Origin of the sequence: Aquamicrobium defluvii, from assembly GCF_004363725.1 — a bacterium.
GTDB classification, from domain to species: Bacteria; Pseudomonadota; Alphaproteobacteria; order Rhizobiales; family Rhizobiaceae; genus Mesorhizobium; species Mesorhizobium defluvii.
Genome location: NZ_SNZF01000024.1, coordinates 1 through 55,156 on the forward strand (window position 1 = coordinate 1; position 55,156 = coordinate 55,156).

Consider the following 55,156-nt stretch of genomic DNA (forward strand, 5'->3'; position numbering starts at 1 on the left):
CCAGAACTCTCCTGCCATGATCCAAACTCCAGCGTTTTCCAGCTTGAATCATGAAAGCTTAAACCAATCAACATCCTGATTGGGTTTCGTGCCTAGTGTTTCGGCTCCTTGCGGACGTTCAGGAAGGACTCGAAACCTCCATAGATCATGCGCTTTCCGTCGAAAGGCATGTTTTCCATGTCGCCTTTCAAGCGTGGATCGGCCATTACCTTGGCCAGGATCTCATCCCGATCCTTGCGTGACTGGTAGACGACCCAGGAAAAGATCACGATCTCGTCTTCCTTGGCCTGAACCGCGCGGGGGAACGACGTAAGTTCCCCATAGGGCACATCGTCACCCGTGCATTCCGCATAGGCAAGGGCACCATGCTCCATCCACACGTCGCAAGCCTTGCGAGCCATTTCCTTGTACTCGTCCAGCTTTGCCTGCGGCACTGCGATCACGAAACCATCGACATAGGACATTGCTTCCTCCTTGAGCGTTGTTGTCCGGTTGCCTAGTGATTGACAGGTGCATTCATCGCCCAGTCGACCCCGAATGGGTCGCGCAGGCTGCCCCAGCGGTCGCCCCAGAACATCAGGTCCAGCGGCACCACCACTTCGCAGCCGGCATCGACAGCGCGCTGCCACCACGAATCAATGTCGCCCGCCGTCAGATGCAACTGCATGGTGCAACCTTGCACCGGCTGGTGGGGATGTCCGTGCTCGGGGTAGGCGTCACTCAGCATCAGGCTGGAACCGTTGACGTAAAGATGGACATGCATCGTACGGCCCTCATCGTCCGGCGGCACGGCATAGACCTGCTCGGCGCCGAAGGCTTTCTCATAGAAGGCAGCGGCTTTCAGCGCCCCGTCCAGTTGCAGGTAAGGGGTAAGGCCCCCGAGCGCCCTCGGCATGGCCTGGGTCTGGGGTCTCGCATTTGCATCGCTCATGTGCTTCTCCCGGGTTTGACGTTGCAAGCCCCCCGCGGGACGTATTGACGGTGGCGATATGCAGGCGGCGGAGTTTCCCCGCCGCTGAAAGCTTATTTCCCCGGTTTTCCGGTCTTGGCCGGGCGACGTCGGCGCTGTTCGGTATCCGCCGGATCTTCGTAGGACCCGATACCGGCGCGTTCGCGGCGGATCGGCTTCACGTCGTCCGGCCTGACCGGCTTCCTGCCTTCCACCGGCTTCTCGGTGCGGCCAACGGTCATTTCGTCCAGCGTGTTCTTTCGGAAAAGGGAGGATTTGCTTTCTCCCGGAACACCGAAGTCCGAGCCATGGGCCTCCTGCGCCGACTGCTTCCTGAACAGGGAGCGCGAGACGGCCCCGGCCGGCGTGGCCATATCGGTTCCGGGTCCCATGTCGTCGAGTGAGGGCCTGGCGAACAGCGGCTTCTTCACCGGAGCGGCGCCGTCGGCGCCCATCTCGTCCAGATGCGGCTTGCGGAACAGGGCGCCACCCTCGGCGGTTTCTTCCACTGCCCTGTGTCGTGCGCGGCCCTTGTTGTGCTTGCCTTTCTCGCGGCCGGAGACCGGGCTTTCGGATTCCGCATATCTGGCCAGCGGATCGTCGGAGACTGCCAGTTCCAGTTCGGTGAGCCGCTTGATCTCGTCGCGCAGCCGCGCGGCCTCCTCGAAATTGAGATCGGCGGCGGCGTCGCGCATCTTCTTTTGCAGGAATTCCAGATGGGCCTTGAGATTGTTGCCCATAAGCTGGCCGGCATCGTCGGTGAACTGCGAGATGTCGGCGCGCACGTGATCCTTCTCGTAGACCGAGTCGAGAATGTCGGCGATGCGCGATTTGACCGATTCCGGCGTGATGCCATTGGCCTCGTTGTATTCGAGCTGCTTCTCGCGGCGGCGGTTTGTTTCCGCCATCGCCCGTTCCATCGAGCCGGTGATCTGGTCGGCGTAGAGGATGACCTTTCCGTCGACGTTGCGCGCGGCGCGGCCGATGGTCTGGATGAGCGAGGTTTCCGAGCGCAGGAAGCCTTCCTTGTCGGCGTCGAGGATGGCGACGAAGCCGCATTCGGGGATGTCCAGCCCCTCGCGCAGCAGGTTGATGCCGACCAGCACGTCGAAGGCTCCGAGGCGCAGATCGCGCAGGATCTCGATGCGCTCCAGCGTGTCGATGTCGGAGTGCATGTAGCGCACGCGGATGCCCTGCTCGTGCAGATATTCGGTGAGGTCCTCGGCCATGCGCTTGGTCAGCACCGTCACCAGCGTGCGATAGCCCTTCTTCGTCGTCTCGCGGATTTCGCCGAGAACGTCGTCGACCTGGCTCTTGGCCGGGCGCACCTCGACGGGGGGATCGATCAGGCCGGTCGGGCGAATGACCTGTTCGGCGAAGACGCCGCCGGATTGCTCAAGCTCCCAGCCGCCGGGTGTCGCCGAAACGGCGACGGTGAGTGGGCGCATGGCGTCCCACTCCTCGAAGCGCAGCGGCCGGTTGTCCATGCAGGAGGGCAGGCGGAAGCCGTATTCGGCGAGCGTCGCCTTGCGGCGGAAGTCGCCGCGATACATGCCGCCGATCTGCGGAATGGTGACGTGGCTCTCGTCGATGAAGATCAGCGCGTTGTCGGGCACGTATTCGAACAGCGTCGGCGGCGGCTCGCCCGGCGCGCGGCCGGTCAGGTAGCGCGAATAATTCTCGATGCCGGCGCAGGAGCCCGTCGCCTCCAGCATCTCCAGATCGAAGCGGGTGCGCTGCTCCAGCCGCTGCGCCTCCAGCAGGCGTCCAGCCTTTTCAAGCTCTTTCAGGCGGTGTTGGAGTTCTTCCTTGATGGACTTGATGGCCTGATTCAAGGTCGGGCGCGGCGTCACATAGTGCGAGTTGGCGTAGATCTTGACCGATTTCAGGTCGCCGGTCTTGCTGCCGGTCAGCGGGTCGAACTCGGTGATCGCCTCGATCTCGTCGCCGAACAGCGAGATGCGCCAGGCGCGATCCTCAAGGTGGGCCGGGAAGATCTCGATGGTGTCGCCGCGCACGCGGAACGAGCCGCGCACGAAATTCGCATCCTGCCGCTTGTATTGCTGGGCGACGAGGTCGGCGAGAAGCTGGCGCTGGTCCAGCCGGTCGCCGATCGTCATCTGGAAGGTCATCGCCGTATAGGTCTCGACCGAGCCGATACCGTAGATGCAGGAGACCGAGGCAACGATGATGACGTCGTCGCGCTCCAGCAGCGAGCGCGTGGCCGAGTGGCGCATGCGGTCGATCTGCTCGTTGATGGAGGATTCCTTCTCGATATAGGTGTCCGTCCGGGGCACATAGGCTTCGGGCTGGTAATAGTCGTAGTAGGAGACGAAATATTCCACCGCGTTGTTCGGGAAGAATTTCCTGAACTCGGCGTAGAGCTGGGCGGCCAGCGTCTTGTTGGGCGCGAGGATCAGCGCGGGGCGCTGCGTCTCCTCGATCACCTTGGCCATGGTGAAGGTCTTGCCCGAGCCGGTGACGCCGAGCAGAACCTGCGTGCGGTCCTCGCTTGAAACGCCTTCCACAAGGTCCCTGATCGCGGTCGGCTGGTCGCCGCGCGGCTCGAATTCCGATTCCATCCGGATGGCGATGCCGCCTTCGGACTTTTCCGGGCGGGCAGGGCGGTGCGGCGTCCAGATCTGGCCGTTCTTGTGCAGCGGGTTGCCGCTCTCGATCAGGTCTGCCAGCGCCTGCACCGTGGCGGTGACAGCGGATTTCGGCAGCGTTGCCGCGTCTTCCAGCGAGATGTCTAGACCGGCCACCGGGTTGAGACCGACAGCCGCGCGCTCCCTGGCGCTGGCCGCGCCGCCCATGGAGGTGCCACGGGCCGTGCGGGTGGGCGAGGCCGACCGGGCCGGGACCTTCCTGCCGGGCTTGGTGCCGTTCTTGTCCGTCGTGCCAGTGCGGCTTTCCTGCTCGGCTTCCCGCGAAATCTGCCCGGCCCAATCCGATATGGAGCCCGAAAGCGGCATGCCGGAAAGCTCGGGCTGCGGCGCCTCGGCGAAGCCACCCTTGTGCAGAGGCTCGCTGGCATCCATGAAATCGGTCAGGGGGCTGCGCCTCCTGGGCTGCGCCTGCTTGTCGGGAGATTTGGCCATATGCTGAATATGGGTGGACTCGGGGCAAATGGAAAGAGGGAGCCGGACACGCAGCCCTCCGTTCGCGGCTCTCCTGACAGCAGGTTGTCAGGAGGCAGTCAGCCGAAACGCAGCTTCATCACCACGATGGCACCGACAAACATCAGTGTCAGCACGTTGGCTACGATCACAGGCCATGAGCCGATGAGGACGCCGTATACGGCCCACAGCGCCACACCAGCGGCTATCGAGCCGGTGGCAATCAGCGAGATGTTGTCTGCCTTGCGCTCGCGCGCCAGTTTGACGACCTGAGGAACCCAGCCGAGCGTGGTGATGAGCGCGGCCAGCGCGCCAATGGCTTCGATCCAGTAGAACACGACAAGGGCTCCAACCCGCACTGTCCGGCCTATGCCAGATTTGTGGGGAACGGGGAAGCTGACCCGCTGGCTGGACCAATGAAACAAAATGTGTCCGGCGGTTTTTATGGCGTGGCTTGTGATCGTTGCGGGATGCCGAATGTGGCGTGAGCGTGCCGTTATCCCAGCCGCCCCATCGCGCTCAACAGATTCCGCTCCCGGGAAAAGCTTTGCCATGAGACTGCGTATGCCGGGATGGTTCTGGTCCGGAATACGTCAATGTGTCAGAAATAAGCCGCTGATAATATTTGGAAAAGTTACCCTTCGTGATTTGAAATCGAGGGCACGCTTCTTAGGTTTCGGGTGTCGCGAGGCGGCCCTCTTGCCGGACGCCTCAAACAAACCGCCAAAAACGGGAGTATCCGACATGAAGAAGACCCTTGCCACCGCCAGCGCCCTTCTTGCCTTCCTGAGCGCTGCCTATGCGGCGACCGTGCAGGGAACGATCCAGGCGGTCGACCCCGAAACGAAATCGATCACGCTGGACGACGGCAAGATCTACCAGTTGCCAGCCGAAGCTGCGGTCGATCAGCTTGCTGTCGGCACCAGAGTGGTCGTGACCGTGGACGACACCACCGGGATGGTGACCTCTATCGAAGCCGCTTCCTAGCCGAGATCGCAAATCCGCGGGTTTCCGGCCGGTCCCATTGGGGCCGGCTTTTTCATGCCGATGCAATCGCTGCTTGCCGAATCCGCCGGCACCGCGCTTCAATGGCCGACGCACTGCTTCGGGAGGAGGCGCGGTGAAAGTCGGAGTGATTCTCAATCCTGTTGCCGGTGGAGGCTGGCTCAGGGATCAGTGGCCACAATTGCTGGCAGAGCTTCGCAGTCACTTCGCGGAGATCGAGGTTCGTGAGACACAAGCCGCCGGCGATGCAGAAAGACTGGCTCTGGATCTTGTGATTTCAGGCTGCGGACTGGTGATCGCCGCGGGCGGCGATGGCACGGCAAGCGAGGTGGCGGATGGCCTCCTGCTCGCCCGTCGGGAAGGCATGGGCAACGTGGAGCTTGCCCTTCTGCCCTGCGGCACCGGGTCGGACTTCGCGCGTGGCCTTGGCCTCCCACGCGATGTAGCCGGATTGCCAGGCTATATCGCTCAGGCCGGACGGCGGAAGATCGATGTCGGGCGCATCTCCTTCGTCGACGACCATGGGGCGCTGTCCAGCCGCCATTTCATCAATATCGCCAGCCTTGGCCTGTCGGGCGTCACTGTGCGGGCGGTGAACGCCGACAGGCGCAAGGGCAGGGTGTCGGCCAGGGCGCTGTTCTACTGGCGCACCGTCAGCTCGTTCCTGCGCTATCGTTTCCAGACGGTCCGCGTCACGCTGGACGATGGCGAGCCGGTCGAGGCGCGCGTGGCGCTGGTTGCGGTGGCCAACGGACGCTTCTTCGGGGCGGGGATGATGGTGGCGCCAGATGCGGAGATGGACGACGGCTGGTTCGACGTGGTCATCGTGCGCGCCGCCGCAAAGCCCGGTCTGATCCGCGACCTGACCCGGCTTTATGGCGGCCGTCATCGCGACCATCCGGCGGTGACGATGCTTCGGGCCAGAAAGGTGCTGGTGGAGCCGGTCGGAAGTGCCATGGTCAACGGTGCGCTGCTTGACATAGACGGCGAGTCGCCGGGCCGTATTCCCGCGACATTCGAGGTCCTGCCACGCGCGCTGACCCTGAGATGCTGATTCAACACGCTGCGAGACAGATTCCGAAAGACGGTGCAATCGCTTGATTTCGTTGGGCTGGCTCGGCCTGAAAGTTGACGCGCCCCTGTCTCGAAGCTACGGCAGGATGAAGCAAACGTTCCGGAGGTCAGGCATGGTGCAATATGTGAACGGCGCGCCGCAGGGGGAACTCACGCTGCGCACGCTGGCCATGCCGGCGGACGCAAATGCTGCCGGCGACATTTTCGGCGGCTGGGTGATGGCGCAGATGGACCTTGCCTGCGGCATCCGCGCGGCGGAGCGCGCCCGCGGGCGGGTGGTCACTGCGGCAGTCAAGGAGATGTCCTTCGCAAAGCCCGTGAAAATTGGCGATACGCTGTGCATCTACACGCATATCGAACGCGTGGGTCGCAGTTCGATGACGCTCAAGGTGGAGGCATGGGCGCAGCGGTACCTTTCCGAGCTCATGGAAATGGTCACCCATGCCGAGTTTGTCATGGTGGCTCTGGACGGCGAGGGCAAGCCCACCCGCGTGCCGGCGGAATGAGCCTTTCGCTTATGGTTGTGCCGTCGCATCGAAACGGTCGCGGGCGCTGTTGATACGGTCGATATTCGCACGCGCCCAGTCGCCCAGCGCCGTGACCGGCACCAGCAATTCGCGTCCGAGACCGGTTAACTCATAATCCACTCTTGGAGGGATGGTGGGAAATACCGTGCGGGTGACGAAACCGTCCCGCTCCAGATTGCGCAGCGTCGTCGTCAGCATCTTCTGCGAAATGCCGCCGATGGCGTGTCTGAGTTCGTTGAAGCGCATCGGTCCGTCGCCGAGCATCGAAACGACCAGAACGGTCCATTTGTCGCCCACACGTTGCAGAACCGCGCTGACAGCCCGGCAATCCTCGCTGCGATGTGGATGCCTCGGTTTCAAAAAGGTGCCTCCTTGCGCGCTTGCATGCTGGTTTCATAAATAGTGTCGGTTTCCTTTTTATACCACTATCAACGGAGAATTTGCATGCCGTCTTCCAGGGTCAGGATCGCTGTCGTCATCGGTTCGGTCCGCGAAAAGCGCTTTGCCGAAAAGCCTGCCCGCTGGATCGCCGATCTCGTCAACCAGCGCGATGATGCCGAGGCCGGGATCGTCGATCTGAAGGATTATCCGATGGCGATGTTCGCCGAGGATGCCTCGCCCCTGTGGGCGCCGTCGAAGGACGAGCACGCCCGCCGCTGGCAAGCCAGGCTGGATGAGTTCGATGGCTACATCTTCACGGCTGCCGAATACAACCATGCGCCGACCGGCGTCCTGAAGAACGCCTTCGACTATGCCGGCTCACAGGTGTTCCGCAAGCCGGCGGGCTTTGTCGGCTATGGCGGCGTCGGTGGTGCGCGTGCGGTGGAGCATCTGCGCCTGATCGCGGTGGAGATGCAAATGGCGCCTGTACGTGCGGCCGTTCATATCCTGCGCAACGATTTCGTGGCCATCATGCAGGGCCAGGACATCGCAGAACTGGAGCATCTGAAGGAAGGTGCCGACGGATTGTTGAACGACATTGTCTGGTGGGCCAAGGCGTTGCGCACGGCGCGCGTTGCGGAAGAACAGGCAAAGGCAGCATGATGCCATAGAACGGGAACAGGGGGCCTTTGCCGATGCAAGGCCCCCTGTCCGGTGTCAGTTCGTTCCCGGCAGCTTCGTCGCCAGCACCTTGTCGATGCGGCGGCCGTCGAGGTCGACCACCTCGAAGCGCCAGCCCTGCGCATCCACCGCCTCGCCGGTGGCGGGCAGGTGATGCATGTGGGAAAGCACATATCCCGCGACGGTCTCGTAATCGCGGTTCTCCGGCAGGTCGATGCCGATCATATCGGCCATTTCGTCGGCCTGCATGTAGCCCGCCAGCAGCCAGGAACCATCCTCGCGCTGGACGGCGCTTTCCTCCGTGTCGTCCGCATCGAGGTCCGAGCGGAACACCCCGGTGATGGCTTCCAGAATGTCGGCCGGGGTCACCACGCCTTCGAAATGGCCATACTCGTCATGGACGAGGGCCATCGGCATGTCGGCTTCCTTGAGTTTGGCCAGAACGTCGAGCGCGTCGGCCTGATCGTGGACGATCGGTGCCTCGCGCACATGCTTGCGGGCGTCCAGCGGCTTGCCGGCCAGCAATGTGGCAAGTATATCGCGGGTCTGGACGACACCGATCATGTCGTCGACGTTTCCGTCGGCGGCGGGCAGGCGCGAGTGCTGGCTTTCCAGCAGCAGCTTGCGGATCGACGCTTCGTCCGACTGCACATTCAGCCAGTCCACATCGGTGCGGGGCGTCATCACGGCGCGCACGGCGCGGTCGCCAAGCCGCATGACGCCTGCGATCATGCGGCGTTCGTCGGATTCGATGGTGCCCTGATGCTCGGCCTCCGCGACGATCATCCTGATCTCTTCGTCGGTGACCTTTTCCTCGCTCTCGCCGCGCTGGCCGAGCAGCCACAGCACCGAGCGGCCGGACAGGTCGAGCAGCCACACCAGCGGCGCCGAGATGGTAGCCAGCATGGCCATGGGGCCTGCAACCTTCGAGGCGATGCGTTCGGGGTCGCGGAGCGCGATCTGCTTGGGCACCAGCTCGCCGATGATGAGCGAGCCATAGGTGATGACCGCGACCACGATACCGACGCCGAGAGGCTGGGCCACGCCTGCCGACATGCCGAGGTCGATCAGAAACCTTGAGAGACGGTCGCCCAGAGTCGCGCCGGAAAACGCGCCGGAGAGAACGCCGACCAGCGTGATCCCGATCTGCACGGTCGACAGGAATTTGCCCGGATTGGCGCCCAGTTCCAGTGCGCGCGCCGCGCCGCGCACGTTGCGGTCGACCATGGTCTTGAGCCGCGCGGGACGGGAGGAAACGATCGCCAGTTCCGACATGGCCAGCAGGCCGTTCACGCAAATGAGGACGACCACGATGGCGATTTCAATGTATAGCATGCATGCTCATTAGCATTCCCGATGCCTCCTGGAAAAGATGGCAATTCGGAAGCACCGTTTTTCGTTTGCCCGGGAATACGAGATCGGCTGAAACCTAGCGGCAGGCGCGGTATCCGCTCTTGCGGTTCTTGATGTCGAAATGGAAATGGTCGCGGTGATCGTAGTTGTAGCCGGGGCCAAGCACCGTTGTGAAATAGGAGCAGCCGTCGGCGCGCACGGTGTTGAGCAGTGCGCGCTCGCGGAAGGCGAACAGGCCGGGCTTGCGCACGTCGATGACCTTGCCGTTGTTCAGTTCGATGGCCATGACGTCGAGCGCATTGCCTTTGCCGTGCTCGGAAAGCACGCCTTCGCCCCGGATCTTGCGGCAGGAATAGCTCGAACCCTGCCGGATCGACTTGACCCCGCTGAAATACCGCCAGCGAGCGGCGGATGTCAGCTCGTTGCGCGTCCAGCTGGCGAAGCTCGCGGCCATGGCGCAGGTAAGAGTTGCCGCCGGTTTCATCTCGATATTGCCGATGGCCGTCACCTTGACGGGGTGGTCGATGCCGCACTGGCCGCCATCGTTGATCGGGGCGAGGTCGGTATAGCTCACGCGCAGCCTCTTCAGTTCCCTGCGGCAGGACACTTCGTCCGCCGGAAGCTGATCGGGGGAGGAAAGCGGTCGGTCGAAGCGCGGATAGGCGGCGGTCATGTATGGGTTGGAGGGGACGAGGGCCTGCATGCCGCTGCCAGCCGGAACGGCCGAGGTGCTGCCGACATCGACTGCGGGCTGGAGATCCAGCACGCTGCCCGTATTGCACGCCGAAACGCCCGCCACGGCCATCACGGCCGCCAAGGTTCCGATGAACCGCACAGGGCGCCGTGAACGAAGGGCGCCGGGCATTGCGCTGAGGGATTTCCCGGCCATTGCGAAAAACTCTGCTCGTTTGGAAAACAGAGCTTATCCGCCAAGGGTAAAGGAAAGATCAGCGCGGGCATTCACCCCTGTGGCCGGATTTGGGCAACATCACTGGCAGAAGGTCGAGCCGTTGCGGCGTGGCGCGAGATCCAGATGCAGATGTGTTTCGTGATCGGAATCGCTGCCGGGGCCGAGAACGGTCTTGAAGGGACCGCAAGCGGCCTTGCGAATGTGATCGAGAAACTTGCCCTGCTTTTCACCCGGGTTCGGCCCCACCTCGAAGCTGCTTCCATCCCGGAATGTGAAGGAGGCGATGTCCAGCGCGTTGCCGAAAGCGTGTTCCGACACTTTGGTCCCGCTGTGGCGCGGACGGCAGACATAGGCTGAAGCGTGGCTGATCCCCGCCAGTTCCCTGCCCATGATGGTCCGGGCCGCAGGCTGGACGATATCTGCGGTAAAACGGAGGATCGCCTCGGCCATAGCGCAGTTCAGCTCTGCTTCCGGAGCCAATTCGATGCCGTTCGACAGGCTTGTAACGCTGAGCGGGTAGGGCATAGAGCAGCCGGCAGTTGCGTCATGTTCTGCCGGTTCATCCTTGAAGGCGACTTTCAGGGCGCGCAACCTTGTCCGGCATGCCGCTTCCCCGGCTGGCATCCTTTCAGCGGCAACCATATCGGAACGCGGATCGGATTGCGGGGAGGGCTGTTTGTCTCCGGCTTTTTCCGGTTCCTCCGGCTTTTTTTCGGGTGGCCTGGCGTCAGGCACAGGCGCCTGGCCGGGTGGAGAGGCCGGTTGTGGCGCCTCGTCCGGCCGGGGCTCCGGCGTCGGCGTTTCGGCTTGGAAGGCTACTTCCGGCTGCGGTGCACGTTCGGCAAGCATTTCGGGTACAGGCGCCGATTGCGGCAGCCGCACCTGCTGGTGCCTGGCGACAGCCGGCTCCGCCATCACGCAGGCAAGAGTGAGCAGAATGAGGAAACGAAATCGCGAAAGAGCCATCGCCTCCAAACGGTTGCGGACCCGCGTGGTTGCAGCGGGAAACGATCACCTTCGGTAACGGGTTGTTGCTGCCGGCAGTTTCACACATCTTCGCAAGCAGATTCCGGAACGCCGCCTATGCCGTTGAATCCGAATCCCTTTGCAGGGTCAGGCGCCGTTGTCATGCAGCCGGCGGTTCCAGTCCTCCACCTGCCGGGTAGCAATGCGGCGGGTGGCAAGGTCACGCCAGGATTGCGCCAGTTCGGGCAGCTTGCTCAGCGTATCCAGCGAAGCCATATCCATGGTGCGCGTATAAAGGAGTTCGATGGTGCGGGCGAGCGGCCAATCCGGCTGAGGGCGCCCGTGAAGCACCAGCGCATCGCCCGCTTCGGCCCAGCCCTCTTCCAGCACCCTGTAATACCAGCCGGTGCGTCCACTTTTCTGCACCCTGACTGCCATGTCCGGTCGGTCGAAGCGGGCATTCAGCCGCCAGCAGGGCTGGCGTCCCTGACTCACCTGCAGCAATGCGGAGCCGAAGCGAAACACATCTCCAATGCAGATATCGGCTTCGGACAGGCCGCGTGTGGTGATGTTCTCGCCAAATGCCGGTGCCGCGGCCTCGATGCCTTCCCTGCGCCATTCGCCGTAGTGGTCGGCGGGATAGTGGTGCACGGCCTTCTCCGGCCCTCCGTGATGGCGGTTGTCGCCCTGCTTGTCGCCTGCCAATCCTGTACGGGTGATCTTCTGGCGTCCCAGGACCGGTTTCTTGTCAATGCCACTGGGCACCTGCCGGGGTCCGAGCGGTGCAAGAGAACCGATGAACAGCGCTTCCACCGTTGCTGATGCCGGAGCGAAGCCAGCAGACGAAAAATTATCCGGCAACGCTTTCCAACCCTTGTTCAAGCCAGTCGGCCAATTGCGGCAAGCCAAGCAGATAGCGCGCGGTCTGCCGCAGCGGACGCTGCTTCGCCGCACTCAGCGCCTCATCCCATTCACCCGGCTCGAAGTCGCCCCGCCCGACCCAGGCGAGCGCAATCAGTTCTGCGGCCTCGTCGACATTGAGGTCGCCGATCAGGGCGCGCAGCTCGCGCTCGGTCAGGTCTTCCGCCTCTTCTTCCGCAAGGCCATGGTGGTGCTGGAAATCGCTTCTGTCGCGGTCGAACTCGATTTCGTGCTCGCTGCCGGCGTCGAAGTCGTCGCGCATGCCGGCGTTGAGCGCCTTCGCCTTGAGGATCAGCATGCGAACCGTATCCGGCCCGATGGAAAGCTCCCACTCCCGTTCCTGGCGGTTCTGCATCGGGAATCTCCGCGCGTTCAGCACCCGGACGGCCGTGCCGGGCCGATGCGATGATAGCCTATCTGTCACTTTCCTCATACGGCCGAACATGAACCCGCTCGGGCCGGATTGACAGGGCCAGCGACACGATTGAAATGGCGCAATATCTTTCCATTCGATCGGATATTCCCGCTTGGCATCGCTCCTCTCTCCCAAGGTCCTGCCCATCCTGATGCTGCTTGCCTCGAATGTCTTCATGACCTTCGCCTGGTACGGGCATCTGAAATTCAGGAGTGCTGCGATCTATGCCGTTGTGCTCGCAAGCTGGGGTATCGCCTTCTTTGAATATTGGCTGGCCGTCCCGGCGAACCGCATTGGCGTGCAGGTCTACTCGGCTGCCGAACTGAAAACCATTCAGGAGGTGATCACGCTGGGGGTATTCGCGATATTCTCCGTGGTCTACCTGAAGGAGGCCCTGACGTGGAACCACCTTGCGGGATTTGCCCTCATCGCCTGCGGTGCCGCACTGATATTCAAAGCCTGAGGCTTTTTGCCGGAGAAAATGTCCCTTGTTTTTAGGACGTGAAAAACCTTCGGCACTTGCTATATTGTAACGAGAATCCGAGATGTGACGGTTCCGCCAGTTTCCTGACGGACCGTTTTCTTTTTGTCGAAAGGCCGCCCGGAGGGGCGGACGGCAGGAAAGGAGTGGCTATGAACAAGGTGCCGATGACGGCTGGTGGCTTCGAGACGCTGAAGGAGGAACTGCGCTGGCGCCAGCAGGAGGAAAGGCCGCGCATCATCGAGGCGATCTCCGAAGCGCGCTCGCACGGCGATCTCTCGGAAAACGCCGAATATCACGCCGCCAAGGAGGCGCAGAGCCTTAACGAGGGCCGCGTCAGCGAGCTGGAGGACCTGATCGCCCGCGCCGAGGTCATCGATATCAGCAAGCTGAGCGGCGACAAGGTGAAGTTCGGCGCCACTGTGGTTCTGGTGGATGAGGACACCGAGGAGGAAAAGACCTACCAGATCGTCGGAGATCAGGAGGCCGATGTGAAGGCTGGCCGCATTTCCATATCTTCTCCCATCGCGCGCGCACTGATCGGCAAGGAAGTCGGCGATGCCGTCGAGGTCAACGCTCCGGGCGGCGCCCGCGGCTACGAAATCGTCGAGTTGCGCTGGGCCTGATCCGGCCGGCGGATAAGAGAGTCCAGTTCATGGCCGCAACGCGGGTCGATCTGTCGCGGGTCCATGTCGTGGTACCCAATTTCAAGAAACGTCTGTCGGGCGTCACGAGCACCATCATCCAGCTCGTGCCGCTTCAGGCGAAACAGATCGGCATCGCAACGCTGGGGCCGGGCCTGCCGGACCATCTGCCGAAGCTGCGATGGTGGCAGGTGCCCGGCTTGCTGCGGCGGCCTCAGGGTGCGCCGTTGCGCGTCTGGCATGCGCGCCGCAACCCGGAGATGCTGGCCGGCGTTGTGCTGCGGGATGTTTTCCGGGCGCCGCTGAAGCTTGTCTTCACGTCAGCTTCGCAACGCCATCACACGCGCTGGACGAAATTTCTCATCCGCCGCATGGATGCGGTGATCGCGACCAGCCGCAAGACGGCCGCCTATCTGGACGTGCCGAATACGGTCGTCATGCACGGCATCGACACCGATCGTTTCCACCCGCCGGCGGATCGCGCCGAGGCCGCGCGCGAGCTTGGCCTGGATCCGGACCGGCTCCATGTCGGTTGCTTCGGCCGCATTCGCCATCAGAAGGGCACGGACCTTTTTGTCGATGCCATGATCGAGCTTCTGCCGCGCCATCCGCAATGGTCTGCGGTGGTCGCAGGCCGTGCGACGCCCGAGCACAAGGGCTTCGAGGCGGGGCTGCGTGAGCGCGTGGAAAGGGCTGGTCTGGCCGATCGCATCCTGTTTGTGGGAGAGCACAAGGACATCGAGCGCTGGTACCGCCCTCTGTCCCTGTTCATCGCCCCGCAGCGCTGGGAAGGTTTCGGCCTGACGCCGCTGGAGGCAATGGCGAGCGGTGTGCCCGTTGTCGCGACGGATGTAGGTGCGTTTTCCGAACTGATAGAGGATGGCGTGACGGGAACGCTCATCCCGCGCGACGATCTCGGCGCGATGATTGCCGCTGCCGGAGATTGGATGGGGGATGAAACTGGGCGTTACCAAGCGGCGGGGAACGGTCTGGAACGGGCGCGGGAACGGTTTGTTCTGCAGGGCGAAGCGGAGCAGCTGGTTTCGATGTATGAAGAAATGATTCGTCTATAGTGCGCGCGTCGTCCAGTCGTACTCGAGTGCTATGTGCTAGCTTCTTGTTCGATCTGTATTCCTGAATAGCACAGTTACTCTGTCCCTATTCCAGGCGACAGCTTCGAAGCCAAACTTAATCATCAGATTCACGACGGGGACGAGAGTGCTCTCTTCAGCTTTTCCTCTTTCGAACCCGCAATCCACGGTGACGTATCTCGCGATGCGCAGGGACTTTTCGGCTCCGGAAAGTATCTCCGGTTCCGCTCCCTCGGCTTCGATTTTAATGACTGCAATTCGGTCCAGATTATTTTCTGAGACGTAGCTGTCAAGAGACCGGACATTGATTACATGCCGTTCGATATACCCATCCGTTTCAAATAGAGAGCTATCGGCGCTGGATGGCTTCGAATAAAATTCAAGCGTGCCGTCTTCTGACCAGAGGCCTACGCGGTTGGTTCGTGATGCGCCATCGTAGTTGTTCAGGTCGCAGCAATCGGCCTCCCGTTTCTCCGGTTCGAAAGCGTGGTAGTCGAGATTGCGCGCGCGGCTGAAAGCTCCCAGTTCGCCCACATTCGCACCGCAGTCGATGAATGCGCCAGAGAGAGGTTCTTCAATCTGATCAAGTAGGTATGATTTTGCCAGATTGACTAGCCTGTTTTTCACTCCTCTCTTATACAGAGAAATTCTTGTTCTCCGACATATGGTAATTTTTTCTTCTTTGTCGCGAACCTCGATCAATTCGCCGGCTCCGATTGATAAAACCCTATGAGGATAACCCTTCATAAGGGATCCCATGTTCGCATACATATCAAATATTTTTGGTGGCATATTTGATATAATATTACGACGAAGTCTACTTATTTTTTTTGACAGTTCCGATTTTTTGCGTGTCATATCTGTTTATAAGAAAACAAGGATTAATAGGTGTGGTTATTTACTTGCGGAGATGAACCACCCGGGGGATGTTGCGCAAATTCTTTCACCGCGGCGACCAGAGTAGCATCCATCGCTTCCGGTAAAGGCCAGACGGGCATATACCAGATCAGCGAGGTGAGCGAGGTGAAAACGCAGCCGTCTCAAAATACCGCGGTAGCCGCTTATGTTTGCACCGCTTGTGTAGCGGCCCCAGACCAGAGGATGAAGTACAACTTCGGAAAAGCCGGCACGCTGGAGCGTTTCACGCCACCAGCTGGGTGTCGCACGGAAATAGTCATCGGGATGGCCATGTATGCGAAAGATGAAAGGCACGGTGATGTGTGCGACGCCGCCGGGCTTGAGGACGCGATGAATTTCGCCGATGACGAATTTCGCGTCGTAGACATGTTCCAGCGTGTTGAAGCAAAGGCAGGTTGGAAAGCTGTCATCAGCAACGGGAAACTCGCCACCCGGCTCGATCAGGTAGGTCGGAGCAATTGCCGGATCGATGTTGATCGATTCGTAGGCGATATCGGCGGGGAGCAGGTCTCGATACAGCGATTTTCCACCGCCGCCTACGTCTAGAATGGGGCCTTGAAAATGCAATTTGTCCAGACGCTCATATTCCAAGGCCCTGAGGCAGCTCAGGTTCTTTTTTCTACTGTACAGCTTTCGCCAGCGGACGAAAGTGGGTAGTAGTGGCGGAACATAGGTGTAAATCAAGCGACGGTCCCCTAGGTGGCAATGGTTCATTAATACGGTAGCTGGGCATCTGGCGATCACATCGGGCGGAGCACCTCGGTTCCGAAGCCGATCCAGGCAACGGATTGCATTTCGCCCACCGTAATTCTAGATGCTCGGCATAACTGCATGGTGTCACATTCGTTCTGAATGCCCTGTAGTCGAAGGATTTCCTGCTTGGCAATAGAAGAATTTCACTCAGATTGCATTCTTCCCGTTTCGGCATTTATCATCTGTCAGGACGAGAAAAGATATCTAGGCAATTGCATTGAAAGCCTCCGTGGTTTCAAGGAAATTGTCATAGTAGATTCAGGTTCCAGCGACGGGACGCTGAAGCTTGTTCAATCCTACATTGATCGAGGTTGGCCAATCAGGCTGTTCTCGGAAAAGTGGCGCGGATATGCGGGCCAGAAGCAGTTCGCGCTTGATCAATGTTGTGAGGAATGGTGCTTCAATATCGATTCCGACGAACGTATTGACGATGCGCTGAGAGCGGTGTTGCCGGATCTTCTGGCTGCCGATAGCTCAATCGTCGGTTGGCGTGTTGCGCGGCGTCCATTTCTCATCGGTTACGGTTATACCCCGCGGCATGTGCATGAACGACGCAATCTGCGTCTCATTCGCCGGGGCAAGGGGCGCTATGACCTTCGGCAAAAGGTTCATGAAGGCATTATTCCGAACGGTCGTGTCGGCAATTCCAGCAGGGGTAGCCTTTTACATTTTCGCCCGCTCATAATGGATGAGCAAATCTTGAAGGAAAACAAATATTCAACACTTAAAGCAGAACAAAAGATGGAGGCCGGTGCGCCATCTCGCCGCTTAAAGCTAATCTTCAATCCCCCTCTCTACTTTTTGAGGCTCTATTTCCGGAATGGCCTGTGGCGCTGTGGTCTTCCAGGTTTTATCGAGGCCATGACAGGTGCAGTCTACTCGTTCCTTACTGAAGCGAAAATTTACCAGCGCTGTGTGATGCAAACGACGCCGCCAGTCGATGATGTGGCTGGTAGCGCCGGTCAGAGGGATGCAAAGCGTTCATGAAGATCGTGCATTTTCACTTCGGTAAGGAGGGAGGAGCGGAGCGCTTCTTCGTCCATCTTGTAAATGCCTTTGCAAAGCGTGGGGTCGAGCAGAAGGTAATCATCCGCCCCGGAAGATCGTGGCGTTCCAATTTTCACGAATCTGTCGAAGTGAAGGAAAGCCATTTCCGAACGGCCTCGCTGGACCGTGTATTGCTTCCGTTTTTTGTCCGTTCGTTGATAGAGAAGTGGAAGCCAGATTGCGTTCTGGGTTGGATGCCGAAAGGTGCTAAGCTGGTTCCCAATATATCCGGACCAGTCAAATTGGTACGTCTTGGCGACTATCCGACCTCGTTAAGGAAGTTTCGCAATATTGATACGGTAGTTTGCAATACGCCGGGTATAGCACGGCATGTACGTGACCTAGGATGGCAGCGCGGCATCGAGGTCATCTCAAATTTTACCGATATGGCATCGGTCCCGCCGGTTGATCGTGATATTCTGGATACTCCGAAAAATGCGTATGTTGTTTCCTCTTCGGGGCGCTTTGTGCCGCGCAAGGGTTTCGATGTGCTTGTTCGCATGCTTGCGGATCGCCCCGACATTTATCTGTGGCTAATCGGCGGGGGAGAGGAAGAGCAGAATTTGAAGGCGCTCGCTACAAAACTCAGTGTAGCAGAGAGGGTCCGGTTCGCTGGTTGGCAAAAAGATCCGCGCCCCTTCATTGCTGCCAGCGATTGCTTTGCGATGGCCTCGAAGCATGAACCTCTCGGTAATGTGGTGCTTGAAGCTTGGGCACAAGGCGTGCCGGTGATTTCGACACGAGCGGAGGGACCATCCTGGTTTATGCGGGACGAAGAGAATGGCCTGATGGTTGACATTGACGACCACAATGCCTTCGGCCGCGCTGTTCATCGTTTTAGATCAGACTGTGCGCTAGTTGAGAAAATTGTCGAGGGTGGAAGCCAAACACTGCAAAAAATGTTTTCCGAGGATGCGGTCGTCAATGCCTATACGGCGCTTATTTATTCTGGCCGCAGTCTTTCCTAAATCCCCACCGGCACCTCATCCTTCACCTTGCGGATGGTGAGCGCCGTTCGCACCGTGTCCACGTTCGGGGTGGAGGTCAGTTCCTCGATCACGAAGGTCTGGAAGGTGCCGATGTCGCTGGTCACGCAGTGGAGCAGGAAGTCGGATTCGCCCGATACCATCCATGCCTCGCGCACATTCACCCATTTGCGGGTGCGCTCGGCAAAGGCTTTCAGTTCGGCTTCCGACTGATGCTTCAGTCCCACAAGGCAGAAAGCCACGACCTCCATGCCGAGCGAGGGCGCGTCCAGCAGGGCGCGATAGCCGCGGATGATACCGCTTTCTTCCAGCCGCCTGACACGACGCAGGCATGGGGGAGCGGAAATGCCCACACGTTGCGAAAGCTCGACATTCGTCATGCGACCATCTTGCTGCAATTCGCGCAATATTTTCCAGTCGATGGCGTCGAGGTCAGCCTTCAGGGTCATGCGATCATCTCTGCGCAAGAATCTATCGTAGTCTGGTAATTAAACGACTTTTTATCATGTGCCAGCGGTTTGTCGTTACCCTGCGATATCCGTCACTATCCGGCAAAGCTTTCCGGGGACATTTTGCCGTTTGCCTTGCTGGTGTGACTGCAAGCACTTACATTGGCATCATATTTCGATCTGCGTATCTATCGGGCCGTTTGGTCGGTCCTGTGTCTGCAAGGCTGCATCATGACCGCAAAGCATGCTCCCGTCCTTATTATCGGCTCCGGCCCGGCTGGCTATACCGCTGCCATTTATGCGGCGCGCGCCATGCTGCAACCGGTTCTGGTCGCTGGTCTGCAGCAGGGCGGGCAGCTTACCATCACCACAGAGGTCGAGAATTATCCGGGTTTTGCCGAACCGGTGCAGGGCCCGTGGTTGATGGAGCAGATGGCCAGGCAGGCCGAGCATGTCGGCGCGGAAATCGTCCATGACATTATCGTGGAGGTCGATCTCGATGCGCGTCCCTTCGTTGCGAGGGGCGATTCAGGCACGGTCTACACGGCTGATTCGCTCATCATCGCGACAGGTGCGCAGGCAAAATGGCTGGGAATCCCTTCCGAGCAGACCTTTATGGGTTTCGGTGTCTCCGCCTGCGCGACATGCGACGGTTTCTTCTACCGCGGCAAGGATGTGGCCGTCGTCGGCGGTGGCAATTCGGCGGTGGAGGAAGCACTTTATCTTTCCAATCTGGCCCGTACGGTTACCGTGATCCACCGGCGTAACGATTTTCGCGCCGAGCGCATCCTGCGTGAGCGCCTGCTGGCCAAGGACAACATCAAGGTGATCTGGGATACCGTGGTGGACGAGATCACGGGTCGTCCGGGGCAGGCGCCGCTTCCGCCTTCCGTCGAGGGGCTCAGGCTTCGCAATGTGGTGACAGGTGAGGAGAGCCGGCTTCCGATCGACGGCGTCTTCGTCGCCATTGGCCATGCGCCGGCCGTGGAGCTGTTCACGGGCAAGCTGAAGCAAAAGCCGAACGGCTATCTGTGGACCGAGGCCGATTCCACGCGCACCAACATTCCCGGTGTATTCGCTGCCGGCGATGTGACCGACGATATTTACCGCCAGGCTGTGACTGCGGCCGGCATGGGATGCATGGCTGCGCTGGAAGCTGAGAAATATCTGGCGGGGGTACAAGCGCACCGGGACGCGGCGGAGTAGCCGCAAAAAATCCCAACTCTTCCTTCAGACGCCGAGCTATACGAGGGGAAACATGGCGTTGGATTGGGACAAACTCAGGGTTTTTCATGCAGCTGCGCAGGCCGGCTCGTTCACCCATGCCGCCGAGACGCTGCATCTGTCGCAATCGGCCATCTCACGACAGGTGAGCGCGCTGGAACATGATGTCGGCGTGCCCCTGTTCCACCGCCACGCGCGTGGACTGGTTCTGACCGAGCAGGGTGAGATGTTGTTCCGCACGGCGCATGACGTACTGATGAAGCTCGAATCCATACGCTCGCGCCTGCTCGAAACCAAGGATCATCCCACCGGCGTGCTCCGCGTCACGACGACTGTGGGGCTCGGCACCGGCTGGCTCACCGACCGGACCAAGGAATTCCTCGAACTCTACCCCGAGATCAACCTTCAGCTGGTGTTTACCAATGAGGAGCTGGACCTGACCATGAGGCAGGCGGATTGCGCGGTGCGATTGCGCCAGCCGCAACAACCGGATCTGATCCAGCGCAGGCTGTTCACCGTGCACCTGCATGTCTTCGCATCGCAGGACTATATCGATCGCCACGGTGTGCCGAAATCGGCCGCCGATCTCGATCGCCATCGCATCATCACTTTCGGTGAGCCGGTGCCGACCTATCTGGCGGGGTTGAACGCGCTGGAGACGGTAGGCAGGCCGGATGGCGAAAAGCGGCCCAGCGTGTTGCAGATCAACGACCTGATGTCGATCCGCAGGGCAGTCAAGCGCGGAGTGGGGATCGCTATGCTGCCGGACTACATGTCCGGCAAGGATTCCGGCCTTGTGCCGATCCTTGAAGAGCTGGAAGGTCCTTCTTTCGATACGTTCTTCGTCTATCCCGAGGCGATGAAGAACCAGGCCAAGCTCAAGGCTTTCCGCGACTTCATGTTCGCCAAGGCGCGCAACTGGTCTTATTGATCCGGGCCGATTGCGGCTCCCAGTCTGCATTCTGCGTGGCAGCTTGCGCCGATGCGTTGTTGCGCCTGTGAAAGCGGCAGAAATGTTCCGGCAGGGTTTTGAAAGCGGCACTGCCGCAGCCATGCCATTCACGCGGGCAATCTTCCCTGGTTTCTGCTCCGATTCTGGCCTTATTGCTCCCTGATGAGCATTGGACCACAGGTCGTGTGTTTTTGCATGAGTGCGTTGCAAAATAGATGCTTGTTTGTTGGGCAGGCGTGGCCCATATTCCAGTCATCTCCTGAGCGCGTTCTCCTCCCATTAGCGCTCACGAGTGTTCCCCTCTGGAGGTTTAGCCTTTTTGGCACTTCCATCAAACTCAGCCGGATCTTCTGATCCGGCTTTTTTGTTTGCGATTATCTTCCGCCAAGCGCTGTCGCCGAACCTGTCGTTCCCGTCGAGGGCCGACTGTTTGAATATTACGCAACTCCGGTCTTTCTACTCTTCACAGTGGCGGCTTTCCCGGTTGGTGCCTTTAACAGGTGCGGCTACCTTGTCGAGAAGACATCTCTTCATCATCCGGAAACGACCGGGACCTCGGGAAACGGCAGCTACACAGATGAATGCCGTTTCGTTGCCCTCTTCCCGGACGATCCAAACTGGCTGCAGGATGCTCCGCAGACGATGCGTAACGGTCATGTAACCCCTGTAACGTGACCGCAAGGACGAATCTTCTCTACACAAAACGGAGGACGCGGCAGGCTTTCCGGGGATGGGGGCATCTTCCGGGAGGCCGGGTCTCAGGCAACAGCCGCGTCCGTCTCGATTTCTGCCGATGCGTATCGGCGCACCCATGCGGCGGACCTGCCGTTTCCTCCCCCGGAGACGGTCCGCAACAAACGGCGGCAGCTCAGTCTGCCGCCGTTTGTCCAAGGGCGAAAAAAGGCTGGCAGATGTTCAGGCAGCCTTGCCCGCCGCGTTCAAGACATCATCCGCCAATCGCCCGGTCAGCTCCGCCATATGACTGAAGCCGCTTACATAGCTGGCGACACCGGCCGTCGCTGAGCGAAGTTCTATGATCAGGTCACCCATTTCGGCCTGGGGCATGGTTGCTTCCACCACGTCCCAGCCGGGCCAGCCTTCCCGGGCATCGTAACCCAGTATCTGGCCGCGTCGTTGCGGTATGATTGCGATAATGCGTGCTGTGGCATCCGATGGGGTGAAGATTTCAACCTTCATGATCGGTTCCAGCAGCACAGGCGAACAGGTGGCCATGCCTTCCTTCATCGCCAGCCGCGCCGCCATCTGGAATGCCATGTCCGATGAATCGACGGCGTGATAGGAACCGTCGCTGAGATTGACCGCGATGTCGACGACCGGAAAACCCAGAGGACCGCACTTCAGATAGTCGCGAATGCCGGTCTCGACCGAGGGGATATATTGCTTCGGGACCACGCCGCCAGTGATCGTGTTCGTGAACTCGAAACCCGATCCCCGCGGCAACGGTCTGATCTCGATCAGTACATCGCCGAATTGTCCGTGCCCGCCCGACTGCTTCTTGTGACGGCCGCGCTGCTGCGTCCCCTTGCGAATGGTTTCCCTATAGGGGACTGCCGGGGCGTGGCCCTCGACGGCGATCTGGTTGCGGCCTTCCAGCCTTTTGCGCACCACCCGCAAATGCATTTCGCCATGGCCGGAGAGTACGGTTTCGGCCGAGTCCTGATTGTGAGAAAGGCTGAGCGAGGGATCTTCTTCGGCCAGGCGCTGCACGGCTGCGGAAAGCTTCACATCGTCCTTGCGTTCCTTTGGCCGCAACGCGAAGGCATAGACGGGCGTTGGAGGGATCAGCTCGATCAGGGATGCCCTGCCGCCTTTGGCGGAGGTCAGAGTCTGGCCTGTACGGGCATGCTCGAGCTTGCCCAGCGCTACCGTATCGCCGGCTACCGCTTCACTCTGTCTGGACTGATCCTTGCCGAACATACGATAGAGGCCCGACACCTTGTCGATATCCCCGCCAGGGAGATACAACTCGGCGCCATCCGTCAGCCGGCCAGAAAGCACGCGCGAGACGGAAAGCTTGCCGCCATGGGATGTGTAGGCGGTCTTCATAACCTGAACCAGCGTTGCGCCTTCGCGTTCGTCAACCCCGAGGCGGCGCCGCGTTGCCTCGACATCGGGCGCGTCGTGGCGGATCGCCTTCAGCAGACGCATTACACCGTTGCCTTTCTCGGCCGTTCCAATCAGCACCGGTGTCACCTTGCCGTCGCGCAGGTCGGCGGCAAGATCGTCGAATACAGCGTCGCGAGGTGGCTCGATCTCTTCGAGCAGTTGCTCCATCAACTCGTCATTGTGATCGGCGAGGGTTTCCAGCATGGAAAAACGTGCCTCGATTTCGCGCGCCTTCTCGTCGCCGGGAATTTCGGCCACTTCGCTTTCGGCATATTCGCGATAGATGTAGGCGCGTTCCAATGCCAGGTCGATCGAGCCGATGACGACGCCGTCCTTGCGCAAGGGAATCTGCCGCAGCAGCAACGGGACAGAGCTTGCCGGCTGCAACGTCTTCAGCATCTCGCGCACGCCGGAATTGGCTTTCTCGACCTTGTTGAGAAACAGGATACGCGGCACCCCGAGTTCATCCAGCCGCCGCATGATGAGCTGGAGCGCCGGTATCTTCTTCTCGTCAGGTTCGGCTACTACTACCGCAACATCGCAGGCGGCCAATACCGGCTCGGCTTCGAAGGCGAATTCGATCGAGCCGGGACAGTCGACGAATGTCAACCTGTCGCCCATGAAGTCGACGGTGGCGAAGGTTGCCTCCACGCTCATGGCATGTTCGCGCGCTTCGGGGGAATGGTCGGAAACGGTATTTCCCGACGCGACAGGATTCTGGCGGGCAATGGCGCCGGTGCGGGCGAGAATGGCTTCGAGAAGTGTCGTCTTGCCGCTTGAGAAGGGACCGACGATGGCAATGCATTTCGGTCCCGTGCGTCTTCCTCCGGCGCGATTACCCATGGCTGACCTCCGCTCAGGCATTTTTCAAGGGAGCGGCGGCCGGCCTGACGGCCGTCGCGTGGCGGCAGCTTCGTTGAACGGCTGCCTGTCGCAGGGTCATGGTCACACGGCTTTACGGGCAGGGCAAGGGGAATAGGTGACAGGCGGGGCTGCTGCATGATCTCGGTTCAGTTGAAATCGACGATCTGTCATGTGCAAATGCCGGCTCCGGGCGGAGGGCCGCATGGACGATGGAGGACAAGCATGGCGAAGCATGGTCCGAAGGAGGAAAATGTCTCTCTTTCCCGGTTGATAGATGGAAGGATCAGGGAACTGGGCGATTGGCGGGGGGAGACGCTGGCCCGCGTCCGGGCTCTGATTCACAGGGTCGATCCCGAAGTGGTCGAGGAGTGGAAGTGGAGAGGGGTTCCTGTGTGGTCGCACGCGGGAATTATCTGCACGGGCGAGACATACAAGAACGCCGTGAAACTGACCTTCGCGAAGGGGGCCTCGCTTGAAGATCCCTCGGGTATCTTCAACGCCAGTCTGGAAGGCAACTTAAGGCGCGCAGTCGACTTCCATGAAGGTGACGAGGTCGATGAAGAGGCGCTGGGGGCGCTCGTCCGGGCCGCCGTGAAATTGAACATGTCGGCGCGGGCGAGCGCCCGTGCCGGACGGAAATCGGGAAGCGCCTGAGGAAGAGGATGCCCATAGCGCACTGGAGGCGGCCCCGCTTGCTTCAAAAGTAAAAAAGCCCGGCGCGGGGCCGGGCTTTCGGGAGTCTTTTGAATCGCTTGCGCCGGTCAGCTCAGGCTTGCCGTGAAGCGCTGGATGCGGGTGCAGGCTTCCTCCAGAAGTTCGTCCGAGGTTGCGTAGGAGATGCGGAAGTTCGGACCGAGCCCGAACGCCGTGCCGAACACCACCGCGACGCCTTCCGCCTCCAGAAGCTCGGAAGCGAAGGTTTCGTCATTGTCGATCACCTTGCCCTCCTTCGTCTTCCTGCCGATCAGCTCGGCGCAGGAGGGGTAGACGTAGAAGGCGCCTTCCGGCGAAGGGCAGGAGATGCCGCGCGCCTGGTTGAGCATCGAGACCACGAGGTCGCGACGCGCCTGAAACACCGCCTTGTTGCTGGCGATGAAGTCCTGCGGGCCATTCAGCGCCTCGACGGAAGCCCACTGTGCGATGGTGCATGCGCCGGATGTCTGCTGGCCCTGAATCATGTCCATGGCCTTGATGAGTTGGATGGGGCCTGCGGCATAGCCGATGCGCCAGCCGGTCATGGCATAGGCCTTGGACACGCCGTTCATGGTCAGCGTGCGCTCGTAGAGGTTGGGCTCCACCTCGGCGATGGTCCGGAACACGAAGTCGCCATAGGTCAGGTGCTCGTACATGTCGTCGGTCAGCACCCACACCTGCGGGTGCTTCAGGAGTACGTCGGCCAGCGCGCGCAGTTCGGCTTCGGTATAGGCCGCGCCCGAGGGGTTGGACGGCGAGTTCATCACCAGCCACTTGGTCTTCGGGGTGATCGCCTTCTCCAGCGCCTCGGCGGTCAGCTTGAAGCCGTTGTCGATGGAGGTCTCCGCGAAGGCCGGTGTTCCGCCGCACAGCGCCACCATTTCGGGGTAGCTCACCCAGTAGGGGCGCGGGATGATGACCTCGTCGCCGGGGTTCAGCGTCGCCATGAAGGCGTTGAACAGGATCTGCTTGCCGCCGGTGCCGACGATGGTCTGCTCCGGCCTGTAGTCGAGATTGTTCTCGCGCTTGAACTTCTTCGCGATCGCTTCCCGCAGCGGAGCGATGCCCGACACGGGGGGGTATTTGGTCTCGCCGCGGCGGATAGCCTCGATGGCCGCATTCTTGATGTTGTCCGGCGTGTCGAAATCCGGCTCTCCCGCACCGAGCCCGATCACGTCGCGTCCCGCATTTTTCAGCTCGCGCGCTTTCTGCGTCACCGCGATGGTCGCGGAAGGCTTCACGCGGGAAAGGGCGTCGGCAAGAAAGGCCATTGGAACGTCTCCGATATATGGCTGGACGGGGAAAATGCTGCACGTCTCTAATGTCGCATCAGGCGTTGCAGCGCAAGCATTGTTCGTTGCTCCAGCCCTCCGCCGGCGTAATTCGCAGGCGGTCCGGCCAATGCCGGTTAAGCCGGCTTTAAGCGTTTTCATGACAGGCTGGCTCGATGCGGACGTATGAACGGAAGATCTGAAAGGTGGCGCTGAGGGCCGGACTGGATCATATCGAGCGCGAGGAGGACGGAACCGCTATCGGGCGGTGGGGCCTTTTCATGCTCAGGAGCGCATTCCAGCCCATTTTTGCGTTCCATGAGGGCAAGCTTCGCATCGATGCCTTCGAGGCGCTCATCCGGCCATTCCGCGACGGGGAGCAGGAATCCCCTCCCGCGTTCTTCGCGACCTGCAATGCCAGCGACAGGCTGCAGGTCGAAGAACTTACCCGCACCTTGCATCTGCTCAACGCCGGTGTGTGCCTTCCCGCCGACGTGTCGCTGTTCATCAACATCGATCCTTCGGTTTTCACGGATCAGGCCATTGGCGACAATACGCTGCGCAACATGCGGCTGGTGCTGAACAGCGTGGGGATAGAGCCTGCCCGTGTCGTCTGCGAGGTAACGGAAAATCCGACCGGCTCGCCACAGGCGTTTTTCAACTTCATTGCAGGGTTGCGCGGCAACGGTTTCCGTATCGCCGTCGACGACTATGGTGCGGACGAGTCCGACATCGACCGCATCAAGGAACTGATGCCCGACATCGTAAAGTTCGATGCGCTGTGGATCAACCGGCTCATGGAATCCGATGCCGGATTCGCGTTGCTGTCGACCATGGTCAGGTCGTTCGAGGAGCAAGGCATCCGCACGGTGTTTGAAGGGATCGAGGAAGAGTGGCAGATCGAGCTTGCCGAGAAATCCGGCGCCTCGATGGTACAGGGATTCGTGCTCGCCAGACCCCAGATCGCATCGCGCGAGATGAGAAGCCGGGAGCCTGCGCAACTTTCCGATCCACAGACGCCGGAAGTCCCTGCGCCTTCCCGTTCGAAATCCGCACCGGGGGCAAGGACATTCGGGCGGCGGGTGGCGAGATGACGACGGGCAGCAACAGGCGCCGTCTCGTGACCGACGCCATATTCGCCGACGAGATCGGCGTCGAATATGCGATCCATGACGAATTCCGTCTCCGCAGCGCCTACCAGCCGATCTTCGCTCCTCGTGGCGATCTGCTGCGCATGGTGGGCATGGAGGCGTCCGTCGAAGCGCATCGGCAGGGCGGAACCGTTTATCCGCGCGTATTTCTCGATACGATCGGACCTCACGAGCGGGGCTATATCGATGCACTGTGCCGGGCGCTCCATATTCGCAACTTCCGCAATCTCGGCCTCGACAATGTCAGGCTTTTCTTCGGGTTCGAAAGCGACATCGACGCGGAAGACGGCACGATCGCCGAACTGAGGCAGATGTCGGGCCGGCTGGAGGAACTGGGCCTGCATCCGCGCATGCTCATGTGCCAGATGGATGCGCGGTACGGCCTCGACGCGGATCTGCCCGGCGAAGTGGCGCGTGAAATGCGCGCGACGGGGCTTGGGGTGGTCCTTGCCGGTTTCGGCGTTGCGGAAGGCGGCGAGGCGCTTCTCAATCTCGTCAAGCCCGATGTCGTGCGCATCGACGGGCCCCTGTTTGCGCTGCTGTGTTCCTATCCGGCCGCCGGCCGCCTGTTCGGCAGGCTGGTTGCGATGCTGAAGACCGGCGGCACGCAGGTCCTGGTGGATGGCATCGCCACACCACGCCAGTTGCAGGTCGCGCTGGATGCCGGCGTGGATCTTGTGCAAGGCACCCTGTTGTCGAAGCCGCTTCCCGCCGGGGCGTTCTTCGATCGGGGACCGCTGGTGACGGGACAGCTTCTGTCGCGTGCCGGATCGGGAAACTGATGCGCTTCGCAAGCCGGGATACGTACCGCAGCATCTGAAGTTCACTCCACCCTTCCATCGTTGCGCAATGAACTGCCGGTCCATCGCATCGGGGCGAGTATATGCGAGCCGGGGAGGGCGGGGAAAAATCAGCGATGCGTTGCCCGCAGGCACGAAAAAAGGCGGGACAAAGCCCGCCTTTTCATAGTCGATCTGACCGTTCATAGCCGATCTGACCGGGTGGTCGATCTGACCGGGGGTCGATCTGGTCAGGGGCCTGACAGGGAGCTTTCTGGCCGGGCCGGCAGGCAATCTGCTGCTTCGGCTGATCGGTTTCTTCAAGCTCCGGCGCGCTTCTCCCGCGACCGCCAGTACATCCGTGGCTTGCCGCGCGATCCGGGTCGGAAACCCGGCGCGCGCCCGCGCAGGATCAGGCCGCCTGAAGAGATCCAGCGGACGACTTGCCGGTGCGGCGGTCCTGCTCGATCTCAAAGCTTACCTTCTGTCCGTCGGCGAGCTCGGTAAGACCGGCGCGCTGCACGGCAGAGATGTGGACGAAAACGTCCGGGCCACCATTGTCAGGCTGGATGAAACCGTAGCCCTTGGTAGCGTTGAACCACTTGACGGTTCCAGTTGCCATTTGCGTATTCCTTCAGGTTCGCTGCTTTGGTCTGTGACCGGAAAGCCATCCGGCCGGTGGTATCGAAATTTTGGAGATAGACGGCAGCAAGCTCTTAGGAACGCGCGGCCCGGATCGATCGGCCGAAAATATCAACGGAACGCATATAGCGATTGCTTGCGGCCAAAACAAGGGGCTGCGATAAACGGGATTCTGCCATCCTGCGGAACAAGATCCGCCGGGATCGCGTTTCAAAAGCCTCTCGAGGCGGAGGATGCCATGAAAATCTTTCCTCTCTGCAAGATCGCTTTCGCCGGTCTGGGGTTGTGCCTGATCGCGGCGCAGGCGCAGGCAATTTCCCGCTACGACCCGACGCGCATGAGCTGCGACGGCGTGCAGGCCCGCGTGGCGCGCGAGGGAGCGGTGATCCTGCGCTACAGCTCGGCGCGCAATCCGAACCTGCCGATCTACGACCGCTACGTCAGCGACAGCCGCTTCTGCCCGGCCGGACAGGTGCGCGCACGCGCCTATGTGCCGAGCGCGGATGCGCGTTCGTGCCCGGTCTACAAGTGCAAGCAGCCGGAGTTCGAGCGGCGCGGCCGTATCTGGCGCTTCGGCCGGGACTGACATTCAAAACCCGAACGAGGTCTGTGCCGGCGGCGGCGGGCCGACACGGACGCCTTCAAGTTCGAGCATCTTTTCCTTGGTCGCCGCGCCGCCGGGCGCGGAAAAGCCGCCGATCCTGCCGCCTGCCGCAACGATGCGGTGGCAGGGCACCACCAGCGGAACCGGGTTGGCGCCGAGCGCCGCGCCGGTTTCGCGCGCCATGCCCTCGTGCCCGGCGCGCCGGGCGAGTTCCCCGTAGGTGACGACTTCGCCGAAACGCAGGCGGCGCGCGGCCGCGTAGATGTCGAGGCGGAAGGCGTCCACGCCGGCAAGATCGACCGGGACTTCGGAAAAATCGACGTTGTTCCCGGCGAAATAGGTTTCGATGCGGGAAACCAGCTTCGCCACCCAGCCTGGGGGCTGTTCCGCCAGCGGACCGTGGCCCGCCAGACGCCGTTCGACGCGTGCGCGGCTTTTTTCCGGGAGGCACAGGCGCGTGATGCCCGCCGCACCCCAGGCGAAGCCGGAAAAGCCAAGGTTTGTAAGGAAGACCGCGTGCCCGGCGGCTGCCATTCCGGAGGTGTCTTCGGCGGGATTGTTACACATTGTCATATTATCTCATTCGACGGGCCGTCCCACCACCCGAAAACCATGCACCCGCAGGTTGCCCGGTGGAATCGGCTGGTGTAAGGAGCGATCAACCGAACAACGGACTTCGAACCGCTCTTGCCAGCGAAGCTCAAAATCGTCGCCTTCGGCATGGTGCTTGCAGCGCTTGGCGTTTCCGGCTGCACGACCACCTCGCAGACCACGCAAAACTTTGCCGAGACGAGCGAAGCCGATGCCGACGCCGGCTTCGTGATGCCGTTGCCGGAGACGGTGGCGGTCCTGCCCGAGAGCGCCTTTGCCGATGGCTCGCGCAGCGCCGATCTGGCCGCCCTGCCGGCACCCTCGCAGCCCGGCGAAGCGGCCCCGGTGATGGCGCTTGCGCCGCAGTCCGCCGCATCCCCGATCCAGCTTGCTTCCGCAGCCGCGATGCCGCGCGCGGAGCCGGCGGTGCTGACCACGGCCACCGATGCGGCACCCGCCCCGCGCGGCCATGTCGACGGGCTGATCGCCAAATACGCCAATGTCTACGGCCTGCCGGAGCAGTTCGTGCGCCGCGTGGTGAAGCGCGAAAGCACCTTCAACCCGAAAGCCTACAATAACGGCCATTGGGGCCTGATGCAGATCAAGCACGCGACGGCGCGCGGCATGGGCTATGACGGCCCGGCCAACGGATTGCTCGATGCCGAGACCAACCTGAAATATGCGGTGAAATATCTGCGCGGGGCATGGCTGGTGGCCGATGGCGATGAAAACCGCGCCGACCGGCTCTATCAGACCGGCTATTACTACCACGCCAAGAAGCGCGGAATGCTGGAAATCACCGGCCTCGGCAAGGACCGCAAGCGCCGCCGCGACCCGGCTGCCGCCACTCCGGCGCTTCTGGTGGAAACACCGCAACAGGTCGAGCTGCCGGTCGCGCTGAACTGATCCTTCCGTCATTGCTGTCCGTTTCTTCCGTGCGTGTGCTGGCATGGGCTGTGCGTGTGCGTTGCCACGCCCGGAAAACCGTCTGGCCATTGATCGGATCGGGATGACGGGCGGCCGCTCGGTCGCTCATCTGAAGTTTGTGGTGCGGCCTTGCAGCCGCCCGTCCGACGTCCTACCGGGCCCGGCGGGCACGCAGCGCTCGAAGCCCGCGCGACGCCGTTGCCGGCATCCACGCGGAATGGACCGACCCGTTCCCGTCTCCGGTACGGATTGAGCCGGACTGCCGCATTACCGGACAGTCCAGCCTGCGGCGAACCATCGGTCCCTTCGCCAGGCGCTCCCGGTCGGCCCTTGCCCTCACGTTCAGGGTTCGGAGCCGCGTCGTCCCATCCCCCGCCAGCCACCGTCATGACCGGCGGTCCCGCGGGAAGGGCACTGACATGATAAGCGCTGAGGGGAGGGTGGGGATAAAAGCGGGCGCGGAATGCTTGCCACCCATGCAGAGCGGAGTTCCTTATCCTTGCCTGCATCCTCCATCCGTGGCATCAGGGCAGCATGAAATCCGCCGACTGTACCACCTGAACCCGCTTCCGCGTTTTCGACGCGAGAAGCTTCGTGCCGGCTTTCAGCGGAATGCCGGCGGGTTCAGTTATGCCATGACATGTGCGCCAGAGCGGCGGCCAGTCTGGCACCTTCAATGGTACTTTTCTCATGACAAATTTCTTCGAAAGCCCGTTCCGGGGCATCACGCTCGACAGGCAGGTGACCAATCCGAACATCGTCGTCGGCCGCTACAGCTACTATTCGGGCTATTACCACGGCCACAGTTTTGACGACTGCGCCCGCTTTCTGCTTCCCGACGAAGGTGCGGACAGGCTGATCGTCGGCAGCTTCTGCTCGATCGGGTCCGGTGCGGCCTTCATCATGGCGGGCAACCAGGGCCATCGCCACGACTGGATCAGCACCTTTCCGTTCCATTTCATGAACGAGGTGCCGGCCTTTGCCGGTGCCGGGAACGGATATGCCGCCGCCGGCGATACTGTGATCGGCAGCGATGTGTGGATCGGTTCCGAAGCCATCGTCATGCCGGGCGTCTCCATCGGCCACGGGGCGGTGATCGGCACGCGCGCGCTGGTGACGCGGGATGTCGAGCCCTATGCCATCGTCGGCGGAAATCCGGGCAACGTAATCCGCAAGCGCTTCGGCGACGCCGATATAGAGCGGCTGCTGGAAATGGCATGGTGGGACTGGAGCGACGACCGGCTGCATGACGCGATGCCGGTGCTGACCAGCGGCGATGTGGAGGGCCTGTACCGGCATTGGCAGGCTGCCGGACCGGAGCGATAAGGCCGGCGGGGGCTCTATTCGCCCGCCGATGAAGCGAGAAACACGGCCCGCTGCGCCTCGAATGCGCGCCGGAAGGCTGGCCGGGCCTCGCCGCGGGCGACATAGGCCGCAAGGTTCGGATGGTCTTCCAGTAGCCCCGATCCATTCAGCCGGCGCAGCACCGTGACCATCATGAGGTCGCCGGCGCTGAAGGCGCCGTCCAGCCAGCCGCCGTCGCCAAGGCGGCAGGAAAGCTGCGCCAGCCGCACGCGGATGCGGTCCCGGAGGAAGGACAGGCGCTCCTCGCAAAACCACGGCTGGCCATGCTCCACATAAGACGCCTGTTCATGCTCGACGATGGGCGGTTCCACCGTGTTGAGGGCGGCGAAGATCCACATGATCGCGCGGGCCCGGCCATGTTCGCCGCCCGGCAGCAGGCCGGCATGGCGCTCCGCGATATGGAGAACGATCGCGCCGGATTCGAAGAGGACGAGGCCGTCTTCCTCGTAGGTCGGAATCTGCCCGAAAGGCTGGAGCCTGCGGTGCGCGGGCTCCTTCAGGCCGCGAAACGAAACAAGACGGGCATGGTAGGGCTGGCCAGCCTCTTCCAGCGCCCAGCGAACGGGCATGTCGCGTGCGTGCCCGCTGCCCCCATCTGGCGAGCGTTCAAAAACGGTGATGGTTGGGATCATCGCAATGCTCCCTGTGCGGGTGGAAGGAGGCAGGCCGCCAACGGCCATGGGCGGCTATTCGTTGATCTCCGGCTCCACGAGCTTCGCCAGCTTGTGCAGGGAATCCTGCCAGCCGAGATAGCACGCATCCGGCGGGATGATGTCGGGCACGCCTTCCTGCTCGATATTTACCTCGGTGCCCATGGAAACGGCCTTCAGGGTGATGGTGACGCGCATCTCGCCCGGCAGGTTCGGATCGTCGAACGAGTCGGTGTAGACAAGGCGCTCGCCCGGCACGAGATCGACATAGGTGCCGCCGAAGGAATGGCTCCGGCCGGTCGTGAAATTGCGGAAGGACATCCTGTGGCGCCCGCCCGCCTTCGCATCCATCTCATGGACGGTGCACAGGAAGCCATAGGGCGGAAGCCAGCTTGCGATGGCATCGGCTTCGGTGAAGGCGCGATAGACCTTTTCGGGCTTTGTGGCGATCACGCGATGAAGGCGGATTGTGCTGGGCATGTGACTTTCCTCCTGATGTGACTTTACGACTGACGTTCGGCAGCCCCCGGCCCGAAAAGCAGTTTCAGATAGCGTATGAGATGGTCGATGCTGTCGGCGGCGACGGCGGCGCCGCCTTTCGCCTTGGCGAGAATGAAGGCGCCCTGAAGAACGGCCTGCGTGTGCAGCGCCAGCGAAGCGGCGCTCCAGTCCGCCGCAAGAGCGCGATCGCGCATCGCGGCCTCGATGTCGGGTTCAAGGGCCGCCGCATGGTCGCTGATGCTTGCGTTGCATGCCTCGCGGATGGCAGGGGCGGTCTCGTAACTTTCCTGAACCATGGTGCCGACAAGACAGGTGAATTCCGGTACGCCGCCTTGCAGCAGGGCCTTGCGGAACTCCAGATAGCCGATGATGCGCGCCAGCGGATCGGCATGCTCGTGATAGGGGGCCTGCGCGAACAGCGCGCCGGTGATCTGCGACCAGTGGTTCGCCGCAGCGACGCCAAGCTCTTCCTTGCTTTTGAAATGATGGAAGAACGCGCCCTTGGTGACGCCTGCCGCCGCGCACAATTCGTCAACTGAGGTGGCCGAGTAGCCCTTGGTGCGGATCACGGACAGGGCTGCATCCAGCAGTTTTTGCCTGGCATCCTGTCTGGTGGCGACCTTCGGCATGGTGTTCTCCCTTGAAAATATACATACCGACCAGTTGGTATGTTGTCAACTGAAGACGTTGGAGGCGGGTGCGGGTTATCCGTCAGCGGAAAGGGGATGCGTTCGCCCGAGGCATTGCGGAAGGCATTGGGACGCAGGAGACGACGCGCGGATGGCTGCGAGCGCAGCCGGCATCAGGTCAGGGCCTGCCGTTCCGGCCGGGCCCTGTTCCGGTCACGCCATGTTGCGGGGCTCAATGAGGTTACGCGGCGAAATTCGCGATTGAAGTTGGATTTGGTCTGAAAGCCGGAGTCCAGCATGGCCGTCGTGACGGAAACGTCGGGCCGCAGCAGCAAGCGGCAAGCTTCCGCGATCCTGTGATCGTTGATGTATTGCGAAACGTTCTTGCCAGCCATGCGGTTGATCGCGCCGGAAATCTGTCTCGCAGGAAGGCCGGCACGACGCGCCAGCCGCGAAAGCGTCAGGTTGTCGTCGAGATAGAGCTTATGTTCGGCGAGCAGGCGCTCGACGCGGTCGAGGACCTCCCTGTCCAGTTCGGCGCAGGCGGTCTGGACGGGCTCCTGCGCCGGCTCGGGGAAGGCTTTCGCGCCTGCGGCGACAAGGGTGGTTGCGCCGATCATCAAGAGGCCGAGCAGGCTGCCGTTGCCGGCGATCAGAGCGGCATGATCGCCCCGCGTCCATTCGAAATCCAGCCAGATCGTCAGATCGAACAGTGCGGACATGCAGAGTGCGGCGGCCGCCATGACGAGCGCCCGGTGGGCGGCGACTGCCCTGTCGAAGCGTGCTTCGTCGAGCGAGTCCGGCCCGCGCCGCCCAAGCTGCAACAGCGCGATGGCATAGCCGAGGAACAGCGCGACCAGCGCAATGTCGATGGACTGGGGGGCGGTGACCAGAAGCAATGCGATGGCCACGGGCGGCAGCCAGTGCAGCCATGAATTCGCCTCGGGCTCCGCATCGTTGCGCGCGATCAGGCAGCGGAAGCTCGCCAGCGTGAGCGGCGGCACACACGCCGCCAGAACGGGCAGAACATAGCGCAGGACCGTTAGATCGTAGCCCCAGCGCAATCCAACCAGAAAGGTCTGGGTGGCGCACAGGGCGATGAGGGCCAGAAATGGCCGATTGGCCTTTCCCTGATCGGTCGTGCGTAACAGCGCCGCCAGCAGGATCAGCAGCAGCAATGCGACGACGAAAGGCAGTGGAACGAAGATCATCTGACGTGAGTGGCCTGGCAATCGGATGTCGATAATGGCCCGGATCGCGATCGGGAACGACCTGAATCGCGATCGAGGAGGCATCGGAAGCGCAACGCCTGCAATTTGCTCCCGTCCTTTCAACACGGGAAACCAACATGTTCAATATCCAAACGTTCTGCGCCGCTGCATTCGCGGCCGCGCTGGCCACCCCCTCCATGGCGGCCGATGTCGGCGTGCGCCAGATTTCACTCACTGCTGCCCCGACCGATTACGGCCGTGATCTGCATGTGACCGTCTGGTATCCCGCCGAGGGCGGCGGCGAGCCGGTCATGATTGGCGCCAACAGGGTGTTCGAGGGCGCGCCGGCAGTGCCCGACGCGCCACCGGCAAAGGGCCGGTTCCCGCTGGTGGTTCTGTCGCACGGCTCGGGCAGCCGCGTTCAGGGCATGAGCTGGCTGGCGACCGAACTCGCCGAGGCGGGGTTCGTCGTGGCCGGTCCGAACCATCCCGGCACGACCAGCGGCTATTCGACACCGGGCGACACCCCGAAATTGTGGCAGCGAACGGCGGATCTGTCCGCCGTGATCGACAGGCTGACTGGTGACGGGCAATGGCAGGGCCTTGTCGATGCCGACAGGATCGGGGTCGTCGGCTTTTCGCTTGGCGGTGCGGCGGCCATGCTGAGCGTCGGCGCGCGCGCCGATCTGGAAGCCTATGCGCGCTATTGCGATGCGTATGAGGAGTGGGACTGCGCCTGGTATGCGGGCGGCATCGGCTATGTGAACGATGCGCGGGTGAAGGTCGGCAAGGTGGATCTGCGCACCATCGACAAGGAGCTGTTCCAGCAGTCGAATCTCGATCGCCGCATCAAATCCGCCGTGCTCGTCGATCCGGGTCTGGCGCGGGCCTATGACGCTCAGAGCCTGAAGGAGATTTCCATTCCGATGAGCTTCATCAATCTGGGAAGCGCCGGCACCGTTCCGCCTGGCGTGATCGCCGACAGACTGGCTACGCTGACGCCGAACGGGACCTACGCCGCAGTCGCGGACGCCGTCCATTACAGCTTCCTGCCGGAATGCAGGGAAGGTGCTGCCGAGATTCTGAGATCGTCCGGGGAGGACGAGCCGATCTGCGAGGATGGCGGCGCGAGGTCGCGCGCCGATATTCATGCCGAACTGGTGCGGCTGATACGCGGCGATCTGGAACGTACGCTCAAGGACGGGCGCTGAACGCTTACGGAGCGCCGGCGAGATCAGTGGAATCATCGACGTTGCGCGTGAAGCACCCCACCCTTACCTCCCCTTGTGGGGAGGGGTGGGGGCTTTGAAGCGTGGGGGTCTTCAGGTTCCGGCGCGCCTCAGAAATAGTCCTGCAACGGGCGCACTTCGAGGGAGCCGGCCTTGAGGGCGGCGATGGCTTCGGCGACCGCGGCCATGCCGGCCAGCGTGGTGTAATAAGGCACCTTCTGCATCAGCGTGGCGCGGCGCAGCGACTTGGAGTCCGACACCGCCTTCTGGCCGTCCGTGGTGTTGAAGACGATCTGCACCTGACGGTTGCGGATGGCGTCCTCGATGTGGGGGCGGCCTTCGAGCACCTTGTTGATCTTTTCCGCCGCGACGCCGTTCTCGGCGAGGAAGCGCTGGGTGCCGCCGGTGGCCAGCACGCGGAACCCCTGTCCGGCGAGACGGCGCACCGGCTCAAGCACGCCCTGCTTGTCGTCGTCGCGCACCGAGACGAACAGCGTGCCGGAGCGCGGCAGGTCGACGCCGGCGCCGAGCTGCGCCTTGGCGAAGGCCAGCGCATAGTCGCGGTCGAGGCCCATGACCTCGCCGGTCGACTTCATCTCCGGGCCGAGCAGGATGTCGACGCCGGGGAAGCGCGAGAAGGGGAACACGGCTTCCTTGACCGCGATGTGGCCGGGATTGCGCGCGTTCGGCTTCTCGCCATAGTGGGCGAAGGCGGCGTCCAGCGTCTCGCCGGCCATGATGCGGGCGGCGACCTTGGCGATGGGCTTGCCGACCGTCTTGGCGACGAAAGGCACGGTACGGCTGGCGCGCGGGTTCACTTCCAGCACATAGATGGTGCCGTCCTTGATGGCGTATTGCACGTTCATCAGGCCGCCGACATTGAGCGCCTTGGCAAGCGCGGCCGTCTGGCGTTCGAGTTCGTCGACGATCTCGTCGGAAAGCGAGTGGACGGGGAGCGAGCAGGCCGAGTCGCCCGAATGGATGCCGGCTTCCTCGATATGCTCCATGATGCCGGAGACATAGACGTCCTTGCCGTCGCACAGGCAGTCGACATCGACCTCGATGGCGCCTGACAGATAGGTGTCGAACAGGAGCGGGTTCTTGCCGAGCAGCGTGTTGATCTGGCCGGTCTTGTCGTTCGGGTATTTCTGCTTGATGTCTTCCGGCACCAGCTCGGGCACGGTGTCGAGCAGGTAGGTTTGCAGCATCGCCTCGTCATGGATGATCTGCATGGCGCGGCCGCCCAGCACGTAGGAGGGGCGCACCACCAGCGGGAAGCCCAGCTCGCCGGCCACGGTGCGGGCCTGCTCGACCGAATAGGCGATGCCGTTCTCGGGCTGGGTGAGGTCGAGCTTCTGGAGCAGCTTCTGGAAGCGGTCGCGGTCCTCGGCGAGGTCGATCATGTCGGGCGAGGTGCCGAGGATCGGGATGCCGTTCTTCTCCAGAGCCTCGGCCAGCTTGAGCGGGGTCTGGCCGCCGAACTGGACGATGACGCCGACAAGTTCGCCGCGCGACTGCTCCAGCCTGAGGATCTCGATGACATCCTCGGCGGTGAGCGGCTCGAAATAGAGGCGGTCGGAGGTGTCGTAGTCGGTCGAGACCGTCTCCGGGTTGCAGTTGATCATGATCGACTCGTAGCCGGCCTCGTTGAGCGCGAAGCAGGCATGGCAGCAGCAATAGTCGAACTCGATGCCCTGGCCGATGCGGTTGGGGCCGCCGCCGAGGATCACGACCTTCTTGGCGTCCGACACGCCGGCCTCGTTGGCGGGGCTGCCTGCGAAAGGCTGCTCATAGGTGGAATACATATAGGCGGTGGGCGAGGCGAACTCGGCGGCGCAGGTGTCGATGCGCTTGTAGACCGGGTGGACGGAAAGCGAATTGCGCAGATGCGCGACCTCCTTCGGCTTGGTGCCGGTGAGGGAGGCGAGGCGGGCGTCGGAGAAGCCCATGGCCTTCAGCATGCGCATATTGGCGGCATCCTGGGGAAGGCCATGCTCGCGGATGCGGGCTTCCATGGCGATGATGCCGGCGATCTGCTCCAGGAACCACGGGTCGATCTTGCACATGGCGTGCACGTCTTCCAGCGAGGTGCCCATGCGGATGGCCTGCGCCACCATGCGCAGACGGTCGGGCGTCGGCGTGCCGAGGGCTGCGCGGATGGCGTTCTTGTCGTCGCCGTGACCGACGCCGGGGATCTCGATCTCGTCGAGGCCGGTGAGGCCGGTTTCCATGCCGCGCAGCGCCTTCTGCAACGATTCCTGGAAGGTGCGGCCGATTGCCATGACCTCGCCCACCGACTTCATGGCGGTGGTCAGCGTCGGCTCCGCGCCGGGGAATTTCTCGAAGGCGAAGCGCGGGATCTTGGTGACGACGTAATCGATGGTCGGCTCGAAGGAGGCGGGCGTGGCGCCGCCGGTGATGTCGTTGTCCAGCTCGTCCAGGGTGTAGCCGACGGCGAGCTTGGCGGCGATCTTGGCGATGGGAAAACCGGTGGCCTTGGAGGCGAGCGCCGACGAGCGCGACACGCGCGGGTTCATCTCGATGACGACGAGGCGGCCATCGGCCGGGTTGACGGCGAACTGGACGTTGGAGCCGCCGGTCTCGACGCCGATCTCGCGCAGCACCGCGATCGAGGCGTTGCGCATGATCTGGTATTCCTTGTCGGTCAAGGTCAGCGCCGGCGCGACGGTGATCGAGTCGCCTGTGTGGACGCCCATCGGGTCGATGTTCTCGATCGAGCAGATGATGATGCAGTTGTCCGCCTTGTCGCGGACGACCTCCATCTCATACTCCTTCCAGCCGAGCACGCTTTCCTCGATCAGGACCTCGGTGGTGGGGGAGGCGTCGAGGCCGGACTGGACGATGGCGAAGAATTCCTCGCGGTTGAAGGCGATGCCGCCGCCGGTGCCGCCGAGCGTGAAGGAGGGGCGGATGATGGCGGGCAGGCCGACCGCATCGAGCGCCTGCGCGGCCACGCCCATGGCGTGCGAGACATAGCGCTGCTTGCGGTCGCCTTCGCCGAGGTTCCAGCTCGTTTCGAGGGCGTCGAGCTCCTTGTCGGACGCGCCGGACGCCTTGAGCGCGGCGCGCTCGGCCTCGTGCTTCTTGCGGTCGGCGTCCTTGACCTCGGTGGCGTTGGCCAGCATCGACTTCGGCGTCTCGAGCCCGATCTTGGCCATCGCCTCGCGGAACAGGGCGCGGTCCTCGGCCTTGTCGATGGCGTGGGCGTCGGCGCCGATCATCTCGACATTGTAGCGCTCCAGCACGCCCATGCGGCGCAGCGACAGTGCGGTGTTGAGCGCCGTCTGGCCGCCCATGGTGGGCAGCAGCGCATCCGGGCGCTCCCTGGCGATGATCTTGGCGACGACTTCCGGTGTGATCGGCTCGATATAGGTGGCGTCGGCCAGTTCCGGGTCGGTCATAATGGTGGCCGGATTGGAGTTGACCAGAATGACGCGGAAGCCTTCCTCGCGCAGCGCCTTGCACGCCTGCGTGCCGGAATAGTCGAACTCGCATGCCTGGCCGATGACGATGGGGCCGGCACCGATGATCAGGATGGATTTGATATCGGTGCGTTTTGGCATGGCATGGTCCGTTGTGGCTGTGCACGCGAAACACCGGCGCCGGGTTTCCGGGTCGGTTCACGCTGCGTGGATTCTCAGTATCAGGCTAAGGGGGCCTTATAGGGGAGAGTTCGAACCGATGTAACCCCGAAAAATGCATGTTTGCCCAGCCAATGCGCATGGCTGGGCAAAAGGCACTGCCGGTTTTCGAGCCAGGGGCCGGGCTAAGCGCGTTGGCCGGGCGCGCGGGACCCGGAGCGGAACATTCCGCCCCGCCCGCGCGTTGCCAGAGGGGCAAGAATGGCCATGACTCCATCGGGACGATAAGCTATTTATCGGCCGAAGAGATGGCGCAGGCAAAGCCTGCCATGAGATGAGGAACGCGCATGCGCTGGAGAGGCCGTCGCCAGAGCGACAATATCGACGATCAGCGCGGGCAGGGCGGCTTCGGCAGACCCGGAAACATCGGCACCGGTCCCGGCCGCATCCGCATCCCGGTCGGCGGACGCGCCGGCGGCGGCGGCATCTCCACCATCGTCATCCTCGTCGTGCTGTTCTTCGCGCTGAAAGCCTGCGGCATCGATCCGATGCAGGTGCTGACCGGCGGTGGCGGCGGTCTGCTGCCGGGCGAGGACAGCGGCCGCGTCACCTCCAGCGAGCCGGGTTCCGGCTCCGTGCGCAACGACGAGATGAGGCAGTTCGTGGCCACCGTGCTGGCCGAGACGGAAGATGTGTGGAACGGCATCTTCCAGGCCAATGGGCTGACCTATCAGGAGCCGCAACTGACCCTGTTCGACGGCCAGATCCGTTCGGCCTGCGGTTTCGCCTCCTCGGCTTCCGGGCCCTTCTACTGCCCGGCCGACAAGAAGGTTTATCTCGACACCTCGTTCTTCCGCCAGCTTTCGCAGCAATTCGGCGCCTCCGGCGATTTCGCGGAAGCCTATGTCATCGCCCACGAGGTCGGCCACCACGTGCAGAACCTGATCGGCGTGCTGCCGAAGTTCAACCAGATGCGCCAGCGCATGAGCGAGCAGGAAGCGAACCACATGTCGATGCAGGTCGAGCTTCAGGCCGATTGCTTCGCCGGCGTGTGGGGGCACTACACCGCGCAGAAGGGCATTCTGGAAGAGGGCGATCTGGAAGAAGCGCTGAACGCCGCCCAGCAGATCGGCGACGACACGCTGCAAAAGCGCACGCAGGGCTATGTGGTGCCCGAGACCTTCAATCATGGCACCTCCGCCCAGCGCCAGAAATGGTTCGCCCGCGGGTATCAAAGCGGCAAGCTTTCCGACTGCGACACGTTCAACAACCCGATCTGACGCTACTGCCGCAGCGGTTGTCCGGTTGCGAGACCGGAGCCACGCACATACCGCCGGAATGCTTCGGGCTCACTTTGCGGCAGCTGGTGTCAGCATGAGAAGTTTTTAGGTGTTCCCTTATTGTTCCAGATTGGCGGCAAGCCTATAAGGAGCGGCCCGCTTTCCGGCGAAGGGAGGACACGCAATGGTGGACACCGCCACGGCACGGCGCGGGCTTGCCCTCGTCTTCACCATATTGCTGCTCGACATCATCGGCTTCGGCATCATCATGCCGGTGCTGCCGGCTTTCCTGCAGGAATTGTCGGGCGTGGACGTGAGCGTGGCGGCGCGCGAGGGCGGATGGCTTTTGTTCGTCTATGCGGCCATGCAGTTCGTGTTCGCGCCGGTGATCGGCAATCTCTCGGATCGCTTCGGACGCCGGCCCGTCCTGCTGGCCTCGGTGTTCACCTTCGCCATCGACAACCTGATCTGCGCCATCGCATGGTCCTATCCGATGCTGTTCATCGGCCGCGTTCTGGCCGGCATCAGCGGCGGCAGCCATTCGACGGCCTCGGCCTTCATCGCCGATGTCAGCACAGACGAGAACCGGGCGCGCAACTTCGGGCTGCTGGGCATCGCCTTCGGCGTCGGTTTCGTCATCGGGCCTGTGCTGGGCGGCATCCTTGGCGAATTCGGTCCCCGCGTTCCCTTCTGGTTCGCGGCGGGACTGGCCTTCGTCAATTTCATCGTCGCCTTCTTCTTCCTGCCCGAAACGCTGGAGGCCAAGCATCGCCGGCCCTTCGAGTGGCGGCGGGCAAGCCCGCTCGGGGCGCTGCGGCAGATGCGCAACTATCCGGGCATCGGCTGGCTGGGGCTGGTGTTCTTCCTGATGATGCTCGGCCACATGGTCTACCCTTCGGTGTGGGCCTTCGTCAGCGACTACCGCTATGGCTGGAGCGAACGCCAGATCGGCCTCTCGCTGGGGCTGTTCGGCCTGTGCGGCGCCGTGGTCATGGCAACCGTGCTGCCGCGCGTGGTGCCGGTGCTGGGCGAATGGCGGACGGCGGCCGTCGGGCTTTCGTTCACGGCAATCGCCGCCTTCGGCTATGCGGCGGCCTGGAAGGGATGGATGGTCTATGCGGTGATCGTGGCGACCTGCCTGGAAGCCCTGTCCGAACCGCCGCTGCGCAGTCTTGCGGCGGCGAAGGTCCCGCCATCCTCGCAGGGCGAGTTGCAGGGGGCGATCACCAGCCTGTTCTCCATCACCGCGATCATCGCGCCGCTGCTCTACACGAACATCTTCTCGTGGTTCACCGGACCCGAAGCGCCGGTGGAATTCGGCGGCGCTTCCTATGTGGTGGCCGGCGTGTTCCTGAGCGGTGCGCTTTTGGTGCTGGTGACGAAAGTGCGGGTGCCGCAAGGAAAAACGGCGGCCATGAAGGCCGCCGCGAAAAGCTGATCGTTTTCCTGCCGCGGTTCAGGCCGGATTTCGGGCCCGGATTTCAGGCTTGATCATTTCATCGTTTCACGGGATCGATGAAATGATCTATCTTCTTGTTTATACTGCATTTATGCGACGCCAAATATTTCCATTTGGCTGCAAAATGCTCTAGGACTTCAGGCCCGCTCGGCCAGCGCCGGCTCACCCTTGCGCTCGCGGATGAGGTTGGCGAAGCGGCGGAAGAGGTAATGCGAATCCTGCGAGCCCGGCGAGGCTTCCGGGTGGTGCTGCACCGAGAACACCGGCCTGCCGACGATGGCGATGCCGCAGTTCGAGCCGTCGAACAGGGAGACATGGGTTTCCTTCACGCCTTCCGGCAGCGAGGCGGTGTCGACCGCGAAGCCGTGGTTCATCGACACGATCTCGACCTTGCCGGTGGTGTGATCCTTGACCGGATGGTTGGCGCCGTGATGGCCCTGATGCATCTTGACCGTGTTGCCGCCGGTGGCAAGCGCCAGGATCTGGTGGCCGAGGCAGATGCCGAAGATCGGAATGTCGGTTTTCAGCAGTTCGCGCAGCGTCGGCACGGCATATTCGCCGGTGGCTGCCGGGTCGCCGGGGCCGTTGGAGAGGAAGATGCCATCCGGCTGAAGGGCAAGGATGTCCTGCGCCGACGCAGTGGCGGGCACCACCGTGACCTTCGCGCCAAGGCCGGCCAGCAGGCGCAATATGTTGCGCTTGACGCCGAAATCGACGGCGACGATGTGCATGGACGGCTCGCCCTGCTCGCCATAGCCTTCGTTCCACACCCACGGCGTTTCCTGCCACAGGCTCGACTGGCCGCTGGTGACGTCCTTCGCGAGGTCGAGGCCGACGAGGCCCGACCAGCCGGCCGCCTTCTTCTTCAGCGCTGCGACGTCGAAATCGCCGTCCGGCGCATGGGCGATGACGGCATCGGCCACGCCCTTGTCGCGCAGCAGCGCGGTGAGCGCGCGGGTGTCGATGCCCGACATGGCGACGATGCCGCGCTTCTTCAGCCATTCGTCGAGACCGCCGGAGGCGCGGTAGTTGGAAGGGGTGGAGATGTCGGCCTTGAAGATGGCGCCGACAGCGCCGGCGCGCGAGATGGGCGCCAGACTTTCCTCGTCCTCGTCGTTGACGCCGACATTGCCGATATGCGGGAAGGTGAAGGTGACGATCTGGCCGGCATAGGAGGGATCGGTGAGGATTTCCTGATAGCCGGTGAGCGCGGTGTTGAAGCAGACCTCGCCGATCGCCTCGCCGGCAGCGCCAAGGCCGCGCCCCTCGATCACCGTTCCGTCGGCAAGGACGAGCAGGGCGGTCGGCTTCTCCGAAACCCAGGGGGCAGTGCTGGCCATGGCGGCGCTCCATCGTGAGGGTTACGCGGACGCACGGCCGGGCAGCCGGGTTCCCGCGGCAAAAGGCACGGGGCGGCGAACCTTCGCGACCTCCGCGCACAAAGTGCTCAGTTCATGCTAAGGCCCCGAGATAGGGGAACGAGCGGGCCCGGTCAACACTGCGCGGAAACTTGCCGCAGCTTTTATGGAAAACCCGCTTCCAGCCACCGGTCACATGCTTTATCTGGACCCATCAAGGAGACGACATCATGCGCGAGCGGCTGAACGAAGAAGTGAAGACGGCGATGAAGGCGGGCGACAAGGCGCGTCTTTCCACGCTGCGGCTGATCCAGGCGGCAATCAAGGACCGCGACATCGCCAATCGCGGCGTCGGCAAGGAGGCCGCAGGCGCCGACGAGCTTGCCCAGCTTCTGGCCAAGATGGTCAAGCAGCGCGAGGATTCGGCAAAAGCCTTCGACGATGGCGGCCGTCCGGAACTGGCGGCCAGGGAGCGCGAGGAGATCGTGGTGATCCGCGATTTCATGCCCCGCCAGATGGACGAGGCGGAAACCGGGGCCGCGATCCGCGCGGCGATTGCCGGGACCGGCGCCGCCAGCGTCAAGGACATGGGCAAGGTGATGGCCGCCCTGCGGGAAAAATATGCCGGCCAGATGGATTTCGGCAAGGCGAGCGGGACGATCAAGAGCCTGCTCAGCTGAATACCAGCGAACGGTGCACGGCCACTCAGGCCGTGACGCCGTCGCCGCAGGCCCATGCGACGGAGTGCGCGCCACGCGCAATGTCGGCGGCGGCATAGACGCCGGGCACCGTGGTTTTTCCTTCAGGGAATCGGTGCGGATGAAGGTTCCGGCCGCATGTTCCTCGATGGCGCAGCCGAGTTTTTGCGCGATGTCGCTGTTGAAGCGCGTGCGCGGGCCGACATAGAGCGCGGCGAGGGGATCGATTCGCCCGTTTTCCAGTGCGATGCCCGAAAGGTTCGGCAGCTTGCCGTGCAGACCCGCCATGATGCGCCGGATGACGACGGGGTTGGTGTCCATGGCCCGTGCCAGCACCTCGGAGGTGACTGGCTTGCTGTGCTCGGCCATGTGCAGGAGGACGTGAAGAACGCCGGAAGGTCTGCTGTCCCGTTCATGTAACTTTATACGTTACATGATGGATTGAACGTCATGGGGCGTGGATTGCCGGTTTCCAGACCGATTCAGGTTTCGCGCTTAAAGGCGTATTTTGCTTGTGATTTGGTCGCGGGAGGGTCGCGTTCCCGCATCAAGCAATAAACCGCCCTGCATGGGTGCAGGGGGGGGCCGTTTTCTGCGAGGCCGGATTTTCCGGCCTGAGGAATCCGGAGGCAGGGCCGCTCAGCTTGCCCGCAGGCGCGAGCCGCGCAGCAGGCCGCGCTCTTCCAGAACCGGATAGACGATGGAGGTCAGCAGCGAGTTGATCTGCTTGAGGTCGCGCAGCGTATCGAGATGGATGGAACTGGTCTCGATCGACTTCAGCGTGCCGTCGCGCAGGCGCAGGAAATGGCTGTTGCTCGCCTCGCGCTCCATGTCGCGCAGCCTGTCCTTCTCCTGGACGAGCTGGCGCGCGGTGTCCGTGTCGCGCGACACCAGAACGTTGAAGGCAAGGCGCGCATTGGCGAGGACGGCGCCGTGGAAGGCGGTGATCTCGCGCCAGCCTTCCGGCGTGAATTCGAGATTCTGCGCCATCTTCTTGCGCACATGCACCAGCATGTTGCGCACGATGATGTCGCCCACCTGCTCCAGCTTGACGCAGGCGCCGATCAGTTCCTGACAACGCAGCGCCTGATCCTCGGTCAGCGGATTGCGGATGAGCTTCGCCAGATAGATCTTGATGGCGGCGTGGCGTTCGTCGACGCGGTCGTCGAGCGCCGCCAGCGCGTTGATCTTGTCCTCGTCCGCACTCTCGTAGAGCTCGATGATGCGCTTGAGCATGATCTCCACTGTCTCGCACACGCGCACCACCTCGCGCGTGGCGTTGGCGAGCGCCTGCGGCGGGCTGGACAGCGCCGATTCCGACAGCGCCGACAGCTCCATCACCTGCATTGGCGTCTCCGGGTCCGGCTTGCCGCCGAGCGCCACGATCTTTTCCGAGGCACGGTAGATGAGGCCGGCCAGCGGCAGGCCGGCGATGAGGATGATGACGTTGAACAGGATGTGGGCGTTGACGATCTGGTCCGACGCGGTCGCGCCGAGGAAATCGATCTGCGGCCTGAAGATCATGACCAGCGCCAGCATCACGATCGAGCCCATGCCGCGCATCAGAAGATTGCCGACCGGCACGATGCGCACGCCGGGCTCGGAATTGCGGGTCAGCATCGGCGCTATGATCGAGGAGCCCAGATTGACGCCCAGCACCAGAACCACGCCAAGCTCCGGCGTGATCAGGCCGCGCCCGGCCATGGTCGCCATCAAAAGCACGGCGGCAATGGAGGACTGGAACAGCCAGGTGATGAGCGCCGCCAGCAGATAGGCGGTGATGGGATCGCTGGAGAAATAGTTGATGATGATCGGCATCAACTCGCTTTCGCGCAGCGGCTCCGAAGCGTGGCCGATCATTTCCAGCGACAGGATGAGCAGGCCGATGCCGACCAGGATGCGGCCCTTCTGGCGCCAGTCGCGGCTTTCCGTGGCCATGAACAGGAACGTGCCGACGATGAGGCAGAGCGGCACCAGCAGGGTGAGATCGTAGGTCAGAAGCTTCGCCACCAGCGCCGAGCCGATCTCGGCCCCGCGCACGGCAAGCTGGCCGGCAAGGCCCGAAACGATGCCCGCGCCGGCGAAGGAACCGACCAGAAGGGTGACGGCGGTGGAGCTTTGCAGCGCAATGGCGAGGCCGGTGCCCGCCAGCACCGCCATGATGGGATTCTGCAAGGTGGCGCGCAGCTTGTGGCGCAGCACGTCGCCATAGGCGCGCTCCACACCCGTCTTCACCAGACGGGTGGCATAGAGCATCAGCGCGACGGCGCCGGCCAGATGGACGAGGACCACCGATCCGGTCATGCATGCCCTCCCGCACGGCAGGAGGCTGCGGCGGCGAGGCGGCGCGGCCACATAGAACAGATTGCGCGGCCGGCGCGCTTGCGGATGCGAATCACATGCATGGCGGGAGTATCCTGTACGGCCTTATATATTAGCCGGGTAATCAATATTGTCCAGCCCCCGTAGTATGTTGGCGCATTTTGTGGCCCCCTCAAGGCAGGCCGCCGCGACGCCGGGCAGCGTGGAAGCAAGCGGCTGGCGCAGGGGGCTCCCGGTTCCTGCCGGGTTGAATCAAGGCGGCTGTTTAAGAAGCTGATTCTGTTACGGAAATGTAATGTGCCCGTTCAGTTTCGGTTCATGCGCGCGGCCCTATCTCTCTGGCCATGAACAACGCAGGAGCGCCTTTCATGAAACGCATCATCCTCTCGATCATGGCCGTGTCGATGCTGGCCGCCACTTCGTTTCAGGGGCAGGCCGCTCCGCTGAGCAGGCCGGCCGCGCCGCAGGCCGAACTGGTGCAGGTCGACCATCGCAAGCCGGTCCACGGGCAGAGCCACAAGAAGCCGGTCCACAAATACGACAACCGCCGCGATCACGGCCGCTACGACAACAGGCGCGATCACGGCCGCTATGGCAAGCACCAGACCGTGAAGAAGCCGGGTTATGCCAAGCCGGGTTATGGGGGGCATCATGACTGGAAGCGCGGCCAGCGCTACTCCGACTGGCGCCGCCATCCGCCGGTGCGCGACTATCACCGCCACGGCCTGAAGCGTCCGGCCCCCGGCCAGCAGTGGATCAGGGTCGACAACGACTACCTGCTGGTGGGACTGGCGAGCGGGCTGATCGCCGGCGTGATCGCGGCGCGGTAAGCGAACCCCGGAATGCAAAAAGGGCGGCCCGGCGCCGCCCTTTTCCGTTTGCCTGCCTGTGAATACCGGGCATGGCGCGCGGCGAGAGTCGTCTTGCGCGCGAATGAGGTCTATATGAAGGGAAACGAGCAGTTTCCCATCATGCGCTTTCCAACCTCATTTCTCGACGAGATACGCGACCGGGTGCCGATCTCATCGGTGATCGGGGCGCGCGTGACGTGGGACCGCAAGAAGACCAATGCGCCCAAGGGCGACTGGTGGGCGTGCTGCCCGTTCCATGGCGAGAAGTCGCCGAGCTTCCATTGCGAGGATCGCAAGGGCCGCTACCACTGCTTCGGCTGCGGCGTCTCGGGCGATCATTTCAAGTTCCTGACCGAACTGGACGGCCTGAGCTTTCCCGAGGCGGTGGAGCGCGTCGCCGACATGGCCGGCGTGCCGATGCCGGCGCGCGACGTGCAGGCGGAGGCGCGCGAGAAGCAGCGCGCCGAACTCACCGACGTCATGGAATTGGCGACGGCCTTCTTTCAGGAGCGGCTGCAATCGGCGGAAGGGGCGAAGGTGCGCGCCTATCTGCGCGACCGCGGCCTGACGCCGGCCACCCAGCAGTCGTTCCGGCTGGGCTATGCGCCTGAAAGCCGCAACGCGCTGAAGGAATATCTGGCCTCGCGCGGGGTGGGCAAGGAGGAGATCGAGGCGTGCGGGCTCGTGGTGCATGGCCACGACGTTCCTGTTTCCTACGACAGGTTCCGCGACCGCATCATGTTCCCGATCCCCGATTCGCGCGGGCGCATCATCGCCTTCGGCGGGCGGGCGATGTCGCCCGACGCGCTGGCGAAATATCTCAATTCGCCAGAGACGGAGCTCTTCCACAAGGGCAATGTGCTCTACAATTTCGCCCGCGCCCGCAAGGCGGTGGCGCGCGGCGAGCCGGTCGTGGTCGTCGAAGGCTACATGGACGTCATCGCGCTGGCGCAGGCGGGGTTCGAGAATGCGGTGGCGCCGCTGGGGACCGCCCTGACGGAGAACCAGCTCGTTCTGTTGTGGCGCATGGCCGGCGAGCCGGTGCTGTGCTTCGACGGCGACGGCGCGGGCCTCAAGGCCGCGTGGCGCGCTGCCGACCTCATCCTGCCGCTGATCGAGCCGGGCAGGACGGCGCGCTTCGCACTGCTGCCCGACGGCAAGGACCCGGACGACCTGGTGCGCGACGGGGGCGCGGAGGCATTCCGTTCCGTGCTTTCGGAGGCGCGGCCGCTGGCCGACCTTGTGTGGATGCGCGAAACCTCCGGCGCCGTGTTCGACACGCCCGAGCGGCGCGCCGAGCTGGAAAAGACGCTCAGGGAACTGACCGGCCGCATCCGCGACGAAACGGTGCGCTTCCATTACAATCAGGAAATGCGCGAGCGCGTGCAGAGCTTCTTCGGCCCGCAGCGCAACCGCCAGCAGGGGCGCAGTGGCGGCCGGGGGCAGGGGGGCGGTTTTCAGGGCGGGCGCGCCCAGGGTGCCGGCCCGTGGTCGCGGCAGGGCGCGGCCGGCGGCCGCAACGCGATCACCGAAAGCCTCGGGCGCTCGGCGCTGCTGAAGCGCGGCGGCGAGGTGATGACGGTGCGCGAGGCGACCATCGTGGTGGCGCTGGTCAACCATCCGGCGCTGATCGACGAGTTCTTCGAGCATATCGAGTTCCTCGACCTCGCCAATGGCGACCTGCGCAAGCTGCACGCAGCCCTTCTCGACGCGCTGGCGCACGATCTGGCCAACGAGCGGCGGGCGGTTGTCGAGGCGATCGGCCGCGCCGGGCATGCGGATATATGGGAGCGGGCCGAGGCGCTGATCCGCCGCACGCGGCAGTGGCCGGCGCTGGAAGGCGCTGCGCTGGACGACGCCCGTGACGCTTTCGCCCAGGCGCTGCACTTGCACCGAAGTGCGCGTACTCTACATAAGGAGCTGAAGCAGGCGGAGGCCGCGCTCGCCAGCGACCCCACAGATGAGAATTACAGGCGCCTCGTCGAAATTCAGGCGCAATTCCGGGATGTGCAGGCGACAGAGGCCCTGATCGAAGGCTTCGGCGTGTTGTCGGGCCGGGCCGGCAGGAGTTAGCCGGCGGCAGGTCAGGCTGTGGGCGGTTGCGGCCGTCCGCGGCCTAAAGGCGCATTTGGGGCAATTGATTCGCTTTTTTCGGGCGAATCATGCCACAGGCGCTTGACCTATCGGTATAATGACGGAATCAGGTCGATTCTTGTCACTGTGAACCCGACTTGCTTTTAACTCGACGGGGCGTCGACGAAAAGAACGCAGATGCACATATGCCGCTCGATGCAAGATGGATTTCAAGACGCGATTGAAAACCAGGGTTAATCCGGGCTTAACGGGAAATGCGGCAACTGTGGCCATGGGGCGCGCCGGTTCGGCGGCTGCGCCCGACTTTGCAGCAGGCTTAGATTTCGCGGCTTGAACAGCCGTCTGGAGGCAGAAGAAGAATGGCGACGAAGGAAAAGGAAGAGGTCGAGAACGAACGCGAGGGCACAACCGACGGCCCGCTGCTCGACCTTTCCGACGATGCTGTCAAGAAGATGATCAAGGTCGCGAAGAAGCGCGGCTATGTCACCATGGACGAGCTGAACGCGGTTCTGCCTTCCGAGGAAGTCACATCCGAGCAGATCGAGGACACGATGGCGATGCTGTCCGACATGGGCATCAACGTCGTCGAGGACGACGAGCAGGCGGAAGAAGAGGCCGAGCAGTCGGAGGACGATCCGCAGGAAGTCGCCGAACAGACCGGCACGGCCGTGGCGACCGTGGCCAAGAAGGAGCCCACGGACCGCACCGACGACCCCGTGCGCATGTATCTGCGCGAGATGGGCTCGGTGGAGCTGCTGTCGCGCGAGGGTGAAATCGCCATCGCCAAGCGCATCGAGGCGGGCCGCGAGACGATGATCGCGGGGCTGTGCGAAAGCCCGCTGACCTTCCAGGCTATCATCATCTGGCGCGACGAGCTGAACGAGGCGAAGATCCTGCTGCGCGAGATCATCGACCTCGAAGCCACCTATGCCGGCCCCGAGGCCAAGCAGGCGCCGGTGGTGGAGCGCACGGAAGAAGAGACCAAGCCGAAGGCCGACGAAAAGCCGCGCCGTGGCCGCGGCGAGGACGACGACATCACCAATGTCGGCGGCGACACGCGCGGCGAGGAGGAAGAAGAGGAAGAGGACGAGGCCAACCTGTCGCTGGCCGCCATGGAGGCGGAACTGCGGCCGCAGGTGATGGAAACCCTCGACGTCATCGCCGACACCTACAAGAAGCTGCGCAAGCTGCAGGACCAGCAGGTGGAGAACCGGCTGGCGGCGGCCGGCACACTGTCGCCCAGCCAGGACCGCCGCCTGAAGGAGCTGAAGGACCAGCTCATCAAGGCGGTGAAGTCGCTGTCGCTCAACCAGGCCCGCATCGAGGCGCTGGTCGAGCAGCTTTACGACATCAACAAGCGCCTGGTGCAGAACGAGGGCAGGCTCTTGCGTCTGGCCGAAAGCTACGGCGTGCGCCGCGAGGAATTCCTGAGGGAATATCAGGGTTCCGAGCTCGACCCCAACTGGACCAAGGCCATCGCCAACCTGTCCAGCCGCGGCTGGAAGGAATTCTACCAGAACGAGAAGGACACGATCCGCGACATTCGCGGCGAGATCCAGAACCTCGCGACCGAAACGGCGATCTCGATCGCCGAGTTCCGCAAGATCGTCAACCAGGTGCAGAAGGGCGAGCGCGAGGCGGCCATCGCCAAGAAGGAGATGGTGGAAGCGAACCTGCGCCTCGTCATCTCCATCGCCAAGAAGTACACGAACCGCGGCTTGCAGTTCCTCGACCTCATTCAGGAAGGCAATATCGGCCTGATGAAGGCGGTGGACAAGTTCGAGTACCGGCGTGGCTACAAGTTCTCGACCTATGCGACGTGGTGGATCCGGCAGGCGATCACCCGCTCGATCGCCGACCAGGCGAGGACGATCCGCATTCCGGTGCACATGATCGAGACGATCAACAAGATCGTGCGCACCTCGCGCCAGATGCTGCACGAGATCGGCCGCGAGCCGACGCCGGAGGAACTGGCCGAGAAGCTCGCCATGCCGCTGGAAAAGGTGCGCAAGGTGCTGAAGATCGCCAAGGAGCCGATCAGCCTCGAAACGCCGGTGGGCGACGAGGAGGATTCGCACCTCGGCGATTTCATCGAGGACAAGGGCGCCATCCTGCCGATCGACGCGGCCATTCAGGCGAACCTGCGCGAGACGACGACGCGCGTTCTGGCCTCGCTGACCCCGCGCGAGGAGCGCGTGCTGCGCATGCGCTTCGGCATCGGCATGAACACCGACCACACGCTGGAGGAAGTGGGCCAGCAGTTCTCGGTGACGCGCGAGCGTATCCGCCAGATCGAGGCCAAGGCGCTGCGCAAGCTCAAGCATCCGAGCCGCAGCCGCAAGCTGCGCAGCTTCCTCGACAGCTGAGCGGCATCACGATTTCAGAAAAAGCCGGGCATTCGCCCGGCTTTCTTGTTTGTGACGCAGGCGTCAGGCGCGCCAGAGGTCCATCGCCGTCATGACGATGCCGCCGGCGGCGACGACCAGCAAAAGCACGCCGGAGACGCGCAACATGATGCGGTGGACGGATGGCTTGAGGAGCCGCGCGACCAGCAGGTAGATGACAAACAGCGTGGCGAAGTCCAGCACGATCCACAGGAGCGTGAGCAGGGCGATGCTGGTGTTGGTGTCGGGCGTGATGGCGAGGAACTGCGGGAAGAAGGACGCGAAGAAGATGATGTCCTTCGGGTTCGAAATGGCCATGACGAAGCCCTTCGAAAACCCGCCGACGCGTGGCTGCACGGCAACCGGCCCCTGATCGCCGGCGCCGGTTTCGCGCAGGATTTCCCAGCCGATCCAGCCGATATAGCAGGCACCGGCGAGCTTCAGCAGGTTAAACGCCGTTTCGTTGACGGCGAAGATGCCCTTCACCACCAGCGCCGAAAGAAGGATCAGCACCAGGGAGGCGGCATTGGTGCCGGCGATGGTGTGGAAGGCTTTTTTCGCGCCGCCGGCCAGACCCGCGCCGGTGACGAGCACCGCAACCGGGCCGGGAACCGCGATCATGGTGACAACCGTCACCACGTACAGAGCAAGAATGCCGAAATCGATATGCATGTGGTTGTTTCCGTTGGCGCTGCGACAAAGCACGGAACAGGGCGTGACGCCAGACCGGTTTTTCCGGCGTCGCGACGATGTGCCCGATGATGTGGATGCGTCGCAGCCCGGCTGCCGCCTTCATGGCGCTGCAACAGCAGAAAGCAATGGTGTTCCGGCCTCGGGGCCTGCCCGCCGCGGCCGGAACAGGAGCGTTCAAAACGGGCGTTCAGGGCGCCGGCTGGCAGACCCAGCCGGCGATGCGGCGCACGACTGGCAGCACCAGCAGCAGGGTCGGGAAGGCGGCGAGCCACGACAGGCCCCATGCAGGGCTCCACACGGCGATGAAGTCGGGCGCCAAGCCGACCCCCTTCAGCGTGGAGATCAGCGACACGATGAAGGTCATGAGCAGGGAGAGAACGGAGGGCGTGACCAAAGGCGCATAGCGCGCCGGCAGCCTTGGGCGTGTGCGTTGGAAAGGCATAGCAATTTCCTGAGAAAAGCCGATCCGGGGCATGACATCCTTATCGCCTTGCGGCGTTGCCCGGAGACCGGGAGTGGATGCGTTGCCTGACGTCACACGCTTACGGCGCGCCCGAGGCGCACGCGATGCCTATACCCGCATGCTTTCCAGAATTCCAGAGCGGAAGCGTGTTTTGCAAGTGCGCGCCTGTCTGCGATAATGTGAAGGCCATATACGGATCATGGGCAGGCGGGATCGTCCCGGTGCCGGACCCGCCTTCTCCCGCTTCCCGGCGCCGGAGGGAGGTAACGCATGACCACCTACATCATGCTGCTGAACTGGACGGACGCGGGCGTGAAAACCCTTCGCGACTCGCCGGCTCGGCTCGACAAGGTCAGGACGCAGCTTGTCGAAATGGGCGGCGAGATGAAGGCGTTCTACCTCACCATGGGCGAATACGACATGGTGGCGGTGTGCGAGGCGCCGGACGATGCGGTGGCGGCGCGTTTCGCCATGCAGCTTGGCATGGGCGGCAATGTGCGCACGCGCACGCTCAAGGCCTTTCCCGAAGGCGCCTATCGTGAGATCGTCGCGACGCTGGCCTGAAGCCTGAAGGAGGGGCGCGCGAAATGGGAAGTTCGGGCCGGGCCGGCGGCGCCGGGGGGCGGCGCGGCGCGCCGGCCGCATGTTCGGCGACGGCGATCTCAAGCTGGTGGTGCTTTACCTGATGGCCGAGGCGCCGCGCCATGGCTACGACATCATCAAGGCGCTGGAAGAGCGCTCCAGCGGCTTCTACAGCCCGAGCCCGGGCGTGATCTATCCGACGCTGACCTTCCTCGAAGAGGCAGGCTTTGCCGTTTCGGCCCCCGAAGGTGCGAAGAAGGTGTTTTCGATCACCGATGCGGGAAGCTCCCATCTGGCGGAGAACCGCGACATGGTGGAGCGGGCGCTCGAACAGCTGGAGCGTTTCGGCCGCAAGATGGCAAAGGCCCGCGAATGGTTCGGATGGGACGACGATGCGCAGGAACGGCGCGGCGGGCGCAAGGACGACGAGCTTCGTTCCGTGCGCCGCCGGCTGAGGGCGGCGCTTGCCGAAATTCTGGACGGCCCGGAAGAACGCGCGCGGAGGCCGTGAACATCCTGAAGGGCGCGGCCGAGGCTCTGGAAGCGCTGAGCCGGGACTGATCCGGTTGCCTTGCCAAGCCGGGGAAGTGTCTTCGCGCCTTGCCGGCATCGACTGCGACTATCGACTGCGATCGGGCGGAGCGTTTTTCGGCGTTCCGCCCGGTGCATATGGGCTGCCGGTTCCGATTCAGGGCCATCGCAGGCCGAAAAGCGATTTCCCTTTGCGGCCCGATGTTCTAGTTAGACCTGTGCTGCGGATGTGGGCCGGCGGGGCCGTGTTCCCGTATTGGCGCCACTGCCGGCGCCAGTCGCTTCGCGATGTTTGCTGGAACTGCCCAAGGAGGAACCCATGTCTTTCCTGAAACGTCTTTTCGGCGGCGGAGCGCGCGAAACGGCTGCGGAACCGGCGCCTGCCAAACAGGTCGAGCACAAGGGCTTCACCATCGTCGCCATGCCCTACAAGGCCGACGGGCAGTACCAGACCTGCGGCGTGGTCTTCAGGGAGATCGACGGCGTGGTGAAGGAGCACAAGTTCATCCGCGCCGACCGCTTCGCGGGGATCGAGGATGCGGCCGAGGTGTCGATCCGCAAGGGCATCCAGCTCGTCGACGAGCAGGGCGAGCGCATCTTCGACCGGGACTGAGATGCCGGGCAGGCGTCACGGCTGCGGCGGGAACAGCCCGCCGACGAGGGCGCCGAGGGTCTCGACGACATCTTCCCGCGCCATGCCGGCTTCGATGGACAGGGCGGCGCGGTCGAAGGCGGCGGAGAGCAGTACGGTCAGCGCAT

54 protein-coding genes and 1 pseudogene (1 of these 55 cut by a window edge) are annotated in these 55,156 nt (G+C 62.8%); 27 read left to right on the top strand and 28 right to left on the bottom strand.

Annotated features, from left to right (window positions below; genetic code table 11):
* Window positions 1-92: 92 nt before the first annotated feature.
* From DES43_RS16365 to DES43_RS22960, 4 genes are all read right to left on the bottom strand, one after another.
* Window positions 93-464 (bottom strand): DUF1428 domain-containing protein, encoded by a 372-nt coding sequence (locus DES43_RS16365; RefSeq protein WP_035030574.1) that lies wholly within the window; start codon window positions 462-464, stop codon window positions 93-95.
* 32 nt (window positions 465-496) lie between these two features.
* Window positions 497-931 carry a VOC family protein gene (locus DES43_RS16370; RefSeq protein ID WP_051520720.1) on the bottom strand — a complete coding sequence of 145 codons (435 nt, stop codon included), beginning with the start codon at window positions 929-931 and terminating at the stop codon, window positions 497-499.
* Between the two features lie 92 nt (window positions 932-1,023).
* Window positions 1,024-4,050, bottom strand: coding sequence for an excinuclease ABC subunit UvrB (gene uvrB / locus DES43_RS16375; RefSeq protein ID WP_035030571.1), 3,027 nt, complete (start codon window positions 4,048-4,050; stop codon window positions 1,024-1,026).
* A 98-nt stretch (window positions 4,051-4,148) separates the two neighbouring features.
* Complete coding sequence (locus tag DES43_RS22960) at window positions 4,149-4,406, bottom strand: SemiSWEET family sugar transporter (protein ID WP_133675814.1); 258 nt, start codon at window positions 4,404-4,406, stop codon at window positions 4,149-4,151.
* 406 nt (window positions 4,407-4,812) lie between these two features.
* On the opposite strand from DES43_RS22960, the gene DES43_RS16385 reads away from it, so the two are divergent.
* From DES43_RS16385 to DES43_RS16395, 3 genes are all read left to right on the top strand, one after another.
* A complete protein-coding gene (locus DES43_RS16385) occupies window positions 4,813-5,055 on the top strand; it encodes a DUF1344 domain-containing protein (RefSeq protein ID WP_035030566.1) in 243 nt (80 codons plus the stop codon).
* 133 nt (window positions 5,056-5,188) lie between these two features.
* Window positions 5,189-6,127 (top strand): diacylglycerol/lipid kinase family protein, encoded by a 939-nt coding sequence (locus DES43_RS16390; RefSeq protein ID WP_035030626.1) that lies wholly within the window; start codon window positions 5,189-5,191, stop codon window positions 6,125-6,127.
* A 133-nt stretch (window positions 6,128-6,260) separates the two neighbouring features.
* Entirely contained in the window at window positions 6,261-6,653 is a 393-nt protein-coding gene (locus DES43_RS16395) for an acyl-CoA thioesterase (protein WP_035030563.1), read from the top strand.
* A 9-nt stretch (window positions 6,654-6,662) separates the two neighbouring features.
* On the opposite strand, the gene DES43_RS16400 is transcribed toward DES43_RS16395, so the two are convergent.
* The gene (locus DES43_RS16400) at window positions 6,663-7,034 is read right to left on the bottom strand and encodes a winged helix-turn-helix transcriptional regulator (RefSeq protein WP_035030560.1); all 372 of its coding nucleotides are present in this window, start codon (window positions 7,032-7,034) and stop codon (window positions 6,663-6,665) included.
* A gap of 84 nt (window positions 7,035-7,118) precedes the next feature.
* On the opposite strand from DES43_RS16400, the gene DES43_RS16405 reads away from it, so the two are divergent.
* The gene (locus DES43_RS16405; RefSeq protein ID WP_035030557.1) at window positions 7,119-7,718 is read left to right on the top strand and encodes an NADPH-dependent FMN reductase; all 600 of its coding nucleotides are present in this window, start codon (window positions 7,119-7,121) and stop codon (window positions 7,716-7,718) included.
* A gap of 54 nt (window positions 7,719-7,772) precedes the next feature.
* Here DES43_RS16405 and DES43_RS16410 read toward each other — a convergent pair whose 3' ends face one another.
* From DES43_RS16410 to DES43_RS16430, 5 genes are all read right to left on the bottom strand, one after another.
* Window positions 7,773-9,071 carry a hemolysin family protein gene (locus DES43_RS16410; protein WP_035030554.1) on the bottom strand — a complete coding sequence of 433 codons (1,299 nt, stop codon included), beginning with the start codon at window positions 9,069-9,071 and terminating at the stop codon, window positions 7,773-7,775.
* A gap of 94 nt (window positions 9,072-9,165) precedes the next feature.
* Entirely contained in the window at window positions 9,166-9,978 is an 813-nt protein-coding gene (locus tag DES43_RS16415; RefSeq protein WP_035030551.1) for an extensin-like domain-containing protein, read from the bottom strand.
* Window positions 9,979-10,077: 99 nt separating this feature from the next.
* A complete protein-coding gene (locus DES43_RS16420) occupies window positions 10,078-10,965 on the bottom strand; it encodes an extensin-like domain-containing protein (protein ID WP_035030549.1) in 888 nt (295 codons plus the stop codon).
* 147 nt (window positions 10,966-11,112) lie between these two features.
* Complete coding sequence (locus tag DES43_RS16425; RefSeq protein ID WP_035030623.1) at window positions 11,113-11,778, bottom strand: MOSC domain-containing protein; 666 nt, start codon at window positions 11,776-11,778, stop codon at window positions 11,113-11,115.
* A 37-nt stretch (window positions 11,779-11,815) separates the two neighbouring features.
* Window positions 11,816-12,241 carry a DUF3775 domain-containing protein gene (locus tag DES43_RS16430; protein WP_035030546.1) on the bottom strand — a complete coding sequence of 142 codons (426 nt, stop codon included), beginning with the start codon at window positions 12,239-12,241 and terminating at the stop codon, window positions 11,816-11,818.
* Between the two features lie 172 nt (window positions 12,242-12,413).
* On the opposite strand from DES43_RS16430, the gene DES43_RS16435 reads away from it, so the two are divergent.
* The 3 genes from DES43_RS16435 (at window position 12,414) to DES43_RS16445 (ending at window position 14,499) form a co-directional block, all read left to right on the top strand.
* Window positions 12,414-12,764 carry a DMT family protein gene (locus tag DES43_RS16435; protein WP_035030543.1) on the top strand — a complete coding sequence of 117 codons (351 nt, stop codon included), beginning with the start codon at window positions 12,414-12,416 and terminating at the stop codon, window positions 12,762-12,764.
* 170 nt (window positions 12,765-12,934) lie between these two features.
* The gene (gene greA / locus DES43_RS16440) at window positions 12,935-13,408 is read left to right on the top strand and encodes a transcription elongation factor GreA (protein ID WP_035030540.1); all 474 of its coding nucleotides are present in this window, start codon (window positions 12,935-12,937) and stop codon (window positions 13,406-13,408) included.
* A 29-nt stretch (window positions 13,409-13,437) separates the two neighbouring features.
* Window positions 13,438-14,499, top strand: coding sequence for a glycosyltransferase family 4 protein (locus tag DES43_RS16445; protein ID WP_035030538.1), 1,062 nt, complete (start codon window positions 13,438-13,440; stop codon window positions 14,497-14,499).
* Window positions 14,500-14,535: 36 nt separating this feature from the next.
* Here DES43_RS16445 and DES43_RS16450 read toward each other — a convergent pair whose 3' ends face one another.
* Window positions 14,536-15,264, bottom strand: a complete 729-nt coding sequence (locus tag DES43_RS16450; RefSeq protein WP_166647769.1) for an FkbM family methyltransferase — start codon at window positions 15,262-15,264, stop codon at window positions 14,536-14,538.
* Between the two features lie 147 nt (window positions 15,265-15,411).
* The gene (locus tag DES43_RS16455) at window positions 15,412-16,119 is read right to left on the bottom strand and encodes a methyltransferase domain-containing protein (RefSeq protein WP_166647770.1); all 708 of its coding nucleotides are present in this window, start codon (window positions 16,117-16,119) and stop codon (window positions 15,412-15,414) included.
* 195 nt (window positions 16,120-16,314) lie between these two features.
* On the opposite strand from DES43_RS16455, the gene DES43_RS16460 reads away from it, so the two are divergent.
* A complete protein-coding gene (locus DES43_RS16460; protein ID WP_245264767.1) occupies window positions 16,315-17,175 on the top strand; it encodes a glycosyltransferase family 2 protein in 861 nt (286 codons plus the stop codon).
* A complete protein-coding gene (locus tag DES43_RS16465) occupies window positions 17,172-18,203 on the top strand; it encodes a glycosyltransferase (protein ID WP_051520719.1) in 1,032 nt (343 codons plus the stop codon). The genes DES43_RS16460 and DES43_RS16465 overlap by 4 nt, the downstream gene beginning before the upstream one ends.
* Here the strand turns inward: DES43_RS16465 and DES43_RS16470 are convergent.
* Window positions 18,200-18,670, bottom strand: coding sequence for an Lrp/AsnC family transcriptional regulator (locus DES43_RS16470; protein ID WP_035030530.1), 471 nt, complete (start codon window positions 18,668-18,670; stop codon window positions 18,200-18,202). The two genes, DES43_RS16465 and DES43_RS16470, sit on opposite strands and share 4 nt — an antisense overlap.
* A gap of 231 nt (window positions 18,671-18,901) precedes the next feature.
* Between DES43_RS16470 and trxB the strand changes: the two genes are divergently transcribed.
* Both trxB and DES43_RS16480 read left to right on the top strand, forming a co-directional pair.
* Window positions 18,902-19,876, top strand: coding sequence for a thioredoxin-disulfide reductase (gene trxB, locus DES43_RS16475; protein WP_035030617.1), 975 nt, complete (start codon window positions 18,902-18,904; stop codon window positions 19,874-19,876).
* Window positions 19,877-19,928: 52 nt separating this feature from the next.
* Window positions 19,929-20,825: a LysR family transcriptional regulator gene (locus DES43_RS16480; protein ID WP_035030527.1), complete on the top strand. Its 897-nt coding sequence runs from the start codon at window positions 19,929-19,931 to the stop codon at window positions 20,823-20,825.
* A 936-nt stretch (window positions 20,826-21,761) separates the two neighbouring features.
* Here DES43_RS16480 and DES43_RS16485 read toward each other — a convergent pair.
* Window positions 21,762-23,816, bottom strand: coding sequence for an elongation factor G (locus DES43_RS16485; protein ID WP_035030524.1), 2,055 nt, complete (start codon window positions 23,814-23,816; stop codon window positions 21,762-21,764).
* A gap of 243 nt (window positions 23,817-24,059) precedes the next feature.
* On the opposite strand from DES43_RS16485, the gene DES43_RS16490 reads away from it, so the two are divergent.
* Entirely contained in the window at window positions 24,060-24,491 is a 432-nt protein-coding gene (locus DES43_RS16490) for a DUF1801 domain-containing protein (RefSeq protein ID WP_035030521.1), read from the top strand.
* A 107-nt stretch (window positions 24,492-24,598) separates the two neighbouring features.
* Here the strand turns inward: DES43_RS16490 and DES43_RS16495 are convergent, their stop codons facing one another.
* The gene (locus DES43_RS16495) at window positions 24,599-25,801 is read right to left on the bottom strand and encodes a pyridoxal phosphate-dependent aminotransferase (protein WP_035030518.1); all 1,203 of its coding nucleotides are present in this window, start codon (window positions 25,799-25,801) and stop codon (window positions 24,599-24,601) included.
* A gap of 206 nt (window positions 25,802-26,007) precedes the next feature.
* On the opposite strand from DES43_RS16495, the gene DES43_RS16500 reads away from it, so the two are divergent.
* The gene (locus DES43_RS16500; RefSeq protein ID WP_035030515.1) at window positions 26,008-26,895 is read left to right on the top strand and encodes an EAL domain-containing protein; all 888 of its coding nucleotides are present in this window, start codon (window positions 26,008-26,010) and stop codon (window positions 26,893-26,895) included.
* On the top strand, window positions 26,892-27,734 hold the full coding sequence (locus tag DES43_RS16505) for an EAL domain-containing protein (protein WP_035030512.1): 843 nt from the start codon (window positions 26,892-26,894) through the stop codon (window positions 27,732-27,734). The genes DES43_RS16500 and DES43_RS16505 overlap by 4 nt, the downstream gene beginning before the upstream one ends.
* Window positions 27,735-28,143: 409 nt before the next feature.
* Here DES43_RS16505 and DES43_RS16510 read toward each other — a convergent pair whose 3' ends face one another.
* Window positions 28,144-28,353, bottom strand: coding sequence for a cold-shock protein (locus DES43_RS16510; protein ID WP_035030509.1), 210 nt, complete (start codon window positions 28,351-28,353; stop codon window positions 28,144-28,146).
* Window positions 28,354-28,611: 258 nt separating this feature from the next.
* Between DES43_RS16510 and DES43_RS16515 the strand changes: the two genes are divergently transcribed.
* Window positions 28,612-28,959, top strand: coding sequence for a hypothetical protein (locus tag DES43_RS16515; RefSeq protein ID WP_051520718.1), 348 nt, complete (start codon window positions 28,612-28,614; stop codon window positions 28,957-28,959).
* A gap of 3 nt (window positions 28,960-28,962) precedes the next feature.
* On the opposite strand, the gene DES43_RS16520 is transcribed toward DES43_RS16515, so the two are convergent.
* A complete protein-coding gene (locus DES43_RS16520; protein ID WP_245264766.1) occupies window positions 28,963-29,550 on the bottom strand; it encodes a methylated-DNA--[protein]-cysteine S-methyltransferase in 588 nt (195 codons plus the stop codon).
* A 147-nt stretch (window positions 29,551-29,697) separates the two neighbouring features.
* On the opposite strand from DES43_RS16520, the gene DES43_RS16525 reads away from it, so the two are divergent.
* Entirely contained in the window at window positions 29,698-30,474 is a 777-nt protein-coding gene (locus tag DES43_RS16525; RefSeq protein WP_063608081.1) for a lytic transglycosylase domain-containing protein, read from the top strand.
* A gap of 711 nt (window positions 30,475-31,185) precedes the next feature.
* A complete protein-coding gene (gene catB, locus DES43_RS16530) occupies window positions 31,186-31,821 on the top strand; it encodes a type B chloramphenicol O-acetyltransferase (protein WP_035030506.1) in 636 nt (211 codons plus the stop codon).
* 14 nt (window positions 31,822-31,835) lie between these two features.
* Here the strand turns inward: catB and DES43_RS16535 are convergent, their stop codons facing one another.
* The 4 genes from DES43_RS16535 to DES43_RS16550 form a co-directional block, all read right to left on the bottom strand.
* Window positions 31,836-32,492, bottom strand: a complete 657-nt coding sequence (locus DES43_RS16535; RefSeq protein WP_035030604.1) for a glutathione S-transferase family protein — start codon at window positions 32,490-32,492, stop codon at window positions 31,836-31,838.
* A gap of 54 nt (window positions 32,493-32,546) precedes the next feature.
* Window positions 32,547-32,990 (bottom strand): SRPBCC family protein, encoded by a 444-nt coding sequence (locus tag DES43_RS16540; protein ID WP_035030503.1) that lies wholly within the window; start codon window positions 32,988-32,990, stop codon window positions 32,547-32,549.
* Window positions 32,991-33,013: 23 nt separating this feature from the next.
* Window positions 33,014-33,640, bottom strand: coding sequence for a TetR/AcrR family transcriptional regulator (locus DES43_RS16545; RefSeq protein ID WP_035030500.1), 627 nt, complete (start codon window positions 33,638-33,640; stop codon window positions 33,014-33,016).
* Window positions 33,641-33,813: 173 nt separating this feature from the next.
* Window positions 33,814-34,851 carry a helix-turn-helix domain-containing protein gene (locus DES43_RS16550; RefSeq protein WP_035030497.1) on the bottom strand — a complete coding sequence of 346 codons (1,038 nt, stop codon included), beginning with the start codon at window positions 34,849-34,851 and terminating at the stop codon, window positions 33,814-33,816.
* A 137-nt stretch (window positions 34,852-34,988) separates the two neighbouring features.
* Between DES43_RS16550 and DES43_RS16555 the strand changes: the two genes are divergently transcribed.
* The gene (locus DES43_RS16555) at window positions 34,989-36,062 is read left to right on the top strand and encodes an alpha/beta hydrolase family protein (protein ID WP_035030494.1); all 1,074 of its coding nucleotides are present in this window, start codon (window positions 34,989-34,991) and stop codon (window positions 36,060-36,062) included.
* 128 nt (window positions 36,063-36,190) lie between these two features.
* On the opposite strand, the gene carB is transcribed toward DES43_RS16555, so the two are convergent.
* Window positions 36,191-39,664, bottom strand: coding sequence for a carbamoyl-phosphate synthase large subunit (gene carB, locus DES43_RS16560; protein WP_035030491.1), 3,474 nt, complete (start codon window positions 39,662-39,664; stop codon window positions 36,191-36,193).
* A 365-nt stretch (window positions 39,665-40,029) separates the two neighbouring features.
* Here carB and ypfJ point away from each other — a divergent pair, with 365 nt between their 5' ends.
* Window positions 40,030-40,962, top strand: coding sequence for a KPN_02809 family neutral zinc metallopeptidase (ypfJ, locus tag DES43_RS16565; protein WP_035030485.1), 933 nt, complete (start codon window positions 40,030-40,032; stop codon window positions 40,960-40,962).
* A gap of 184 nt (window positions 40,963-41,146) precedes the next feature.
* Entirely contained in the window at window positions 41,147-42,400 is a 1,254-nt protein-coding gene (locus DES43_RS16570) for a TCR/Tet family MFS transporter (RefSeq protein WP_035030483.1), read from the top strand.
* Window positions 42,401-42,558: 158 nt separating this feature from the next.
* Here the strand turns inward: DES43_RS16570 and carA are convergent, their stop codons facing one another.
* Entirely contained in the window at window positions 42,559-43,761 is a 1,203-nt protein-coding gene (gene carA / locus DES43_RS16575) for a glutamine-hydrolyzing carbamoyl-phosphate synthase small subunit (RefSeq protein ID WP_035030480.1), read from the bottom strand.
* A 248-nt stretch (window positions 43,762-44,009) separates the two neighbouring features.
* On the opposite strand from carA, the gene DES43_RS16580 reads away from it, so the two are divergent.
* Window positions 44,010-44,459, top strand: coding sequence for a GatB/YqeY domain-containing protein (locus tag DES43_RS16580; protein WP_035030477.1), 450 nt, complete (start codon window positions 44,010-44,012; stop codon window positions 44,457-44,459).
* A gap of 294 nt (window positions 44,460-44,753) precedes the next feature.
* Here DES43_RS16580 and DES43_RS16585 read toward each other — a convergent pair.
* Window positions 44,754-44,846, bottom strand: a pseudogene (locus DES43_RS16585) (Rrf2 family transcriptional regulator); the annotation flags it as partial.
* Window positions 44,847-45,116: 270 nt separating this feature from the next.
* Window positions 45,117-46,781, bottom strand: coding sequence for a Na/Pi cotransporter family protein (locus DES43_RS16590; protein WP_035030474.1), 1,665 nt, complete (start codon window positions 46,779-46,781; stop codon window positions 45,117-45,119).
* Window positions 46,782-47,167: 386 nt separating this feature from the next.
* Between DES43_RS16590 and DES43_RS16595 the strand changes: the two genes are divergently transcribed.
* The 3 genes from DES43_RS16595 to rpoD all read left to right on the top strand — a co-directional run bounded on the left by DES43_RS16595 (window position 47,168) and on the right by rpoD (window position 52,110).
* Window positions 47,168-47,629 carry an RcnB family protein gene (locus tag DES43_RS16595; RefSeq protein WP_035030471.1) on the top strand — a complete coding sequence of 154 codons (462 nt, stop codon included), beginning with the start codon at window positions 47,168-47,170 and terminating at the stop codon, window positions 47,627-47,629.
* A gap of 141 nt (window positions 47,630-47,770) precedes the next feature.
* A complete protein-coding gene (gene dnaG, locus DES43_RS16600; RefSeq protein ID WP_035030601.1) occupies window positions 47,771-49,723 on the top strand; it encodes a DNA primase in 1,953 nt (650 codons plus the stop codon).
* Between the two features lie 380 nt (window positions 49,724-50,103).
* Window positions 50,104-52,110 carry an RNA polymerase sigma factor RpoD gene (rpoD, locus tag DES43_RS16605; RefSeq protein WP_035030468.1) on the top strand — a complete coding sequence of 669 codons (2,007 nt, stop codon included), beginning with the start codon at window positions 50,104-50,106 and terminating at the stop codon, window positions 52,108-52,110.
* A gap of 63 nt (window positions 52,111-52,173) precedes the next feature.
* Here rpoD and DES43_RS16610 read toward each other — a convergent pair whose 3' ends face one another.
* Entirely contained in the window at window positions 52,174-52,800 is a 627-nt protein-coding gene (locus tag DES43_RS16610) for a LysE family translocator (protein ID WP_035030465.1), read from the bottom strand.
* Window positions 52,801-53,008: 208 nt separating this feature from the next.
* A complete protein-coding gene (locus tag DES43_RS16615; protein WP_035030463.1) occupies window positions 53,009-53,263 on the bottom strand; it encodes a DUF2798 domain-containing protein in 255 nt (84 codons plus the stop codon).
* A 291-nt stretch (window positions 53,264-53,554) separates the two neighbouring features.
* On the opposite strand from DES43_RS16615, the gene DES43_RS16620 reads away from it, so the two are divergent.
* The 3 genes from DES43_RS16620 to DES43_RS16630 all read left to right on the top strand — a co-directional run bounded on the left by DES43_RS16620 (window position 53,555) and on the right by DES43_RS16630 (window position 55,010).
* Complete coding sequence (locus DES43_RS16620; protein ID WP_035030460.1) at window positions 53,555-53,848, top strand: GYD domain-containing protein; 294 nt, start codon at window positions 53,555-53,557, stop codon at window positions 53,846-53,848.
* Window positions 53,849-53,927: 79 nt separating this feature from the next.
* A complete protein-coding gene (locus DES43_RS16625) occupies window positions 53,928-54,377 on the top strand; it encodes a PadR family transcriptional regulator (protein ID WP_133675822.1) in 450 nt (149 codons plus the stop codon).
* A gap of 339 nt (window positions 54,378-54,716) precedes the next feature.
* Window positions 54,717-55,010: an HlyU family transcriptional regulator gene (locus tag DES43_RS16630; protein ID WP_035030457.1), complete on the top strand. Its 294-nt coding sequence runs from the start codon at window positions 54,717-54,719 to the stop codon at window positions 55,008-55,010.
* 15 nt (window positions 55,011-55,025) lie between these two features.
* Here DES43_RS16630 and DES43_RS16635 read toward each other — a convergent pair whose 3' ends face one another.
* Window positions 55,026-55,156 carry the end of a TetR/AcrR family transcriptional regulator gene (locus DES43_RS16635; RefSeq protein ID WP_035030454.1) on the bottom strand. Its footprint extends 469 nt past the window's final position, so only the last 131 of its 600 coding nucleotides appear in the window; its start codon lies beyond the right edge, outside the window — the gene reads right to left on this strand; it ends in the stop codon at window positions 55,026-55,028.

Excerpts from the sequence above, each read along its gene's own strand:
- DES43_RS16365 (WP_035030574.1), bottom strand. The coding sequence starts at position 464 with ATGTCCTATGTCGATGGTTTCGTGATCGCAGTGCCGCAGGCAAAGCTG.
- DES43_RS16370 (WP_051520720.1), bottom strand. The coding sequence starts at position 931 with ATGAGCGATGCAAATGCGAGACCCCAGACCCAGGCCATGCCGAGGGCG.
- uvrB (WP_035030571.1), bottom strand. The coding sequence starts at position 4,050 with ATGGCCAAATCTCCCGACAAGCAGGCGCAGCCCAGGAGGCGCAGCCCC.
- DES43_RS16385 (WP_035030566.1), top strand. The coding sequence starts at position 4,813 with ATGAAGAAGACCCTTGCCACCGCCAGCGCCCTTCTTGCCTTCCTGAGC.
- DES43_RS16395 (WP_035030563.1), top strand. The coding sequence starts at position 6,261 with ATGGTGCAATATGTGAACGGCGCGCCGCAGGGGGAACTCACGCTGCGC.
- DES43_RS16405 (WP_035030557.1), top strand. The coding sequence starts at position 7,119 with ATGCCGTCTTCCAGGGTCAGGATCGCTGTCGTCATCGGTTCGGTCCGC.
- DES43_RS16410 (WP_035030554.1), bottom strand. The coding sequence starts at position 9,071 with ATGCTATACATTGAAATCGCCATCGTGGTCGTCCTCATTTGCGTGAAC.
- DES43_RS16415 (WP_035030551.1), bottom strand. The coding sequence starts at position 9,978 with ATGGCCGGGAAATCCCTCAGCGCAATGCCCGGCGCCCTTCGTTCACGG.
- DES43_RS16420 (WP_035030549.1), bottom strand. The coding sequence starts at position 10,965 with ATGGCTCTTTCGCGATTTCGTTTCCTCATTCTGCTCACTCTTGCCTGC.
- DES43_RS16430 (WP_035030546.1), bottom strand. The coding sequence starts at position 12,241 with ATGCAGAACCGCCAGGAACGGGAGTGGGAGCTTTCCATCGGGCCGGAT.
- greA (WP_035030540.1), top strand. The coding sequence starts at position 12,935 with ATGAACAAGGTGCCGATGACGGCTGGTGGCTTCGAGACGCTGAAGGAG.
- DES43_RS16445 (WP_035030538.1), top strand. The coding sequence starts at position 13,438 with ATGGCCGCAACGCGGGTCGATCTGTCGCGGGTCCATGTCGTGGTACCC.
- DES43_RS16450 (WP_166647769.1), bottom strand. The coding sequence starts at position 15,264 with ATGAAGGGTTATCCTCATAGGGTTTTATCAATCGGAGCCGGCGAATTG.
- DES43_RS16465 (WP_051520719.1), top strand. The coding sequence starts at position 17,172 with ATGAAGATCGTGCATTTTCACTTCGGTAAGGAGGGAGGAGCGGAGCGC.
- DES43_RS16470 (WP_035030530.1), bottom strand. The coding sequence starts at position 18,670 with ATGACCCTGAAGGCTGACCTCGACGCCATCGACTGGAAAATATTGCGC.
- trxB (WP_035030617.1), top strand. The coding sequence starts at position 18,902 with ATGACCGCAAAGCATGCTCCCGTCCTTATTATCGGCTCCGGCCCGGCT.
- DES43_RS16480 (WP_035030527.1), top strand. The coding sequence starts at position 19,929 with ATGGCGTTGGATTGGGACAAACTCAGGGTTTTTCATGCAGCTGCGCAG.
- DES43_RS16485 (WP_035030524.1), bottom strand. The coding sequence starts at position 23,816 with ATGGGTAATCGCGCCGGAGGAAGACGCACGGGACCGAAATGCATTGCC.
- DES43_RS16490 (WP_035030521.1), top strand. The coding sequence starts at position 24,060 with ATGGCGAAGCATGGTCCGAAGGAGGAAAATGTCTCTCTTTCCCGGTTG.
- DES43_RS16495 (WP_035030518.1), bottom strand. The coding sequence starts at position 25,801 with ATGGCCTTTCTTGCCGACGCCCTTTCCCGCGTGAAGCCTTCCGCGACC.
- DES43_RS16505 (WP_035030512.1), top strand. The coding sequence starts at position 26,892 with ATGACGACGGGCAGCAACAGGCGCCGTCTCGTGACCGACGCCATATTC.
- DES43_RS16510 (WP_035030509.1), bottom strand. The coding sequence starts at position 28,353 with ATGGCAACTGGAACCGTCAAGTGGTTCAACGCTACCAAGGGCTACGGT.
- DES43_RS16515 (WP_051520718.1), top strand. The coding sequence starts at position 28,612 with ATGAAAATCTTTCCTCTCTGCAAGATCGCTTTCGCCGGTCTGGGGTTG.
- DES43_RS16520 (WP_245264766.1), bottom strand. The coding sequence starts at position 29,550 with ATGACAATGTGTAACAATCCCGCCGAAGACACCTCCGGAATGGCAGCC.
- DES43_RS16525 (WP_063608081.1), top strand. The coding sequence starts at position 29,698 with ATGGTGCTTGCAGCGCTTGGCGTTTCCGGCTGCACGACCACCTCGCAG.
- catB (WP_035030506.1), top strand. The coding sequence starts at position 31,186 with ATGACAAATTTCTTCGAAAGCCCGTTCCGGGGCATCACGCTCGACAGG.
- DES43_RS16535 (WP_035030604.1), bottom strand. The coding sequence starts at position 32,492 with ATGATCCCAACCATCACCGTTTTTGAACGCTCGCCAGATGGGGGCAGC.
- DES43_RS16540 (WP_035030503.1), bottom strand. The coding sequence starts at position 32,990 with ATGCCCAGCACAATCCGCCTTCATCGCGTGATCGCCACAAAGCCCGAA.
- DES43_RS16545 (WP_035030500.1), bottom strand. The coding sequence starts at position 33,640 with ATGCCGAAGGTCGCCACCAGACAGGATGCCAGGCAAAAACTGCTGGAT.
- DES43_RS16550 (WP_035030497.1), bottom strand. The coding sequence starts at position 34,851 with ATGATCTTCGTTCCACTGCCTTTCGTCGTCGCATTGCTGCTGCTGATC.
- DES43_RS16555 (WP_035030494.1), top strand. The coding sequence starts at position 34,989 with ATGTTCAATATCCAAACGTTCTGCGCCGCTGCATTCGCGGCCGCGCTG.
- carB (WP_035030491.1), bottom strand. The coding sequence starts at position 39,664 with ATGCCAAAACGCACCGATATCAAATCCATCCTGATCATCGGTGCCGGC.
- ypfJ (WP_035030485.1), top strand. The coding sequence starts at position 40,030 with ATGCGCTGGAGAGGCCGTCGCCAGAGCGACAATATCGACGATCAGCGC.
- DES43_RS16570 (WP_035030483.1), top strand. The coding sequence starts at position 41,147 with ATGGTGGACACCGCCACGGCACGGCGCGGGCTTGCCCTCGTCTTCACC.
- carA (WP_035030480.1), bottom strand. The coding sequence starts at position 43,761 with ATGGCCAGCACTGCCCCCTGGGTTTCGGAGAAGCCGACCGCCCTGCTC.
- DES43_RS16580 (WP_035030477.1), top strand. The coding sequence starts at position 44,010 with ATGCGCGAGCGGCTGAACGAAGAAGTGAAGACGGCGATGAAGGCGGGC.
- DES43_RS16590 (WP_035030474.1), bottom strand. The coding sequence starts at position 46,781 with ATGACCGGATCGGTGGTCCTCGTCCATCTGGCCGGCGCCGTCGCGCTG.
- DES43_RS16595 (WP_035030471.1), top strand. The coding sequence starts at position 47,168 with ATGAAACGCATCATCCTCTCGATCATGGCCGTGTCGATGCTGGCCGCC.
- dnaG (WP_035030601.1), top strand. The coding sequence starts at position 47,771 with ATGCGCTTTCCAACCTCATTTCTCGACGAGATACGCGACCGGGTGCCG.
- rpoD (WP_035030468.1), top strand. The coding sequence starts at position 50,104 with ATGGCGACGAAGGAAAAGGAAGAGGTCGAGAACGAACGCGAGGGCACA.
- DES43_RS16610 (WP_035030465.1), bottom strand. The coding sequence starts at position 52,800 with ATGCATATCGATTTCGGCATTCTTGCTCTGTACGTGGTGACGGTTGTC.
- DES43_RS16615 (WP_035030463.1), bottom strand. The coding sequence starts at position 53,263 with ATGCCTTTCCAACGCACACGCCCAAGGCTGCCGGCGCGCTATGCGCCT.
- DES43_RS16620 (WP_035030460.1), top strand. The coding sequence starts at position 53,555 with ATGACCACCTACATCATGCTGCTGAACTGGACGGACGCGGGCGTGAAA.
- DES43_RS16625 (WP_133675822.1), top strand. The coding sequence starts at position 53,928 with ATGTTCGGCGACGGCGATCTCAAGCTGGTGGTGCTTTACCTGATGGCC.
- DES43_RS16630 (WP_035030457.1), top strand. The coding sequence starts at position 54,717 with ATGTCTTTCCTGAAACGTCTTTTCGGCGGCGGAGCGCGCGAAACGGCT.